Raw genomic sequence first — 57,671 nt, 5'->3', positions numbered from 1 at the left:
GCGGGGTTCCGAGCTGGGCCCAGGCCAGCGTCCAGAGGTCCGGCGACACCCGTTCGGCCAGCCCTGCGTCGACCTCGCCGACGTACTCGTCACGAAACCCCTCCAGCGACACGGCCTGGCCGAGCTTGCGCAGCCCCTCGTCGGTCGGGTTGTTCCAGAACTCCTTGAGCGGCGCGTACTTCGGCCCGTGTTGATCTTCGTAGATGTCGCCGTTGGAGATGATCAACGCGGTGACCCGGTCCGGCGCGGCCATGGCCAGCCGGAAGCCGAACTGCGACCCGTAGTCGTGCAGGTAGATCGCGTACCGGGTGAGGCCGGCGACCTCGGTGAACCGTCGCAGGAAGTCCGCGTAGCCGTCGAACGTGTACGAGAAGCGCTCCGGGTCCGGCGTGCCGCTGTAGCCGAAGCCGGGCAGGTCCGGCGCGACGGTACGCCAGCGGTCGCCGAGAGCGGGCATCAGCCGGCGGTACGCGTACGACGACGCCGGATAGCCGTGCGGCAGCAGCAGGACCGGCGCGTCCGCCGGTCCGCACTCGCGCAAGAAGATCTCGAGGCCGTCGACCTCGATCCGGCGGTGGCGTACCTCGGCCCCAGCGGTCAGCGGGGTGTTCGGGGTCTGGTCGGTCATGGGCGGGGTCTCCCTTCTCCCGTGCTGACTCGACGTGTACCCGGATCCGTGCCTCGGGTCACAGGCGGTCGGCGAGTCCGAGCACCGGGTGTCGGTACGATGCGCCGCATGTCTCAGGCTCCGCCTCCGCGGTCGCCGGACGGGCAGTGGTGGTGGGACGGTCGGCAGTGGGTGCCGGTCCAGCAGCAACCGCCTCATCCCGGGCCGCCGACCGGTCCGGTCCGGCCCCGCCGTTCCGCCGCGCCCCTGATCATCGTCGTCGCGGTCGTGGCGGCCGTGGTGATCATCGGTCTGGTCGCCGGGGGAACGCTGTGGATACGTAGTCTGCAGGCCACGACCGAGACCGCAGGGCCGTCGAGCACCGCCTCCGCCGACCGGCCGTCGCCGTCCCCGACGCCGTCCCCGACGGGTCCCGGCCCGGTGCGGTGCCAACCGAGATCCAGCGAGGGCTGCTTCCCGAAGGTGAGCGTCGGCACGCTGGTGGCCGCGCTGCGGGCGAAGGGCTTCCGGTGCGAGAAGTCGGGGTCGTACGGCACGCGCTGCACGAAGTCGATCTCGGGCCGGGACCAACACACGTTCGCGTTGAACCACAGCCTGCGGGACGCGGATCGGCTGACCAGCCTGATGGCACTCGGCTCGGCCTCGGCCGCCGGGAGCAGCCCGCCCGACCGGACCGATCAGGCGAACCGGCGCACCGTGGAGGCGCTGCAGCTGGGACTGGACCAGGTGCTGCCGGCCGCCGACTCGACCCGGCGGAAGATCGCGGACTGGGCTCGGCGCCACCAGGGCCGCTGCTCCGACACCCTGGACGTGCACGAGGTGATCGACGGGTACGAGTTGCGCTGCAGCAACCCGGAGGCGATCGCCGTCGGCGGCAACCAGGTCGTCACGACCTGGAGCGGCAGCGTGACGGTCGGCGCCGGCCGGCTCCGCTGACGAACCCACCGCGACTAGCTGTACTCGGCCAGGAGGTTGGTGACACTTCGGCCGGGGTTGTTGACCTGAGGAGGACCTCCGGATGCGGTGGAGATAGCCGTCTTCACCGATCCAGGAGGTCCTCGTGTCCCACCGTAACGCGCGGTTGAACTTCCGTGGCCGCAAGCTGCTGGTCGAGCGTGTCTGCGAGCAAGGGTGGAAGATCGCTCATGCCGCTAAAGCCCAAGGAGTGTCCCGGCAATGCGCCAGCCGGTGGGTCAACCGCTACCGGTCCGAGGGCGAGGCCGGTCTGCATGACCGGTCGTCGCGACCTCACAGCTGTCCGCACCGGACTCCGGTCAAGGTCGAAGACAAGATCATCAAGCTCCGTCACACCCAGCGGCGGGGTCCAGATTGGATCGGTCCCGAACTCGGTGTCCCGGCACGCACCGTCTCCCGGGTTCTGCGCCGCCACCAACTGCCCTATCTCCGCGACTGTGACCCGCTGACCGGAGAGATGATCCGAACCTCGAAGCAGACCGCCTGCCGGTATGAACACGATCATTCCGGCGACCTGGTTCACGTTGACGTGAAGAAGATCGGCAAGATTCCCGACGGTGGCGGGTGGAAGGCCCACGGCCGGCAGATGGGCTCCACAGCGGCGGCCAAGAAGGCCCGGATCGGCTACGACTACGTGCACTCCATGGTCGATGATCACTCCCGGTTGGCCTATTCGGAGATCCTCGACGACGAGAAGGGACCCACCTGCGCCGCCTTCCTGCTCCGCGCCGCGCAATACTTCGCCGATCACGGTATCGACCGGATCGAACGCGTGATCACCGACAACCACTGGTCCTATCGCCGGTCAGTCGACTTTGCTGCCGTGATCACCACGATCGGTGCCAAACACAAATTCATCAAACCGCACTGCCCGTGGCAGAACGGCAAGGTCGAACGCTTCAACCGAACCCTGGCCACCCGAGTACAACTAGCGCCCGGCTCGGGCGAGCTCCTCGACGTGCAGGTTGGACAACGCCCGCCGGTAGAGCGCGACATCGGCGATCCGGCCCTGGAAATGATCACCGGCGACCCCGTCCACGCCGGTGCAGCCGATCCGCAGCGGCTCGGCGGAGTCGATCGGGCCGAAGCCGTCGATCACGTCTCCGGCCGGGCCGCTGCCGCCGGACTGCCAGTGCAGGGTGGATCCGTCCAGGAAGCCCGTCACCGAGCCGCGGCTCCGGTCGAGCACCAGGGCCAGGTGGTGCCAGTCGCCGTCGAGCACCGCCGCGGTCGCCTGCTGGGAGGCCCGCCGGTCCGTGCCGCCGCCGGCGCTGACCCGGACCACCGGCCGTCCCTCGGTGGACAGCACCACCGAGAAGCCGGCCCGGGTCGACACCAGGTTGCCCTTGGTGATCAGGCCCTGCTGCCGCCCGGGTACGGCAGCCGAGGCGCGGCGGAACCACAGCGACACGGTGAAGCTGCCCGGACCGGGGTCGAGCACGTCCCCGAAATCGACGAAGCCGGAGCGGCCGTCGAACTCGAGCACTGTCCGGCCTTCGTCGCGGACCCAGGAGGCGCCGACGATCCGGCCGTCGTAGCGCTGGCTGCCGGTGCTCGCGACCAGTTCGCCGGAGCCCTCGTCCAGGCGCCACCGGGCCTCCGGCGCCGGCCGGTCGGTGTCGAACAGCCAGTCCAGGGTGAACCGGGCGAACACCACCCGCGGTGACTGATAGACGCTACGATCGGCGTACTTCCCCTTGCAGAACAGGCATCCGACCAGATCGGTGCCGAGTGGCACCAGGTCGGAGTTGTTGGACGCGCCGGACACCAGCCGCGGTCCGCGGCGCCAGGTCCGGCCCTGGCCGAGGCTGTAGTACGCGGTCAGGTTGCCCCGGTGCTCGGTGAACCCGGACGGCACGTCGGAGGAACTGACGATCACCAGGTCGTGCCGCGGCCGGTCCAGGTTGATCATGCCGTGGTCGACCCCGTTGAACCATTCCGGCAGGTCCGGCTCCAGCTCGGCCGGCGACCAGGTCAGCCCGTCGTCGGTGCTCACCGAACGCACCTTGAAGTGGCCGCCGGTCAGGCCGGGTTCGCTGTCGCCGTTGCGGCCGCGGCCGATCGCCAGAATGGTGCCCGGGGCGGTCTCGGCGATCCGCAGCTCGGCGAAGCCCGCGTACGGCGAGCGGGGCGGGATCGGCTCGCTGATCCGCCAGGTGTCGCCGCGGTCGTCGCTGTAGAGGAAGGACGCGGTGAAGTCGGGCCGGTAGTGCCGGTGCTGGTGCGACACCGGCACCAGCAGCCGGCCGCTGCTGGTCCGGATCCCGTGACCGGACGTCGACACGTGCCGGTCGCCCGGTTTGCCGTCGAACAGTTCGGCCGGCACCTCGCTGAGCTCGCTCCAACTCCGCCCCTGGTCGCGGCTGGTCAGGTACACTACCCGGTTCGCCTCGAACTGGTGCTGCTCGGTGTAGTCCGGCTCGCCGAGCTTGCGGTCGCAGAAGGCCCAGGTGATGCCGGTCCCGCTGTCGTACACGAGACTCGGGTTGAAATAGCAGACGGGCCGGTCCGCGCCGTCGTGCCGGACGGTCCCGTGCCTGGTCAGCACGCTGATCTCGGCGTCCCAGGTGCGGCCGCCGTCGGTGCTGCGTCGGTAGACCAGGTCGACCGAGCGGGTCAGGTCCGAGGTCGCGATCCTGCCCTCGGCGTACGCGATCAGGACGCCGCCGCCGAGCCGGGCCAGGCCGACCTGGTGGTACACGTTGTACGGCAGCGTCCGGTCCGCGTTCGTGAACACCGTCGTCTCGGCGTACGGAGCCGGCGCGGCGCCCTCATCGGCGGAGGCGGGCCGGGTGCGGGCCGCGCCGAGCCCGAGGGCGGACACCCCGGCGGCCGCACCGGTGATCATGAACGATCGACGGTCGAGAGGAAGAGGCTGGTCGGTCTGCGGCATGGCACACCTCCGCTCATCGGACGTCCTATGAGCGTAACCGTGGATTCACCTCCAGTTCAATCACCGGTCACCTGGAGCGGACACGCGGCCAGGGGTGGCGAATCAGCCGCGCCGACCGGACCTCCCGGGATAGCGTGGGCCGATGACCGAGCAAGATCGTCGAGCGGACGGCGGGCGGCGCGCCGCGGTCGTGATCAACGCGACCAAGATCGACGACGCGCTGGAGCAGCTGCTGCGGCAGCGGTTCGCCGACGCCGGCTGGGCCGAGCCGCTCTGGCTGGAGACGACGCCGGAGGACCCGGGCCGGGCGATGACCGCCGAGGCGGTCCGGGCCGGGGTCGACCTGGTGGTGGCGGCTGGCGGCGACGGCACCATCCGGGTGGTGATCGCCGGCCTGGTCGGCTCGGACATCCCGGCCGCGCTGCTGCCGGCCGGCACCGTCAACCTGCTGGCCCGCAACCTCGACGTGCCGCTCCGGCTGGAGGACGCGATCGAGGTCGCCCTCGGTGATCAGGAGCGCACGATCGACCTGATCAAGATCACCGTGGACGACGGCGAGCCCGATTACTTCGCCGTGATGGCAGGGATCGGGACCGACGCGGCGATCATGGAGGAGGCCGACGCCGACCTGAAGAAGGCGATCGGCCCGGCCGCCTACGCCGTCGCGGCGGCGCGCAACCTCAGGCGCAAGCCGGTCCGGACCAAGATCACGATCGACGGCGGCCGGGCGCACCGGCGCCGCGCCGTGCTCTGCGTCGTCGGCAATGTCGGGGAAGTGCCGGGCCTGGTCAGCCTGATCCCGGAGGCCCGCCTGGACGACGGGCAGTTGGACCTGCTGGTGGCCTCGCCGCGCCGGTTCCGGGACTGGGTGACGGCGTTCGTCCGGGTGCTGCTGCGGCGACACCACGAGGACGCCAACCTCGATCACTGGACCGGCCGCCGGGTCGTCATCACGGTGCCGTCGGCGGAGGCGTACCAACTGGACGGCGACACGGAAGGCGAGGCGTCCCAGCTGGTCGCGGAGGTGGTGCCGGCGGCGGTCCGGGTCAAGGTGCCGGCCGGCGGGTAGCCGACGTCGGGAGCGGGATTGCGCTAGCATGGCCGGCATGCAGTACCGCCGGGCGCTCCTTAGCTAGCCGCGCGGACCACAGTCCAGCGCGGCCAACCCCTCCTGCCCGAGGGGTTTTTTCATGCCCGGACCAAGAGCACAAGGGAGTTGTACCGTGAGCGAGCAGTCCTCGACCGAGGAAGCCGAAGCCACCGGAGCGCGTTACGACGCGCGCGCCGCCCAGGAACGCTGGGCCGCCTTCTGGGAGGCCGACGGGACCTTCGCGCCGCTCGACGACGGCTCCAGGGAACGCCGCTACGTGCTGGACATGTTCCCGTACCCGTCCGGCGACCTGCACATGGGGCACGCGGAGGCGTTCGCGATGGGTGACGTGTGGGCGCGCTTCCTGAAGCTGCGCGGCTACGACGTGATGCATCCGATCGGCTGGGACTCGTTCGGGCTGCCGGCCGAGAACGCCGCGATCAAGCGGAACGCGCATCCCGCCGAGTGGACGTACGCGAACATCGAGACGCAGGCGAACTCGTTCAAGCGGTACGGGCTGAGCCTGGACTGGTCGCGGCGGCTGCACACCTCCGACCCGGAGTACTACCGGTGGACCCAGTGGCTGTTCCTGCGGTTCCGGGAGCGCGGGCTGGCGTACCGGAAGGCGAGCTGGGTCAACTGGTGCCCGAAGGACCAGACCGTGCTGGCCAACGAGCAGGTGATCAACGGCGAGTGCGAGCGGTGCGGCTCCCCGGTCACCAAGCGCGAACTGACCCAGTGGTTCTTCAAGGTCACCGAGTACGCCGACCGGCTGCTGGACGACATGGAGCAGTTGGAGGCCGGCTGGCCGGAGCGCGTGCTGACCATGCAGCGGAACTGGATCGGCCGGTCCGAGGGCGCCTACATCGACTTCGAGCTGCCCGGCGCCGATGAGCCGATCACGGTGTTCACCACCCGCCCCGACACCCTGTACGGCGCCAGCTTCCTGGTCATCGCGCCGGACGGCCGGCTGGCCCCGAAGATCGTCACCGATGATCACCGGGCCGAATTCGAGGCGTACCTGGAGCAGACCAAGTCCGAGACCGAGATCGAGCGGCAGTCCACCGATCGGGAGAAGACCGGCGTCTACCTGGGCGTCGACGCGATCAACCCGGTCAGCGGGGCGAAGATCCCGGTCTTCGCGGCTGACTACGTGCTGGCCGAGTACGGCACCGGCGCGGTGATGGGCTCGGCCGCTCATGATCAACGCGACCTGGACTTCGCCCGCAAGTACGAACTGCCGATCCTGGTCGTGATCGACTCCGGCCAGGAGGACCCGAACGTCTCCGGCGTGGCCACCAAGGCCGACGGCCCGTACGTCAACTCTCCTGTCCTGGAAGGGATCTCCGACACCGCGACCGGCGTCGCGAAGATGATCGAGGTGCTGCAGGAGAAGGGTGCCGGGCGCGGTGCGACGACCTACCGGCTGCGGGACTGGCTGCTGAGCCGGCAGCGGTTCTGGGGCGCCCCGATCCCGATCATCCACTGCGAGACGTGTGGGGAGGTGCCCGTGCCCGATGATCAGTTGCCGGTGGAGCTGCCGTACCTGACGGGCACGGATCTCAACCCCAAGGGCACCTCGCCGCTGGCCGCGGCGACCGACTGGGTGAACGTGGACTGTCCGACCTGCGGCGGCCCGGCCACCCGGGACACCGACACGATGGACACGTTCGTCGACTCGTCCTGGTACTTCTTCCGCTACTGCTCGCCCGGCTACGAGGGCGGCCCGTTCGATCCCGAGGACGTCCGGCGCTGGATGCCGGTGGCGCAGTACGTCGGCGGCGTCGAGCACGCGATCCTGCACCTGCTGTACATGCGGTTCTTCACCAAGGCGCTGTACGACATGGGCCTGGTCGACTTCACCGAACCGATGCGCCGGCTGCTGAACCAGGGCCAGGTGATCAACCAGGGCAAGTCGATGAGCAAGTCGCTGGGCAACGGCGTCGACCTGGGGGAGCAGATCGAGAACTTCGGCGTCGACGCGGTCCGGCTGACGATGATCTTCGCCGGCCCGCCGGAGGAGGACATCGACTGGGCGGACCTGTCGCCGAGCGGTTCGGTGAAGTTCCTGCAGCGGGCCTACCGGCTGGCCGCGGACGTCACCAGCGAGCCCGGCACCGACCCGGCCGGCGGCGACGCGACCCTGCGGTCGACCGCGCACCGGACGCTGGCCGACATCACCCAGTGCATCGAGACGCAGCGGTTCAACGTCGCGGTGGCCCGGGTCATGGAGCTGGTCAACGCCACCCGCAAGGTGATCGACACCGGCGCCGGCCCCGCCGACCCGGCGGTCCGCGAGGCAGCCGAGTTCGTGGCGATCGCGCTGAGCCTGGTCTCGCCCTACGTCGCCGAGGAGATGTGGGAGCAACTGGGCCAACCACCGTCGATCGCCAACGCCGCCTGGCCCACCGTGGACGAGTCGCTGCTGACCATCGAGTCCGTCACCTGCGTGATCCAGATCAAGGGCAAGGTCCGCGGCCGGCTGGAGGTGCCGCCGACGATCACCGAGGACGAGCTGCGCGAACTGGCCCTGGCCGAGGAATCGGTCCAGCGAGCCCTGGACGGCCGCGCGATCGCCAAGATCATCATCCGCGCCCCGAAGCTGGTCTCGATCGTCCCCGCCTGATCACTCTGGCCCCAGGTTTTTCACGTTAACGTGAAAAACCGTCGCTTTGCACAGGAAGCTTCTCTGGTAAAGCGACAGGAAAGCTAGTGGAGTCTGGTCAGGTGGTGCCGGCGAGGGTGGCCATGATGCCGAGGTGATCGGTGTCGGCCACCTCGACGGTACGGACCTCGGTCGCGGTCAGCCGTTCGTTGATCATGATGTGGTCGATCGGGATCAGCGGCGGGAAGCGGCGGTTGGCCGGGTAGGTGGGCAGCCAGCCGGCGCCGGCGACGTCCGTGGCGCTGCGCAGCCCGTCGGCGCGCAGTTCCTGCATGGCGCCATGATCATCGACGGCGTTGAAGTCGCCGGCGATGATCAACGGCCGATCCTGTGGCTGCTCGGCGGCGATCCGGCGGATCAGGCGGTGCTCCGAGGTGTACTTCGTGGTGCCGCAGTACGGGTTGCACGGGTGCACGCCCATCACCCTGACCGGGCCGACGTCGGGCACCTCGACCGTGGTGATCCACTGCTGGAACGTCGTCTGGGGCAACAGTTCGGAATCGCTCAGGGGGAAGCGGGAGTAGATCGACGACCCGTTGACGCCGCGGTCGTCGGCACCCACCGCGTTCGGGAACCGCTCCGACCAGCCGTACCGGTCGAGCGCCGCCCGGGTGTCCGGCTCGACCTCCAGCAGCACCACCACGTCGGCGTAGCGGGCCAGTTCGGCGACCCGCTCGGGGTCGGCAGCGCCGTGCAGCATGTTCAGGCTGAGGACCCGGAAGGCCGGGGTGGTCGCGGCCCGGCCGTCCGGGACGAAGAGCGGCCCGACCCAGGATCCGTGCAGGCAGACCAGCGCCGCGACGATGATCGTGATCACCGCGATCGCGGCGCGCTTCCTGGCCCTGATCAAGGCGATCACCAGGAACAGCAACGAGATCAGGTAGCCGATGATCGCGTACCCGATGAAGGCCGAGAGCAGCTCGGCGCTCTGCGCAGCGGGCTGCCAGAACCGGAGCACGGTGAAGACGGCCGCCGGCAGGGCGAACAGCAGCCCGAAGATCACCAGGACCACCTGGGAGCGGCGAGCCGGGCGCACGGAGTCCCAGGCCGGGCCGGCTCCGGCCCGGTGGTCGGGCGAGCTCACTCCGGTCGGCTCCGCTCACCGCGGCGATGCACCTTGATCATCCGCAGTTCGTCCGGCTTGGGCGGGAACTCGCTGCGCCGGCGGTCCTCGGTCTCGGTCCAGCCGTGGGCCCGGTAGAAGGCGCGGGCGGCCCGGTTCTCGGTGAGCACCCACAGCTGCACCTGGGTGCCGCCGGAGGAGAACACGTCCTCCTCAGCCGTCGAGAGCAGCGCGGTGCCGAAGCCCTTGCGGGTGTGCCGGGGCAGCACGCCGAGGTGGCGCACCGTCTCGTGGTCGTACGCGATGAAGGCGGCCGGGGTCTCGTCGACCTCGAGGATCCGGACCCGGACCTGGCGCTCGGCCAGGGTCCGCTGCCAGCGCCGGGAGACATCGGCCACCGGGTACGGGAAGCGGTTGGCCGGGAAGATGTGGCCGAGCGCATGCTCGCTGGCGGCCCGCTCCAGCCGGGTCAGCAGCTGGGCCTCGTCCGGCCGGGCCCGGCGGATCCGCCAGCCGCCCTGCTCGTCGGTCAGCGCCGGCGCGGCGCCGTCCCAGATCCGCCACAGCTCGGCGGCGATCCGGTCGGCCCGAGTGTGATGCCCGCGCTTCAGCGCCGAGCGGCCCTTCTGCACGCACCAGGCCTCGACCTGGTCCCGGTCGGTCCCGATGATCATGCCGTTCGGACCGGGCTGCACCAGGGTCACCGCGGACCACGGGATCACCCGCTTGCTGAGCGGGTTGTACACGGTGAGCCGGCTGCTGGTGGCGACCAGCCGCGGATGCCAGACCATCCGCCACACGTAGATCAACAGCAGCAGGGCGAGCGCACCGAGCCCGATCGTCAGCGGCAGCGAGCGGGCGTCGCGGAAGATCAGGTACGCGAGCGTGCCGAGCGCCGCGATGACGAGGACGGCGACGATGGTGACCAGGACGATGGTCCGCCGGCCGATCCGGTAGACCCGGCGGGAGGCCCGGTCGGCGGGCGTCTCCTTCGCCTCCTCGAGATCGGCGTCGTCCTTGATGACCTGTCGGCTCCGGGACCGATCCCCGGTCCGGCGCAGCGTCGGGGCCAGCAGTTGGGTCTCGGCGGTCCGTTCGACGGCGGAGGGCTCCTCGGGCCGGCGATACCGGGAATCGTCCCGCTCCGGCGCCGGAGCCGTGGCCGGACGGTCGGGGTTGCGCCCGGTGGTGCCGGCCGGGGGCAGAGCCTGGTCGAGCACGACCGTGTCGTCCCGCTCTTGATCGCTCGGCGCCGCCGCGGCCGGACCCGGCGCGGGCGCTGCGGGCGCCGGCGGGCTCGGGGATGCCGGCGGCGGGGTGGCCGGTCTGGTCTTCAGGTCGGCGAGGGTCGGGGCGTCGTCGTCGCTGTCGTCCTCGATCAGGGCACGACGCGGCTTGTACTTCGCCACGGCTCAACCCCCTCCCGTTCGACCGTCACTGCGCGTCGGCGGCTGGGCGATCAGGCCTGCCACCCTACGACGCTGTCACAGTACGTCATGGGCCAAGTCACCTGAGCGATTCCGCAGACTCAGCCCCCATGCTGCCATCCGAAGGCGGGTCGGCGGGTGAGCGGGGCGGCGATTCGCGCGAGCACCGGCGTGGCGCCCACTACTCTTTCGCAATGGCCGACGTCGCGGTGATCACCGACTCCACCGCGTCCCTGCCCCCGGACCGGGTCGCCGGAGCCGGGCTCCGGGTGGTCCCGCTCCAGGTCGTCATCGCCGGCGTCAGCCGGCCCGAGGGCTCGACCGGGGCCACCGCGGGTGCCGTCGCGGAGGCGATCCGGGCCGGCCGTCGGGTCAGCACTTCGCGCCCGTCCATCGACGAGTACGCCGCCGCCTACCGTGCCGCCGCCGAAGAGGGCGCCGGCGCGATCGTCGTGCTGACAATGAGCGCCCGGATGTCCGGCACCTACGACGCCGCGTCCGTGGCCGCCCGGACCGCGCCGGTGCCGACCCGGGTGATCGACTCCGGCACGCTGGCGATGGCGCTCGGCTTCGCCGCCGTCGAGGCGGGCCGGTGTGCCGCCGAGGGCGCCGAGCCGGACCAGGTCGCGGCCGTCGCGACGGAGCGGGCCGGCGCCGCGCGGACGTACTTCGTGGTCGACGATCTGGAGCACCTGCGCCGGGGCGGCCGGATCGGCGCCGCGGCCGCGTTGGTCGGCTCGGCGCTCTCCGTCAAGCCGCTGCTGACGATCACCGCCGGGGAGATCCGGCCGCGGGAGCGGGTCCGTACCGCCAACCGGGCCCGGCTCCGGCTCGAGGAACTCGCCGCCGACGCGATGCTCAGCGCGCACGCGGTCGGTCGCGGGGTCGGCCTCGCGGTGCACTATCTGGACGATCCGGCCCCGGCCGAGGACCTGGCGATCCGGTTGCAGCGACGGGCCGAGGGACCGGTGGATCTGGTGATCACCCCGGTCAGCGCCGTGTTGGGGGTGCACACCGGGCCTCGCACGCTCGGCGTGGTCGTCTCGCCCGGCCGACCCGGTGCCCCGGGATGATCATGACGTCCGCCATAATGCTGCTGGCTGGAGTGGTACTTCCGTAGTCACTGGACGAGCAGAGGGGGTCGCCTGGTGTCTCTTCAGCAATCGCGCCCATCCACCATGGTGCGGACGGAGCGAGGATCCGCACCCGATGCGGATCCGGAGGACGGCATCACCGGTTCGATCATCGCGATCGGCTTCTCGGTCACGATGAACGTGTTGACCCTGGTCGGAGTGATGGCCTGGGGCTGGCCGGCCGGCAACGTGATGCTGTTGTTCTGGATCGAGAACGTGATCATCGGCATGATCAGCCTGGTCCGGGTCGTCTCGGCCCGGGGCACGGCGACCGATGGTTCCAGGCTGACCGTGAACGGCCGCCCGGTCCGCGGCACACCCGGCCGGTACGGGCTGTTCTTCACTGTGCACTACGGCATCTTCTGCCTGGTGCACGGCGTGTTCACGCTGATCGTGACGCTCAGCCTCGGGGTCGAGCCGACGTTTCTGCTGCTGGGGTTCCCGGTGATCGTCGTCGCGGTGCGATATCTGGTCGAGTTGCTGTCGACCTGGTTCGGCCCGGCCGGGTTGCGGACCGTCGTCGCGCCGCAGCAGGCCATGATGCAGCCGTACCCGAGGATCATCGTGCTCCACCTCGCGGTCCTGTTCGCGTTCTGGTTCACCATCGGCAGCGGTGACGGGCTGCCCGCGGCGGTGTTGCGGGTGCTCGACCCGATCTTCGCCCTGGTGCCGCACCGGTTCCGGACCGACGGCGTCGAGGTGATCCTGGTGCTGGTCGTGATCAAGACCGTCGTCGACATCTACACCACACGCCGCGCCACCCGTCGCAGCTGATCGCGCGCCGGCCCGGCGGTTGTCCACAGCCGGCCGCGGAGAATCTTCGTCATCCACAGATTTTCCGCCGGCCGGCTGATTCGGGCGACGCTGCTTAACCTCCCGGGCATGAAAGTGAGGGAAGGGGCGGAGCAGGAGCTGGCCCGCCGGGTCCGGGACCGGATCGCCCGGCTGCTCGCCGAGCAGGCGCCGCGGCCGGAGCCTGCCGACGACGACTTCGAGAGGTACGGCGAGGACGGCGAGCCGGGCCCGGACGACCGGCTGCCGGCGCGGCCGCGCGGGTTCGGCAGGTTCGGTCCGGCGCACCTGGCCGTGATCGCGGTCGTGGCCGTGCTCGGGCTGCTGGTCGCCGGTTGGGCCGTGCTGCGCGCGCAGCCGGTCAGCCTGGCGACCCCGGTGCCGCAGGCTCAGCCGGGGACCGGGCCGCCCACGTCGCCGCCCGGCCCGCCGGGGACGCCGAGTGCGAGTGCGACACCGGCAGTGATCATGGTGCACGTCGTCGGGGCGGTCCGGAAGCCCGGCCTGGTCACGCTGCCCGAGCGGTCCCGGGTCGCCGACGCGATCGAGCGTGCCGGAGGCCTGACCCGGGAGGCCGACCCGGACCGGCTCAACCTGGCCCAGGTGCTCGCCGACGGCCAGCAGGTCGTGATCGGGACCAGGGACGATCCGGCCGGCGAGGTGCGCGACGGTGGCGGTACGGACTCCGGCGGCACCGACCCGCCCGGCGGAGGCAAGCAGGTCGACCTCAACACGGCGACCCAGCCGCAGCTGGAGGAGTTGCCGGGCGTCGGGCCGGTGACGGCGGGCAAGATCATCGCCTGGCGGGAGCAGCACGGCCGGTTCAGTCGGGTGGAGGAGCTGCAGGAGGTCGACGGGATCGGGCCGAAGACGTTCGCTCAGCTCGCGCCGCACGTCCGTGTCTGACCGGGCGTCCGTGGCCGCTGGGGTGCGGGAGGGAGGTGATCGGGAGACCGAGGCGTCCGGTCGGCTCGGCGACCTGCGGATGGTGCCGGTCGCGGTCGCGGCCTGGGCCGCGTCGGTGGCGGGCACCGCGGGATCGCCGCCGGTCGTGGGCATCGCCGCGGCGGCGGGATTGCTGCTGATCATTCCGGGAGCCGTGCGGAGGCTGCTCCTGCCGGCCGCGGCCGGGCTGGTGATCATCGCGATCACGGCCGCCGGTGCGCTCCATGATCATCGGCTGCGGTCGGGGGCGGTGGCGGAGCTGGCCGCGGCGGAGGCGGTGGTCTCCCTCGAGGTCCGTACCGTCGCCGATCCGCGGCGGGGCGAAGGGGGCCCGGGTGGGGACTACCTGTCGGTGCGTACGAACACGGTCACCGTCGCCGGCCGTGGTGATCACTGGCGGGTCGAGGCTCCGGTGCTGCTGATCGCGAGCGGGGCGGCGATGACCGCGCTCGAACGGTTGCCGGTCGGTACGGCAGTCCGGCTGGACGCGCGGCTGCGGGCGCCGGACCCCAGTGACGATCTTGCGGCGATCGCCCGGGTTCGCGGCTCGGTGGTCCTGACGGCAGGTCCGGACGCGGGGCTGGCGCTGGTCGAGCGAGTGCGGGCCGGGCTGCGGGCGGCCGTGGCGGACCGTACCGCCGAGCAACGGGCGCTGGTGCCGGCCCTGGTCCTCGGCGACACGTCCGGCATCACCCCGGAGCTCGAGGAGGACTTCGTCCGGACCGGGCTGACCCACCTGACCGCGGTGTCGGGAGCGAACCTGACCCTGCTGCTGGCGTTCCTGTTGCTGGTGGCCCGGTGGTGCGGCGTCCGGGGCTGGTGGCTGCGCGGTGTCGGGCTGTTCGGGGTGATCGTCTTCGTGGCGTTGTGCCGGACCGAGCCGAGTGTGCTCCGGGCGGCGGCGATGGGGCTGGTCGCGCTCGCCGCGCTGGGCAGCGGGTCGCGGATCAAGGGCCTGCGCAACCTGGCGGTCGCGGTCGTCGTGCTGGTGCTGATCGATCCGTACCTGGGCCGGTCGGCCGGGTTCGCCCTGTCGGTGCTGGCCAGTGCCGGGATCATCGGCTGGGCCTCGCGCTGGGCGGCGGTCCTGCACCGGTGGCTGCCCAAGATCGTCGCAGACTCGGTGACGGTGCCGTTGGCGGCGCACCTGGCCACGTTGCCGGTGGTGACCGCGCTGTCCGGCACGGTCAGCGTGGTGGGGATCGTCACCAACGCGCTGGCGGGGCCGTTCGTCGGCCCGGCGACCGTGTTCGGCTTCGCGGCCGCGGGCTTGTCCCTGCTGCATCCCTGGCCCGCGCTGCTGGCGGGGTTCGGTGCGGCCTGGTCGGCCCAGCCGATCCTGTGGGTGGCGCACTGGGGTGCCGCGTTCCCCGGCGCGGCCTGGCCGTGGCCCGGCCAGCCGGCGGCGCTGGCCCTGCTGGCCGCGGCCGGGCTCGCCGCCGCCTGGCTGATGCCGCGGGTGCTGGCCCGGCGCTGGCTTGCGGTTCCGGCCGCGTTGATCATGGCGGTGGGCTTCCTCCGGCCGCCGGTCCAGCCGGGCTGGCCGCCGGCGGCTGCGGCGCTGGTGGCCTGCGACGTCGGTCAGGGCGACGGGCTGGTGGTGCCGGTCGGCGGCGATCAGGCGGTGGTGGTCGACGCCGGACCGGATCCCCGGCTGATCGACGGCTGCCTTGATCAACTGGGCATTCGAGGTGTGCCGTTGTTGATCTTGTCCCATTTCCACGCCGATCACGTGGACGGGCTGGCCGGGGTGTTCGACGGCCGGCCGGTGGGGGAGCTCTGGGTGGGGCCGCTGCCCGCCCCGGCGGCCCAGGCGGCCGCCGTGCACCGGCTCGCGGCCGAGCGGGGGATTCGGCTCCGGACGCCGGCGGTCGGCGAGTCGGTCGCGGTGGGAACGACGACGTGGCGGGTGATCGGCCCGGTCGGCACGCCCGCCGCGGTGCTGGGCGACGACGAGGGCGAGTCCTCGGCGGAGAACGATGCCAGCCTGGCCATGATCGCGACCGTGGCCGGTGCGAACGGCGCCGACCCGCCACTGCGGATCCTGTTCACCGGGGATCTGGAACCGGCCGGCCAGCAGGCGATCCTGGCCGCCGGCACCGACCTGCGGGCCGATGTGGTGAAGGTGCCGCACCACGGCTCGTCGCGCCAGGACCGGGGCTTCCTTGCTGCGACCGGTGCCAGGGTGGCCGTGGCCAGCGCCGGCCGGGACAACGACTACGGCCACCCGGCGCCGCGCACGGTCGCCTTGCTCGAATCGCTCGGGATGACGGTGCTGGCGACCAACGAGCGCGGCGCGATCGCGATCACGCTGCGGTCCGGTGAGGTTGGCGCGGTGACCGCCCGGTGACCTATCGTGCGGCTCATGGCCGGCCCCGCATCCCCGCTCCGCCTGGCACGGCCGTACCTGATCACGGCGGCGGTCTTCATCGGGCTCGGCGCCGGCGGCTTCCTGCTCGGCGAGGCGTTGCAGCTCAACTATCTCTCCACGCTGCTGGCGCTGGTCGGGGCCGGTCTGGTGCTGGTCGGCACGCTGTTCCTGCTGACCGGCACGGTGGTGCTGCTGATCGCCACCCTGCGCCGCGGTTCCCGGTGATCATGGTCCGCTGTTGATCATGAGGGCCGCCTCATCCGGACCTCATCGCGGTCTCATCGGGCGCCGAGAGACTCCGGCCCATGCTCGATCCGGTGCCGCGTCGCACCCCCTCCGCCGTCCTGTTGCTGCGCCCTCTCCGGCGGCTGCGCGCGCTCCGGCGACTGCCCGCGGTCCGTCGGCTGCGCGCGCTCCGGCGACTGCCCGCGGTCCGTCGGCTGCGCGCCTGGACAGCGGCCCACCGGACGGTACGACGACTGCGCCGCGATCGCCCCGCGCCGGAGGTGATCTTCCCCGCGATCCGTGAGCTGGCCGCCGCCGGCCGGACTCGGCAGGCGCTGGCTCTGCTGCGGCTGGCCGGCCGCGCGGGAGCGGAGCCGGTCGATCTGCGACGGTTGCGCCGGCTGCTGGCCGACCACGCCGGCTCGGTCCCGGCGCCGGTCCTGCGGCGCGCCGCCGCGGCCGCCGGGGCGGTCCGGCGAGGACGTACCCCGGTCCCGGTCACCGGGTTGGCCGGCCGCGGAGCGGACGTGGAGGCCGTGGTCCGGTACCGGCTGCCGGGCGGCGGAACCATGATCAGGAAGACCCTGATCGGCGCCCAGCCGCGCGAGGTGAGCAGCTACCGGTCCGGGCTGTGGTCGCACGGCCGGGGCTGGCGGGTGCCGCGCCTGCTCCACGCCGAGCCGGAGTCGACGCCGAGGCGGCGCTGCGCTGGCACCTGTTCCTGGAGGATCTCGGCCCGATCGAACGGCTGGAGGAACCGGACCAGATCCTGATCGCCGCGCGGGCGCTGGGCGAGTTCAACGGAGCCCGGCTCGGTGATCCGGCGTTGATGGCGCTGCCCTGGCTGACCGACCGAGTGGAACCGTACCGGCGGCTGGAGGAACTGCGTGACCTCGCCCGGGCGGCCCGGGGCACCGTGGCACCGCACGTCGCCGACCGACTGGAACGGACCCTGGCCCGGCTGGCGGCGCGCCGGAGCGAACTCCGGGAACGCTTCCTCGCGCTGCCGGCCACCTTGTGCCACGGCGACCCGACCCGCTCCAACGTGACCGTCCGGGACGGCGTGTTGATCATGTTCGACCTCGGCTCGTGCCACCGGGGACCGGTCGGCAGCGACCTCGGCGTGCTGCTCGCACTGCCGAACCCGGCGATCCGGCATCACCGGCTGTCGCTGGCGGACTGTCTGGAGCAGTACCGGCTCGGGGTCGAGCGCACGGCCGGACCGCTCGATCCCGACCAACTGGGCTTCGGTTTCCGGTACCGCCTGTTGATCAAGTCCTTCGCCTGGCAGCTGGTCCGGCTGCCGCCGCCGCTGAGCACGGTGGCGACCGGGGCCCTGGCCCGCCGGATCATGATCAAGCGGCGTAGCGTCGAGGCCGACCTCGGCTGGCTCTGCGACGAGGCGGCGATCCTGCTCGACGCGACGCTCGCGCCGGATCCGTGATCACGCGGCCCGGTGCCTGTCGTCAGCCGGCGAACCAGCCCAGGTCGTCCAGCTGGAACCGCGGCTGCCAGGTGGTCTCGCTGCCGACGCCGGCGAAGCCGACCTCGATGCCGGTGATCTTGCTGCGGCCGGGCCAGCCGGACACGTCGACCGTGACCTGGTTCCACCGGTCGGGGCTGAACGAGTCGAGCGTCTCGGTGATGCTGGTGCCGTCCTCGGCGAGCAGGGTCAGCGTGGCGCGATAGCCGGTCGCGCCGGGCAGCCCGCCGTACGCGTTCATCCAGACGTAGACCGTGCCGGCAGCGCCGAGGTCGAGCGGCTGGCTGTAGCGGGCCGCGATGGTTCGTTGTCGATCACCCGGTACGGCCTCGCTGGTCGCCTCCAGCGCGTACGTGCCGGAGCGGGGACGTCCGGGCGCGTTGGCGAACGAGCCGACCCGGGCGATGCCGGCCACCCCGTCGCCGGGCGTGAAGCCACCAAGATCGTTCTCGAAGTCGATCACCGTGTGCTCGGTCGGCGGCGGGATCTCCACCGGGACCAGCAGCCGCTGCCCGGCGAGCTCGAGGCAGACGGCCGACGGATCCTCGCCGGACACCGCGGTGATCTTGGTCGTGATCGTCTGGGTCTCGCCGAACGCCGAGCCGTCGCCGTCGACCCGGGCCGGGTCGGTGCTGAAGTCGCCACAGCCGTCGCCGATCCTGATCGGTCCGGTCAGCGGGTCGAGATCCAGGTTCCGCAGCGTGATCGTCAAGCGGGAGCCGATCAGCTCGGCGCGTTCGGCGGTCGCGGTGGCCGTCACGTTGGGCAGCCGGGAGGGGTCCGCCTTGCCGGCGGCGACCACGGAGCCGATCGCGAAGGAGGCGTCCGGGGTGCCGGTGTCGGTCCCGGCGACCAGCACCTTGAGCCGGGTCAGCCGGCCGGGATCGTCCGGCACCGCGATGGCGACCGGATGCAGTGCGCCGTCGGCCGGGATCCTGGCCCGGCCGTTGATGATCATGCCGTCGTCCAGCGTCGCGCGGAGCCGGACCAGGACCTCGGGGCCGAGCCCGGCGGCGGCGGGCACCCGTACCGTTGCGGCGAGCCAGCGCTTGCCGGACAGCGCGACCGGCTTGTCGAATGCGCGCACCACGCCGCGGTCCTGCTTGCCGAAGGTGCCGTCGGCCGTGGTCACCGTGAGCACGCCGTCCTGGGCGGTCGCGGTGGCCGCGTTGTTCGACGGCAGCCAGCCGTCGGCGTCCCGGCCGAACGTGCCCAGCGGCCGGGTGTCGGCGAGCTTGCCGCCGACCCGGCTCGGCACCGCGAGCGCCTCGGTCCGGTCGGCGAGCTTGCTCGGGTCGAAGCCGTCCACGAGCTCGGACCAGTCGTCGATGCCGATGATCGGCAGTGCGAACTTCGTCACGTTGGTGGACCGGGCGGTGTCGATGCCGGCGAAGACGTCGTAGCTGATCTTCGTGCGCAACGGCGCGGCCGGGAACTCCCGGCTGTGATCGGCGGCCCACAGGCCCAGGTTGAGCCCGCCCTCCTGCCGGTGATCAACGTGCCGGTGCAGGATGAACGAGTCGATCGACGGCAGGAACTTGATCTTGTAGTAGGCCAGCGCGTAGCAGGCGGCCTGCAGCCGTTCGGCCTGCTCGGTCAGCGCGTCGCCCTGGCCTGGTGTGTTGCAGCCCTGCTCGGAGAGGATGATCCGGCGCGCCTGGTCGCCGTACCGGAACTCGGCGGCGTCCAGGTAGTGCGGCAGCACCTCGATGTTCTTGAACGTGATCCGCTGCGTGTCCGGGGTGCCGGTCGCCGTCTCGTCGTTCCAGAAGTCGGGCTCGAACAGGTTCTCCGGGTACGGGTGGTAGGCGACCTGCCAGTCGAAATCGCCGCCACGCTTGGCCACTCGGTTGAACTCGTCGATCAGGTCGCGGCCGCGGTAGTTGCGCGTCGGCTGCTCCGGGTCCGGGTTGCCCGGTGGCAGCAGGGTCCAGTGGTGTTCCAGCGAGAGGTAGGTGCGCGCGGCCCGGAACGCCGACTTGGTGGCCAGCGAGACCAGCCGGACCGCTCGCGCGTAGCCGTCGACGAACTCGGCCAGCGACTTCTCACCCGAGTTCGACCAGGTCCATTGCGCGTTGACCTCGTTGCCGACGATGTAGCCCGAGGCGAGCCCGTAGCGGTGATCTTCGCGGCCGTACCGCTGCGCCACGAAGTCGAGCGCGGCGCTGAGGTAGCGGACCCCGGCCGCGGTCTCGGTGTTGAACCCGAAGACGGGTCCGGCGCCCGGCGCGGTGGACGCGTCCGGGTGGATCAGCACCTCGGCGGCGCTGTTGGCCTCGCCGGGATGCTTGTAGAGCAGGAGGATGACGTTGACCAGGATGCCGTCGTCGGTGAGCGGCTTGATCTGCCGGTCGAACGCGGTCACCGCGGCGGCGTCGAAGTAGTAGGTGCTGCCACCATGATCGAAAGCGATCTCGGAGTCCGGGTCGGCCGACTTCAGCAGCATGATGTCGGCAAGATCGAGATTGAGCGCCGCGTGCTGGATGCCCAGTTCCTCGGCGTCGTCGGTCAGCTGAACCTGAAGGCCCTTCTTGCTGGTCGTCGCCGGCAGCGGCCCTGGGTTGGCCGGCGCGTAGTCGAAGCGGTCGGCGTAGCGGCTCGGCCCGATCGGCTTCCCGTCGGCGGCGGCGACGAACTGGTTGTAGAGCCGGTCGGTGCCGTCCTTGGCGGTACGGGAGATCGTCGCGCTGAACCGGCCCGACGTGGGGATCACGGTGGAGACCGGGTCGGCATCGGTGATCGAAGCGGTCCGCTCGGCGCCGATCGCGTACAGGTCGACCTCGCCGGTGGCCCGCCCGGTGATCGTGATCGTGGTGGCGCCGACGGTGACGGCGTCGATGCCGGCCGGTTCCTCGGCGAGCGCACGGGGCATCGCGAGGAAGGTCGCGATGATCATGAGCACGACGATCATCACGGTCGGTCGGACGGGGGATCGGCGCAGCGTCGAACGATCCAGCCCCATCGCGATCAGCCCCGTCCCGTGATCAAACTCCGGTGTCCGGGCTGAAGCTTGTCAACGAATGTCCGGTGTGGCAAGGGTCGGGGCCGAATGTCCCACGTTCCGGAGTTGCCAGATCCGGCCCAGCGGCCGGGCGCCGAGGTTGCCGGCGACGGCGCGGGAGGCGGCGTTGTCGAACAGGTGGCTGTAGTAGAGCAACGGCCTGGTCGTCGCCGCGATCTCGGCCCAGGCCGCGGTGACGGCCGCCGCGTAACCGCGACCACGATGATCGGGATGGGTCCAGACCCCGACCTCGGCGGCGCCGCCGGCATCGCGTGGGGTGTGGCAGATCGCGGCGATCCGGCCGTCGACGACCCCGATCGCCCACGGGCCGAGCCGGCCGGCGAGCAGGTCGGCCCACTCCGCCGGCTGCCACTCCGGATCCGGCCGGGCGGCTTCGAGATCGGGCGGTACGGGCTCGGTGGACCGCCGTACGGCGAGCTCCGGCGGGACCGGGGCGGCCCTGGCCGGGTCGACCAGATAACTGACGCAACCGGTGATCTCGGTCGGGGCCGTGGCGTCCAGCCTCTCCTTGATCGACAACAGCTCGGCCGGCGGCTCGGTCCGGGCGGCATCCGCGACCGGGACCGCGGCCAGCGGCGGGTCGGAATCGCGGCCATGATCATCCACGCCCCAGAGCAGGCTGATCTCCCGGCGCAGCAGGTCAAGATCGTTCAGCGGTTCGCTCATCGCCGGTCAGGCTAGCCCCGCGCAGGACCCGTTCGCACGGGATTTAGGGTCGTGGTCATGGCTGAGGAAGATCGGGAGCTTCGGTTCGGTGCCGGTTCGGTGCGGCTGGCCGGCGACGGGTCGGTGCTGCGCGTGGTGCACCCGCGCACCGGGCGGACCGTGCTGCTCGACGACGCCGACCCGGCGGACGGAGCCGTACACGACCAGGCGCGGCGCTGGGGCAAGGGCTTCTGCGTCGTGCAGACGGCGGACGGACCGCGCGGGCTGCGCTGGGACCGGCCGGACACGGTCGGTTGGTCCGACGACGGGGTCGAGCTGGTCCACGCCTGGCCGGAGGACGGGCTGCGGCTCGAGCTCGACCGGAGATTCGGTGACCACTGGACCGAGCGCTACGCCTTGATCAACACCGGTTCGGAACCGGTCCGGATCGGCTCGATCGGGATCAGCACGCCGTGGCGCGACGTGTACCAGTCCAGCGCCGACAGCCTGGCCGGCGCCGTCCACGCTCACGTCTGGCCGGGCGGTGCGGACTCCTACGTCTGGGCCGAGCCGATGGACGGCGCCGGCCCCGGTCTCGGCCTGGTGTTGATCACCGGCGAGCTGTGGGCGTACTCGGTCGAGTCGCGGGACACCGTGAGTTCCTCCAACCTCCGTGGCCACCTCTACCTGCACCCGACCGACCGGGCCCGTTCGCCGGAGGCCTTCGGTGGGCAGCCGGAGATCATGATCGAACCCGGCGGCAGCCACGCCTGGTCCTGGCGGCTCGGGTGGTACGAGGACCGGGCTGCTCTTCAGGCGGACCGGGACCCGGTGATCACGCTCGGCGAGGTCGTTGCGGAAACGGGCTGTTCCCTGCCGGTGCGATCCGCAACGCTCCCTGAGCTTGTCGAAGGGCGAGGCATGATCCGCCCTGGCCCTTCGACAGGCTCAGGGAACGAGGAAGGCGTCGGCTCCGCGGTGGGCGAGGGCATGATCAACTCCGCCGGTCCGGGCGTGATCGAGTTGCGGGCGAGCCGAGACGGCCGGACGGCCCGCGCCAGCGTCTTCTTCCACCGCCCGCTGCGAGAGGTCGTCGAGCGGCGGGTCGCCTTCATCGCGGACCATCAGGTGGCCGCGGAACGCGGTGACGAGTCGGCGGCGGCGTTCGTCCCGTACGACCGCAGGTCCGGACTGACCACCCTGCCGACGGTCTGGCGGGACTGGAACGACGTCCGCGAGCGGGTCGCGATGCCGCTGCTGCTGCAGCAGGCGAGAGCACTCGGCTGGGGTGACCCGGCACTGCTCGACGATCTGCTGGACCGGCACCGGGCGTTCGTCCTGGGCCGGGTGGTCGCGGCCGACGGTACGGTCGCCGACGACAGCCGCCACGCGGTCCACACCAGGCTCTACAACTTCCCCTGGTACGCCCGCTACCTGGCCGCGGAGCACGACCGGACCGGCAACGCCGCCGACCTGGACCTCGCTGCCAAGATCATCGAGCGCTACTACGCTCTGGGCGGCCGACAGTTCCTCGCCTTCGGGCTGGGCGGGATCGTCGCCGGCCTGGCCGAGAAGTTGATCACCGCCGGCGATCGGGACCGGGCCGACGAACTGCGTGGTTCCCTGATCGCGCACGGCCGGCACTTCGTCGACGTCGCCACCGAGCTGCCCTCGCACGAGGTCAACTACGAACAGTCCATGGTCGCACCGATGCTCGACCTGATGATCAACGTGCACCGGCTCGACCCGATCGCCGTGCCGGGGGAGGAGATCGCCGTCCGGCTGCCGTGGCTCACCGCGTTCGCCGGTGATCAGCCGGACGCCCGGTTGCGGCACATCCCGATCCGGCACTGGGACGGCTACTGGTTCGGCGTGGAACGGCACTGGGGCGACGTCTTCCCGCACTACTGGACCGTGCTGAGCGCCCAGGTGTTCCTCGGCCTGCCGGAGGGCGTCGTCCCGGACGGACGCCGGGCCGAACTCCGCGATCAAGGGGCCGCGATCCTGCGGGCCAACCTGATCAACTTCGCCGACGACGGCTGGGCCACCTGCGCCTTCGTCTACCCGAGCTGCGTGAACGGCAACCCGACCCACCATGCCGACCCACTGGCCAACGACCAGGACTGGGCCCTGGTCTACGCCCTCGACCACCCCGAAGCCTTCCCCTCCTGACCGGGCCCGGTTGTCCGCACAGCCCGAGCGGGCTCGGGCCGATACCCCGCGACCGTTGCGTCGGTCGCGGCTGCCGGGAGTGGCCGCGGAGGTGGGGACGGGTCGCGGAGGTGAGAAGTGAATGCGGGTGCGGGCCAACGAAGCCTGTCGGTGCCCGCCTTCGCGACAGTTGCTCCGGTCGCGACGGTTGAACGGGTCGTGGAAGCGCGACGTTGGGCAGGGTGTCGGGCGAGGGATGCCCGGTCTGCGCCGGCGTCCTGTTCGCGCCGGTTGCTTGCGTCGGCGACTGCGGGGCGGATTCGGAGGTGAGGGGTGGTCGCGGAGTGGGCGGGGTGTCGGGCGAGGGATGCCTGGTCTGTCGCCGGCGTCGTGTTCGCGACCGGTGCTTTCTCGGCGGCTGCGGGGCGGGTCTCGGAGGGGAGGGGTGGTCGCGGAGTGGGCGGGGTGTCTGGCGAGGGATGCCTGGTCTGTCGCCGGCGTCGTGTTCGCGACCGGTGGTTTCTCGGCGACTGCGGGGCGGGTCTCGGAGGTGAGGGGTGGTCGAGGAGCGGGCGGGTGTCGGAAGGGGATGCCCGGTCTGCCGCCGCCGGCGTCGTGTTCGCGACCGGTGCGTTCATCGACTGCCGCTGCACGGGTTTCGGATGTGAGAAGTCGTCTCAGGGCTGGTCGGGGCGTGGGCTGCTCGGTCGTGGTTCCGGATGCGGACGGATTGTGGCGAGCCGTGTTCGGCCGACTCTCGTCGGTGTCCACAGTTCTGTCCGTGACCATCGCCCGTGACCGTCGTCCGTGTCCGCGCCCGTTGCTCTGGCCCGCGTCCTTCGCTCCGGTCGGCGACTGCGTAGAGGCTGGTTCAGAACACGGCGACACCACGCTCGACACGAAAGATCTTTCGGTGTCGGCTCCTACGTCTCGCGGGCCAGTCGAACGCCATTCGTCGAGTGGTGACTTAGCGACCTCATCCGGGCGTCGTCGCGGTCTCCAACGTCACACTCGATGCGTCGGGTGAACCGGCGCCGACCCGGCCGGGACGGCGGACGCGAAATCTTGTGGTCGAGCCCCATCGCGTGCCGAGTTCGGCAACACCCCGGTGGCGATGATGCGAGGAGCAGGCGCGGATGCGGGCGGCCACGGTTGCGGTGCGGGGCCGGTGGCGGATGACCGAGATCGTGACCGCGTTCGGGCCGCTCGGCCGGTCGGTGAGTCCGCGGCGGAGCATGATGGGTCGGGCGGGGAAGGGGTGGCCGGGATTCGGGTCGCTCGGTGTCGGGGTCCGGGGTCGTCGGGCTGGAGATCTCGGGATGTGGTGGGTCGGGGGCGGGGAGCTGGGGGTGGCCGGGATTCGGGCCGCTCGGGGTCGGGGTCCGGGGTCGTCGGGCTGGAGATCCCGGGATGTGGTGGGTCGGGGCGGGGAGGTGGGGGTGACCCGGATCCGGACCGATCGGTGCCGGAGTCCGAGGTGGCCCGGCTGGTGATCCCGGGTGGTCATGTCGGCGCGGGATCGGCGGGTAGCGGCGCCGGGATCCAGCCGGACCCCGGGAAGCTAGTCGGAGCCGGGGCGGGTGAGGCGGCGGAGGGCTCGGCCGGCGGCGGCCAGGAGTTGATCTTCGGGGGAGCCGAACGGGTTGTCGCTGACCAGGTAGGTCCAGGTCGCGCTGGGGCGGCCGGCTCCGACGCCGGCCAGGTCGAGACCGTCGTCGGTGATCACCGCGTCGGCGAACGCCTCGACCGCGTCCGAGAGTGCCTCGTCGATCAGTCCGCGGTAGGCCTCGGCGATCTCCCGATTGAAGCCCTGCAAGGGATTCTCGCGACCCAGGCTGCGGAAGTGGATGCCCTCCCGGACGTGTTCGGCCAGGGCCAGGTGATCGCTCCAGCGGCGGTCCAGGAAGGCCAGCACCAGCTGCCGGGCCGCCTCGCCGAGCACCTCCGCGTCGAGCGTCTCGGCCAGCTCGGCCCACCGTTCGGGTGCCGCGGCGGCGAGCTGCTCGCCGGCCAGCCCGGTGATCAACAGCCGCTCCCGGTGTTCCAGCACCTGCCGGCGCTGGGCCCGCAGCTGTTCGTTGTAGTGCCAGGTGATCCGGCGCAGCTCGGCGGCCTCGCCCTCGGCGATCCGCTGGGCGTGATCGACGTCGGCGCCGCTGAGTTGATCATCGGTACGGGTGATCAGCGGATCGACGTCGGAGGTGAAGAACACGCTCCGGCCGGGATCGCCCTGCCGGCCGGACCGGCCGCGCAGTTGATCATCGAGCCGGCGGCTCGGGTAGTGCCCGGTACCGATCACCAGCAGGCCGCCCAGGCCGGCGACCCGGTCCCGGTCGGCCTCGTCGGGCCCGCCGAGCCGGATGTCGGTGCCGCGGCCGGCCATCTGGGTGGACACGGTCACCGCTCCGTACGCGCCGGCGCCGGCGATGATCTCCGCCTCCCGGGCGTCGTCGCGGGCGTTCAGTACCACGGCCTCGATCCCTTGATCATGGAGCTGCGCCGCGATCCGTTCCGACTCGGCGACGTCGGAGGTGCCGAGCAGCACGGGCCGGCCCTCCGCGTGTTCGGCGGCCACGCGGGCCAGGATCGCCTTCTCCTTCGTCTCGACGTCGGCGTACACCTCGTCGGGGTCGTCGATCCTGATCGCCGGCCGGTGCGTCGGCAGTGCGCCGGTCTCCAGTTGGTAGAACTCGCGGAGCTGGTCGGCGGCGGAGACGGCGGTGCCGGTCATCCCGATCAGCACCGGATAGCGCTTGATCAACTCGTGCACGGTGATCTGGTCCAGGATGGTGCCGCGCTCACTCTGCCGCAGTCCCTCCTTCGCCTCGACGGCGGCGTGCAGCCCGTCCGGCCAGCGGCGCAGCTGGGCGACCCGGCCCCGGTCCGGATCGATCAGCCGTACGGCCTCGTCGGCCACCAGGTAGTCGACGTCGCGCCGGACCAGGGCACGCGCGTAGAGCGCGACGTTGACCCGGGTCAGCAACTGGCCGTCCTCGAACAGGTTGTCCACACCGGCGAGCCGCTCCACCCGGTGTACGCCGTCGTCGGTGAGGCTGACCGTCCGGCCGTCGCGGTCCACCGTGTAGTCCCGGTCCGGGTCCAGGCCGGCGACCAGCGCGGCCGCCTCCGCGAGGTCGTCGCCGGTGCCCGCGCTGCCGGCCAGCACCAGCGGCACCCGGGCCTCGTCGAGCAGCACCGAGTCGGCCTCGTCGATCAGGGCGACGTCCGGCTCCGGCTGCACCCGGTCCCCGTCGGCGGTCCGCATCCGGTCCCGGAGCAGGTCGAAGCCGGCCTCGCTGACCGAGACATAACAGACGTCGGCGGCATAGCCCGCGCGGCGCTCCTCGGAGGTCGAGGACTGCTCGACCCAGCCGACCGAGACACCGAGCCGGGCGAGCACCGGACCCATCCAGGCGGCGTCCCGGCGGGCCAGGTAGTCGTTCACGGACAGCACCTGCACCCGCTGGCCGCCGAGCACGTACCCGGCCGCGGCGATCGCGCCGACCAGCGTCTTGCCCTCGCCGGTGGCCAGCTCGGCGACGATGCCGGGTCCTCCGCCCAGCGGTGCCAGCAGCGCGGCCGCGGCCTGCAGCTGGACGTCGTACGCGCGCTCGTCGAGCGCCCGGCGGGCCGCCTCCCGGCCCAGCGCCACGAGTTCGGCGGGCAGCGCGGGTTCGGCGCCCTCACGGATCGCGGTCGCCCGGCGCAGCAGGGCCTCGTTGTCGAGTGCGGTCAACTCGTCCTCGAGCCGGCCGGCCCGTTCGACGACGCTGACGTGCCCGCGAAGGTCGTGCAGTCCGGGTCGGCCGATCCACCGCGCGAACGCGCTGCGGAGGGTCCGGAATCGAGAGGCCACCAAAGAACACTACCTGCGGATTTCCGCACCCGACCGGACGGCTGGCCCCACTGTCCGGCGGCGCCCGGGCTCCTACCGTCGATGATCATGGAAACCGATGCCGATCACCTGAACGCCGTCGCCCGCTGGGCGGTCTCCCTGATGGAGTCGCTGGGCAGCCCGGGCGCAGGCCTGACGATCGCCCTGGAGAACCTGTTCCCGCCGCTGCCGAGCGAGATCATCCTGCCGCTGGCCGGCTTCACTGCCAGCCGCGGCGCCTTCGGCCTGCCCGAGGTGCTGTTGTGGACCACCCTCGGCTCGGTCGCCGGTGCCCTCATCCTGTACGGTCTCGGCGCCTGGCTCGGTCGGGACCGGCTGCGCCGGATCGTGGCCCGGGTCCCGCTGATGCAGGTCGCCGACGTCGACCGGGCCGAGACGTGGTTCGAGCGGCACGGGTCGAAGGCCGTGTTCTTCGGCCGGATGATCCCGCTGTTCCGCAGCCTGATCTCCATCCCGGCGGGCATCGAGCGGATGTCGCTGGTGCGCTTCACGCTCCTGACGGCGGCCGGCAGCGCGATCTGGAACACGATCTTCGTCCTCGCCGGCTACACGCTGGGGGAGCACTGGGGCGTGGTCGAGCAGTACGCCGACGTCCTGCAGCTGCTGGTGATCATCGCGGTGGCGGTCGCCGTGATCACGTTCGTCGTGGTGCGGCTGCGCCAGCGGGGACGCGGCAAGATGGTCGGGTGAGTGGAGCGGAGTTGATCATGGGTGCCGAGCGGACGGCCGGCCTGGTCCGGCGCGCGGCCCGGGCCGGAGCGGCCACCGTGCTGGGCCCGCTGCTGGTGCCCGTGCTCCTGGTCGCCGTGGTCGCCGCTCCGGTCTCGGCGGTCCCGGCGCGGACCGTCGGGACCTGGGTGGCACGGCGGCTGACCGCGCTGGACGGTGTGCCGCGGCCGCGTCGGCCGGAGGGCCGGCGGCTGGTCGGGCTGTTGGCGGTGGAGGCGCTGCTCGGCCTGATCGGCGGCTGTGTCCTGACCCTGATCGGGCTCGGCCTGGTGGTCACCGGCCAGATGATCGTGGGCGCGGCGACCGGCGGCCCGGTGCCGGCGTTCGACTCCGGGCCGGGCCGGGTGACCTGGTGGACGGTCGGGGTGTTCGCCGTACCCGGCGCGGTGTTGATCTTCCTGGCGGTCTGCGGTCTGGCCGGCGTCGCCTGGCTGGACCGGAGGGCCTGGTCCCGGTTCACCCGGCCGGGCGCGGCCGAGCTGGCCCGAGAGGTCACCCGGCTGCACGGCACCCTCGACGACGTGGTCGCGGCCGTGGACGCCGAGCGGCGCCGGATCGAACGGGACATTCACGACGGCGTCCAGCAGCGGGTGGTCGCGCTGTCCATCCTGCTCGCCCGGGCCGAGCGGGTCACCGACTCGGACGAGCGGCGCGAGCTGCAGCGGCGGGCCAGGGCGGAGACCCAGCAGGTGCTGGACGACCTGCGTTCGGTGGCCTGGCGGACCTATCCGGCGATGCTCGTCCGCGACGGACTGCCCGCCGCGCTGGCGGCGTTGCGGGACCGCACCGAGGCGCCGATCCGGCTGCGGGCCGAGCTTGATCGACTGCCGGATCTCGCGGTCGAGGCCGCGGCCTACTTCGTCGCCAGCGAAGCGGTGACCAACGCGATCAAGCACGCGCGGGCGAGCACGATCGAGATCGGACTGGTCCGCACCGGCTCCGATGTCGTGCTCACCGTGACCGACGACGGGATCGGCGGCGCCGACCCGGCCGGACCGGGGCTGTCCGGCATCGCGTCCCGGGTCGCCGCCCGCGGCGGCGTGCTTCGGCTCCGGAGTCCGCACGGCGGCCCGACGGTCGTCGAGGCGGTGATCCCGTGCGGATAGCGATCGCCGAGGACTCCACCCTGTTGCGCGAGGGGATCGCGCAGCTCCTCACCGCCGAGGGGCACGTGATCACCGACTCCGTCGGTACGGCCGTCGAGTTGCTGCGGGCCGTCGCCGCCGAGCCGCCCGACCTGGTGATCGTCGACGTCCGGATGCCGCCCGACTTCGTCGACGAGGGGATTCATGCCGCGCTCCGGATCCGCCGGAACCACCCGGACGTCGCGGTGATCGTGCTCTCCCAGTACGTCGAGCGACGGCACACCAGCGAACTGCTGGACGGCCGCGGGGGAGTCGGCTACCTGCTCAAGGACCGGGTGTCCGACATCGGCGGCTTCCTGGACGCCCTGGAGCGGGTCCGCGACGGCGGCACGGCCTTCGACCCCGAGGTGATCCGCCAACTGATCGCCACCAAGCCGGATCCCGACACCCGGCTGGCCGGACTGACGGACCGCGAACGCGCGGTGCTCGAGCTGATCGCTCAGGGGCACAGCAACGCCTCGATCTCCGAACGGCTCTTCATCAGCCAGAGCGGCACCGAGAAACACATCAACACGATCTTCGGCAAGCTCGGCATCCCGCCGGGCTCCACGTACAACCGGCGGGTGCTCGCCGTGCTCGCGTACCTCGGCGACGGCTGATCATGAACCCGCGAGGCAGTAGGCCGTCAGGGCGGTGGCCGCGAACTTCGCGAAGCCGTCGTCGGTGCCGGAGGCCTGGAGCAGGGTCAGGCTGCGGCCGTCGTCGCGCCGGTACGCATAGCTGACGTACCCGAGCAATTGGCCGCCGTGCCCCCACACCGAGCCGCCGCAGGGAAGATCGAAGCGTTCCAAGCCCAGGCCGTAGTGGAAGCCCATCCCCATCGGGACCGTGGTCCGCATCTCCGCCAGCGCCGCCGGGCTGAGCAGCCGGCCGTCGAGCAGCGCGTCGAGGAACCGGGCAAGATCATCGGCGGTGGAGATCATCTCGCCGGCGGCCCAGTCGAGTGTCTCGTTCTGCTCGGTCACGTCCACCCGGCGACCGTCCGGAAGCTCCAGGACGGCCCGGATCGCCGGCTCCGGCAGTCCCGGAGCCGAACCGGGCAGGGACGTCTCGCTGAGCCCGACCGGACGCAGGATGCGCTGTTCGATCTCGGTGGCGTACGGCCGCCCGGTGATCGCCTCGATCAACAGTCCGGCCACCACGTAGTTGCTGTTGGAGTAGCGGAATCGCTGTCCGGGCGGGAAATCGGGCGGCCGGGTGAACGCCTGCCGGAGCAGCTGTTCCGGTGTGTGGTCCCGGAATCGATCATGGTCGCGCCACCGGTTCGTCGACCAGCCGGTGCCCTTCATGTAGTCCGGGATGCCGCTCGTGTGCTGCAGAATCTGGCGGACCGTGATCACGGCTCCGTCGCGGACGAGGTCCGGCAGGTAGGTCTGCACCGCCGCGTCCAGCGCGATCCGCCGCTCGTCGACCAGCTGCAGCACCACTGTGGCGACGAACGTCTTGGTGATGCTGCCGATCCGGAAGTGCTCCGAGCCGTCGACCGCGGCGCCGGGCGTCCGAACCCCTTGGACCCAGGTCTTTCCTTCCACCGTGAGGATCGAGGCTGAGGTCCCGGCCGGTGCCCGCAGCAGCAGGGCCAGCGCCTGATCACGGGCGACGGTCAACCCGATCAGGCCGGCCAGCAGCAGGACCATGATCGACACGCAGAAGGCGAGGGCGAAGCATCGGAGACGCCGAAGAGCTGAGGTCACCCGGTCGACGCTAGGTTCGCGGGCCGGCGATTCCACTGCGGACAACCACCGGATCCGGTCCGGGTTCCGGTACCGGCGGGAGTGCGGATTCCCACACCCCCGCCCGCCGGCGTCAGGTGAAGGACTCCCGGTACGTGGTGGGGCTGCAGCCGTGGACGGCGCGGAACTGGCGGGAGAAGTAGAACGGGTCGTCGTAGCCGACCTCGCCGGCGATCTCGCGGACGCCGGCGGTCGTGGTGGCCAGCAGTTCGCGGGCGCGGGCCATCCGCAGCCGCTTCACGTACTCGATCACGCCGGAGCCGGTGGCCCGGCGGAACAGGGCGGCGAAGTGGGACGGGCTGAGGCCGGCCAGCCGGGCCAGGTCGCCGACCCGGACCTGATCGGCGAAGTGCTCCCGGAGATGATCTTGGGCGGCTCGGACCGGCTCGGCCTGGCCGTGGCCGCCGGACAGCTTGTCCGCGGCCAGTTGGGCCAGCAGCGACCAGGCCAGGCCCGCGGCCATGATCAGGTTCGGCTCGGTCTCGTCGCGGCTCAGGCAGTCGACGACGTGGGTCACCGTCGCCGTCGCGCGGTAGAGATCACCGATCGGGACCACCCGGTCGGGCAGGATCGGCTCGAGCAGCGACGGGACGTCACGGCCGGCGGCGTGCAGCCACCAGATCGTCCAGGGTTCGTCATCGTCGGCCCGGTAGCCGTGCGGCAGGTGCGGCGGGATGATCAAGGCGGTGCCGGCCGGCACGGCGAAGGTATGGCCGCCCAGGGTGCACCAGCCCCGGCCCTCGATGCAGATGATCACCACGGCCTCGGGCGCGCCGTGACTCCGGATCCGGCCATGGCTCGCCGCATGCGGGAAGTGCCCGGCGTCGGTGACCAGCAGTCGCGAGGTGGGGTTCCGCCGGAGCGCGCGCTGCACCAGCGGACGCGGCAGCACCAGCAGCCGCTGCCCCGGGAAGCCGTCCGCGATCAACACAAGCCCCATGCTGCTCCGGCATCGTCGGATCGTCCAGGGAGTTCGCAGGATCGGTCATTCTCACCGGGTCCGGTCCGGGCTACCGTCGCGGCCATGCTCACCGACGAGTCGCCGCGGCTCACGCTGCCCGAACGCCCGCCGAGCCTGGCCGCCGCGCCGGTCGCGGGCTGGCGCGAAGCGGTGCAGATCGAGACCTATCAGCCGCTGCCGCCGGACCGGTACCCGGCCTATCTTGATCAGCGGGTCTACCAGGGCTCCTCGGGACGGGTCTACCCGCTGCCGTTCTTCGAACGGATCGATCCGGTCCGCCGCCCGGTCTCCTGGGACGCGATCCACCTGGAGAACGCGTGGATCCGGCTGATGATCCTGCCCGAGCTGGGCGGCCGGATCCACGTCGGGTACGACAAGATCGCCGGGCACGACTTCTTCTACCGCAACGACGTGATCAAGCCTGCCCTGATCGGGCTCACCGGGCCGTGGATCGCCGGCGGCGTCGAGTTCAACTGGCCGCAGCACCACCGGCCGGCGACCTATCTGCCGACCGACGCCGTGATCGAACACGAGCCGGACGGGTCGGTCACCGTCTGGTGTTCCGATCATGACCCGTTCACCCGGATGAAGGGGATGCACGGGATCTGCCTGCGACCGGACCGGGCCGCGATCGAGCTGAAGGTGCGGCTCTACAACTCCTCCGAGGAGCCGCAGACGTTCCTCTGGTGGGCCAATGTCGCCGTTCGCGCCCATGATCAACTCCAGGCGTTCTTCCCGCCGGACGTCTCGATGGTCGCCGATCATGCGCGCCGTGCCGTCACCGCGTTCCCGGCGGCAGACCGGCCCTACTACGGCATCGACTATCCGCGGCGCGCTGCGACCGATGGAGTTCCGGGAGATCGGATCGACTGGTACCGCAACATCCCGGTGCCCACGTCCTACATGTGCCTGGGCAGTGAGGGCGACTTCTTCGGCGGGTACGACCACGCTGCTCGAGCAGGCTTCGTGCACGTCGCCGATCACCGGACCGCGGTCGGCAAGAAGCTGTGGACCTGGGGCAACGCGCCGTTCGGCGAGGCGTGGTGCCGCAACCTGGCCGACGACGGGTCGGCCTACATCGAGCTGATGGCCGGCGTGTTCACCGACAACCAGCCGGACTTCTCCTTCCTGGCGCCCGGCGAGACGAAGGTGTTCAGCCAGTTCTGGTATCCGTACCAGGGCATCGGGCCGGTCCAGGCCGCGACCCTCGACGCCGCGATCAGCGTCACCGACCAGGCGGTCGGCATCGCCGCGACGGCCCGGCACGACGACGCGACCGTGATCATCGAGAGCCGCGCCGGGCGGACCGAGCACCCGGTCGCGCTCGCCCCGGGCCGGCCGGTCCGGCTGCTGCTCGGCGCCGACCAAGATCACGATGTGGTGATCACGGTCATGGCCGGCGGTGCCGAGCTGGTCCGCTGGGCCCGGACGAAACCGGCCGAGCCGGGTGGCCCGGCCACCGAACCGCCGGCACCGGAGGAGCTCGGCAGCGTCGAGGAGCTCTACCTGACCGGGATCCATCTGGAGCAGTACCGGCACGCGACCAGGTCGCCGGAGCCGTACTGGGCCGAGGCGCTGCGCCGCGATCCCGATCATGCTCCCACCTGCACCGCACTGGCGGCGCGCCGCTACCGGGCCGGCCGCTACCGGGAGGCCGACGAGCTGCTCCGCCGCGCGGTGGCCAGGCTGTCGGCCCGCAACCTCAACCCGGCCGACACGACGGCGCACTACTACCTCGGGCTGACCCTGGACCGGCTCGGTGATCATGACGGTGCCTACGCGGCGTACGTCAAGGCCGCCTGGAACCGGGCCTGGCGGGCGCCGGCCGGTTACCGGGCCGCGGTGCTGGATGCCGCCGCCGGCCGGAACGCCGCGGCGGTCGACCGGCTGGCCGACGTGCTGCGGGCCGAGCCCGAACACCTGCAGGCACGGGCGCTCTCGGTGATCATCCAGCGCCGGCTCGGCCGGACCGAGGAGGCCGAGCGGCTGCTCGCCGACACTCGCCGGCTCGATCCGCTGCACTGGTGGACGAACGACCTGGCCGGCGAGCCGCTGACCGAGGACGCCCAGACGCTGCTCGACGTCGCCCTCGAGTACGGCCGCGTCGGCGAGCCGGAGGCGGCGCTGCGGCTGCTCGACCGGGCCGCGACGGCCGACCGCTCGCGGGCGCTCGGCGCGCCGGCCGCGGGGCCGTTGATCGCGTACCGCCGGGCCGAGCTGCTCACGGAACTGGGCCGCACCGAGGCGGCGGAGGCTGCGCTCGCGGAGGCCCGGACGATCTCGGATCGCTGGTGCTTCCCGGCCCGGCTGGACGACGCGGACCTGCTGTCCAGAAGGGTTGCCGAGGATCCGGATGATCACCGGGCGGCCGCGCTGCTCGGGCACTGGCTCTACGACCGGGACCGGGTCGACGAGGCCGTGGAGGCCTGGCAGCGGTCGGTCCGGCTCGATCCCGCCGATCCGGTCTGCTGGCGCAACCTCGGCCTCGCGGCCTACAACCGGCAGCACGACCTGACGACCGCGTTGCAGAGTTACCAGCGGGCCGTGCAGGCGGCGCCGGAGGACGCCCGGCTCCGCTTCGAGCATGATCAACTCCAGGCCCGGGCCGGGATCGCTCCGGCCGAGCGCTGGGCCCGGCTGCAGGACCGGCTTGCCCTGGTCCGGCAGCGGGACGACGCGGTGGTCGAGCTGGCCCAGCTGCGGCTGTCCCTCGGTGATCACGAGGCGGCGACCGCACTGCTGCTGGAGCGGGACTTCCAGCCGTGGGAGGGCGGCGAGGGCCAGGCACTGCGCGCCTGGGACCGGGCCTGCCTGGCCCAGGCCGACGCGGCGCTCGCCGCCGGCCGTCCGGCAGACGCGGTCGGCTGGCTCGACCGCGCCCTGGCTCCGCCCCGATCCCTCGGCGAACAACGACATCCGCTGGCGAACTCGGCGTGGCTCCGGCTGGCCCGCGGCGACGCTCTGGCGGCGGCCGGTGATCACGAAGCGGCCCGGCAGGAGTGGGCCGACGCGGCCGAACAGTCCGGGGACTTCCTGTCCATGAGCACCACCCCGTTCAGCGAGGCGACCGCGGCGTCGATCACGGCACTGCGCCGGCTCGGCCGGTCCGGGCCGGCCGACGAGCTCGCAGCCGGCTTGTCGATCTTCTGTGACGAGCTCGAGGCGGCCCCGGCCACCGTCGACTACTTCGCCACCTCGCTGCCGACCCTGCTGCTGTTCGCCGAGGACCCCGAGGTGATCAAGAACCGCCGGGTCCGCTTCCTCCGGGCCCAGCTGGCCGCGGTCAACGGCTGCCGCCAGGGCGCGCTGGGCCGGCTCGCCGAGATCCTCGCCGAGGATCCCAACCATGCCGACGCGATCGACCTGAAGCGCCGGCTCGACGCACAAGATCAGAGTCCATCACTCACAGGAGAGGTTCGATGACCGTTCGCTTCTCATCCCCACCCAGCCCTACCAGCCTGACCCGACGCGCCCTGCTCGGCGGGGCCGCGGCCTTCGGCGGGGCGACCCTGCTGTCCGGCTGCATCGGCACCGGTCCTGGCACCTCGGCGCCGCCCACCGGCGGGCCGACCGGCGGTCCGGCGACGCTGCAGATCGCCTTCTCGGAGCCCAAGACCCGGGACGCGCTGCTGGAGACGATCAAGGACTACGACGGTCCGGCGCCGACCGTGAACGCCGTCGCCACCGAGCAGTTCCGGGCCCAGCTGTCCACCTACCTGACCTCGGCCAACCCGCCGGACGTGATCGGCTGGCTGGCCGGCTCGGTCGCGAGAGACTATGCCAGCAAGGGATTGCTGCTCGATGTCAGTGATCTCTGGACCGGCGACGGCGCCTGCGCGTCGTACTCGGAATCGCTGCGCGCCCTGTGCAGCGACGAGAGCGGCAAGCAGATCTTCGTCCCGACCAGCTACTACTGGTGGTCGATCTTCCACAAGAAGTCGGCCTTCCAGAAGTGGGGCATCACCGAGCCGCCGAAGGTCTGGGACGACTTCATCGCACTCTGCGACGAGCTCAAGGGCCGCGGCGTGCACCCGCTCACCAACGGCATCGGCTCCACGCCGTGGATGTCGTCCGGCTGGTTCGACTACCTCAACCTCCGGGTGAACGGCGCCCAGTTCCACCGCGACCTGCTGGCCGGGAAGTTCCCGTTCACCGACGAGCGCGTGGCCGCGGTGCTGGAGCGGTACAAGCAGCTGATCCCCTACTTCGATCCCAACATGCGTTCGTACTCCGTGCAGGAGGCGGTCACCCCGCTGGTCCAGGACAAGGCCGCGATGTATCTGACCGGCGCGTTCATCGTCGTGTCGGTGCCGAAGGACCAGGTCGACGACATCGACTTCTTCTCGGTGCCGACGATCGACCCGGCCGTCCCGAGCGCCGAGGAGGCGCCGACCGACGGCTACATGGGCTCGGCCAAGGCGCCGAACGTCGATCAGGCGAAGAAGCTGATGTCCTTCCTGGCCTCGCCGGACGCCCAGCAGAAGAACATCCAGCTGTCCGGCTCGGCCAACCTGCCGACCTCGCCCGACGTCGACACGTCCGGCTTCTCGCCGATGGTGCAGAAGGGGATCAAGCTGCTCAACGAGACCAAGGAGATCACCCAGTTCTTCAACCGGGACTCCTCCGACGCACTGCAGCTCACCGCCGATGCCGCCCTGACCAAGTTCCTGGACGATCCGTCCGACATCAAGGGAACCCTGGAGGACTGGCAGAAGGCCGCCGAGCGGGTCTTCAAACAGTGACCGCGACGGCGACGGTTCCGAGCCGGGTCACCGGGACCAGAACACGGCGGGCGCGCGGTGCGCTGCGCGTGCCGCCGGTCGTCTGGCTGTTCTTGATCATCCCGGTGGCGGTCGAGGTGTTCTGGGTCTTCTGGCCGGCGTTCAACAGCTTCCAGCTGTCCCTGACCCGCTGGCAGGGTGTCGGGGCGGCCGAGTTCATCGGTCTGCAGAACTACGTCAACCTGTCCACCGACCCGGTCTTCCTGACCGCCCTGCGCAACAACGCGATCTGGGTGATCTTGTTCGGCGGGCTGTCGGTGATCGGCGGGCTGACCCTGGCCGTCCTGCTGAACCGGCCGCGCCGCGGGGTCGGCATCTACCGGGCCGCGATCTACCTGCCGATGGTGTTCTCGCTGGCGGTGACCGGCCTGTTCTGGCGGGTGATGTACGCGCCGGACGGGCCCATCACCGGCTTCTTCGAGGCGCTCCGGATCGAGGCGCTGGCGACGCCGTGGCTGGCCTCGCCCGACCTCGCCCTGTACGGCGTACTGGTCGCGGCGGTCTGGCGCCAGGTGGGCTACATCATGGTGCTCTACCTGGCCGGGCTGAAGAGCTGCGACCCGGCGCTGGAGGAGGCGGCCGCGGTCGACGGCGCGAACCGCTGGCAACGCTTCTGGCACGTGGTGATGCCGCAGTTGGCCGGCGTCAACACGGTGGTCTTCGCGGTCACCGTGATCGACTCGCTGCGCACGTTCGACATCGTCTGGTCGATGACCCGCGGCGGCCCGTACGACAGCAGCCAGCTGCTCAGCACGTACATGTTCCAGCAGGGCTTCACCGTGGTGAATCTCGGCTACGGTTCCGCGATCGCGGTGATCATCTTCCTGCTCGCGATCATCTTCATCATCACCTATCTGGCCCGCGCGGCCGGCGGTGAGGAGGACTGAGGAGATGAACAAGACCTCACCCTGGTTCCACGTCGGGATGATCCCGTTCACGCTGCTGTACATCTCGCCGCTGATCTTCGTCGTCGGGGTGTCCCTGCGCCCGTTCGACGACATCACCATGCGTGGACTGGCGGCGTTGCCGGCAGCCTTGTCCTTCGAGGGCTTCCGGACCGCGTTCGACGCCGGTACCCGGGGCGCGCTGCTGAACAGCGCGCTGGTCACCGTGGTGACCGTGATCTTCACGCTGCTGCTGGCCTCGATGGCGGCGTTCGCACTGAGCCGGTTCCGGATCCCGTTCCGCCGGACCATCCTGTTGATCATGCTCGCCGGCAACCTGCTGCCGCCGCAGATCCTGCTCATCCCGGTGGCCAAGATCGCGGAGGGGATCGGCATCTACGACTCCCTGCTGGCGTTGATCGTGGTGCAGATCGGCTTCGGCCTCGGCTTCTACACGTTCGTGCTGCACGGCTTCATGCGCGGGATCCCGCGCGAGGTGTTCGAGGCCGCGGTCGTGGACGGCGCCGGCGCCATCCGCACCTACGGCCAGATCGTGCTGCCGCTCTGCCGGCCGGCGCTCGCCGCGCTCGGCGCGCTCGCCACCACCTGGGTGTTCAACGACCTGATCTGGGCGATGACCGTGCTCCGGACCGAGACGAAGTTCCCGATCACCGCGGCCCTGCTCAACCTGCAGGGCAGCTTCGTCAGCAAGTGGAACGTGGTCGCCGCCGGCTCGATCCTGGCCGCGATCCCGCCCGCCATCGTGTTCTTCCTGTTCCAGAAACACTTCGTGTCCGGCCTGCTGGTCGGAGCGAACAAGTGAGCCCGGTCTGGGAGCTGCCCACGGCGACCGGGGTGTACCGGGTCGGGCTCGCCCCCGATGATCTTGGTCCGGTGCTCCTGTCCTGGACCGATCCCGGCGGCGAGGCTCCGGAGGTGGAGTGGCCCGCGGCCGGCGGCTGGGACCTTCCGGCCGACGTGCTCCCGTTGGAGTACGCGGTGCTCGGCACCCGGCAACGGCAGACCTCGGAACTGATCGTCGATCACGGCGACGGGCTGCTCGGCGCCCGGGTCATCTGGGACTCCGACGGGGAGGTGATCAGCCACGGCACGGCGACAACGCTCCGGGTCCGAGCGATCGACACGACCGGGCGCGTCGAACTGGAGCTGCGCATCTGCGCCGACACCCGGCACGACGTGATCAGCAAGCGAGCGGTGATCACCAACGTCGGCCGGCGCCGGCTCACCCTGCCCCGTGCCTTCGCGCCGGCCTGGGACCTGCCGGTACCGGAGCCGCCGGTGATCGACTTCCTCGCCGGCGACTGGGCCCGTGAGTTCGGCACCCACCAGCTCCGGCTGCCGGCGGGGACGTTCACCATCGGCAGCCGGCAGGGGGTCACGTCGCACAGCTACGCCCCGGTGATCGCCGTCGGCACGCCCGGCGGTGCCGGCTACGGGTTGGCTCTGGCCTGGAGCGGATCCTGGCGGCTGGCGGCCGAGGTCGTACCGGGGTCGGGTCGGGTCCGGATCGCCGCCGGGGTCGACGACGAGACCTGCGTGATCACGTTGGACCCGGGGGAGTCGTATGCGACGCCGGAGATCCTCGGCGTCCGGGCACCCGAGGGCGTCGCCGGGCTGCCCGGCCGCTGGCATGATCATCAACGCTCGGTGCTCAGCCGCGACACCGGCCCGGCCCGGCGGCCGATCGTCTACAACTCCTGGTACGCCACGGAGTTCGACGTCCGGCCGGAGCACCAGACGGCGCTGGCCGAGGTGGCGGCGGAGATCGGCACCGAGGTGTTCGTCGTCGACGACGGCTGGTTCGCCGGCCGGACCAGCGACCGCGCCGGGCTCGGCGACTGGACACCCGACCCGGTCAAGTTCCCGCAGGGCCTTGATCCGTTGATCACGTCCGTGACGGACCTCGGACTGAGGTTCGGGCTGTGGGTGGAACCGGAGGCGGTGAACCCGGACAGCGACCTCTACCGGGCCCACCCGGACTGGGTCTACCGGGCCGGTGACCGGCCGCTGGTCACGGTGCGGAACCAGTACCTGCTCGACTTCGGCCGGCCCGAGGTGGTCGCCTGGTGCGAGGAGACCCTGCGCACGCTGTTGGCCGACCAGCGGATCAGCTACCTGAAGTGGGACATGAACCGCCCGGTCAGCGACGGCGGCCGGCCCGGTGACGATCATGGCCGCCAGTGGTCGGTGCAGCACGTCGAGGGCTATCTCCGGGTGCTCCGGATGCTGCGCGAGGAGTACGGCCACGTCACCGTGGAGGCTTGCTCGTCGGGTGGCGGCCGGATCGACGTGGCCGTGCTCGCGCTGACCGACGTGGTGTGGACCAGCGACGAGACCGGGCCGCGGGACCGGCTCGCGATCCAGCACGGCTTCCTGTCCGCGTACGGCGCGCACCTGATGAGCTCCTGGGTGACCGACCAGCCCGATCACCGTGATCAGGACCGGGCGAGCTTCGAGTTCCGCTTCCTGGTCGCGATGGCCGGAGTCCTCGGCGTCGGCTCCGACCTGCTCGCCTGGACCGGGCCGGAACGGGCGCGGGCGGCGGAGTTGATCATGCTCTACCGCGAGCTCCGGCCGACGATCCAGACCGGCCGGGTGGAGCGGCACGGCGAGCCGTCCGACCCGGTCTACGCGGTCGAGTACGGCGGCGCGGACCGGAGCGTGATCTTGGTCTACGGACGGCCCGGCCGGCGGGAGCGGCCGGTGATCACGCCGCGCACCCTGCGGCCCGGCGCACGTTACCGGGTTCGCGACGATCACCGGATCGTGATCGCGGGCGAGCAACTCACGATGGGCTTCACCCTCGCCGAGGACGCGGGCCTGGTGGTCCTCGAGCGGGACGGCGCTTGAGCCACCCTGATCGGATCGTCCAGGAAGTACGTCTCTCGGGCATGGATCCGCGCGGGTGAGTGGGTCAGAGTTGATCGAAACGACCGCCATCGGCGATCTACTCACAGGAGTGATACCCATGACCACGTCCGACATCGCGACGGCCAACCCCACCGTCGAGCTCGTCGACTCGAGCCCGCTGCTCGGCAACCCGCAGGCCCTGCTGGAGCGCGCCGCGGTCGACGGCTACCTGTTCTTCCGCGGCCTGCTGGACCGCGACCGGGTGCTCGGTCTGCGCCGGCAGATGATGCAGGTCGTCGCCGATCATGGCTGGCTGCAGGCGGGTACCGATCCGATGGACGGGATCGCCGACCGGGCCGCCTTCGACAAGGTGGACCCGGTCGCGGCGGCGTTCTGCGGCACCGGGGTGCCGCTGGCCGCGTACCAGGACATCTACCGGATCCAGGAGTTCCACGGGATCGGGCACGACCCGGCCATGATCAACTTGTACGACAGCCTGCTCGGCGGGAATGTGCTGCGGCAGCCGCTCTCGATCGCCCGGGTGATGGTTCCCGGCTCCAACTTCGAGCCGACGCCGGCGCACCAGGACTACATCCACATCCAGGGCACCAAGAACGTCTGGACGTCGTGGTTCCCGCTCGGCGACTGCCCGGTCGAGCTGGGTGCGCTGACCGTGCTGGTCGGCTCCCAGGCCGACGGGTTGCTGACGTACCACGCGGCCAAGGGGGCCGGCGAGCTGGAGGCCTACATCTGCGACTCCGGACTCTCCTGGGGCGTCGCCGACTTCCGGGCCGGCGACGTGCTGACCTTCACCAGCCTGACCGTGCACCGGGGCATGCCCAACGTGAAGGGGGAGCGGGTCCGGCTCTCGCTCGACCTGCGCTATCAGCGGGCCGACGAGCCGATCACCCGCGGGTCGATCACGCCGCACTGCGACATCCTGCCCTGGGACGACATCTACGAGGGCTGGACCGACGAGAGCCTGAAATACTACTGGCGCGACCGCGGCCTGACGCTGGTCGACCACAACGAGGAGCTGCGCTGGCAGAAGAACAAGATCTGCTGAGATCGGAGACGCCGCGGATCGCCCGGCCCGCCGCCGCCGGCGGCCCGGGCTTCCCGCTGGTCGCCTTCGCCGCGACCGTGCAGGCGCACCCTGGTGATCATTCCGGCTATCCGCGGGTCGAGTCGCGGATGCTGCTGGCCGGCAACTCGGGTCGCGGCGTGGTCGTGATCAACGGTACGGAGCACGAGCTGCGCCCGGACATGATCATGGTGCTGCCGTGGGGGCACCGGGTGGCCTACCGGCCGGACCCGGCCGATCCGTACCTGGTCTACGGTGCGCACCTGATCCCGTGGCACGCCGCGGACCAGCCGGTCGAGCTGGCGGTGCCGCACCATCCCGATCATCCGCTGGCCGGCGTCGGCTGGCGGTCCGACGCGGAACTCGGGATCGGCGACGAGTTGTGGGTCACCGACGAGACCAGCCACCCGACCCTGAAGACCTTGATCAAACTGATCGCGCAGGTCTGGGACCGCGGCACGCCGGACGTCGAGACCGCCCGCGCTCTGGGCGTGCTGGTGACCGGGGAGTTGCGGGCGGCGGACCAGATCCTGCCGCAGAACGATCGCCGGCTGCCACTGCGGCTGCGCCGGGTGCTGACCTGGGTGACCGCCGAGCCGGGCCGGCCGATCACGGTGGCCGATCTGGCCGCGGTCGCCGACTGCAGCACGGCGACGCTGACCCGGCTGTTCCGGCGCCATCTGGACACCTCCCCGTTGGCCTGGGTGCTCCGGGTCCGGATCGACGCGGCGAAGGAGTTGATCATCACCACTTCGCTGCCGATGGCCCAGATCGCGCGCCGGGTGGGCATCGGCGACGCCTACTACTTCTCCCGCCAGTTCCGGCGCCATACCGGGCAGTCACCCTCGGCGTGGCGCCGGCGCTGGGCCGGGCCATGATCATTCCAGGTCAGCCGGCAGGCTTCGCGGTGTAGCGGAGTACGACGACGCCGGTGTCATGGGTGTCGGCGCCGGCCAGGTCGAAGCTGGTCTTGGTGAAGTCCCGATAGAGCAGGTCCTCCGGCTTCGCCTTGCCGGAGATCACCGGGTGCACCCAGAGCCACAGTTCGTCGAGCAGGCCGTGCTCGAGCATCAGTCGGGTGACGTCGCCGAAGCCGTACTGGACGATGGCGCGGTCGGTCCGTGCCTTCAGCTCGCCGATCTCCTCGGCGACGTTGTCGCTGATCACCGTGGTGTTCTGCCAGGTCGGGTCGGTCAGCGAGCTGGACACGACGTACTTGGGGATGCTGTTCATCCGGTCGGAGTAGTCGTCACCGGAGCGTTCCGACCACGCCGGCGCGAAGCCGTCGTACGTCTCCCGGCCCATGATCACGGCATCGCTGCCGAACAGCAGCTCGCCGGCGGTGCGCATCGCATCCTCGCCGAAGTAGGCGAAATGCCACTCCTCGAGATTGGCGATGTCACCGTCGAGCGAGATGTTGGTCGAGTTGATGATCTTGCCCATGGGGCGGTTCCTCTCGGGTCAGTCGGCAGAACTCGGCCCAACATAACACTGTTATGAGCCGACGTGTGATCGCTGGGCGAGGAACCGGTCGATCAGCTCCGCCGACGCCACGGCGCCGCCCTCCTGGCCCAGGCCGTCCGCAATCGTCCGCGCCGCGGCCGCGTGGCCGGGATCGGTGCGGACCTGGTCGACGGCGGCGCGCAGGGTTGCCGGCGGAACCGGGCGGCCGGCCAGGTTCTGCCGGAGCACGACGCCGGCGCCCCGCTCCGCGACGGCCCGTCCGATCACCAGCTGTTCGAACTGCTGCGGAATGATCACCAGCGGTACCGCCTGCCGGAGTCCCTCGAGGACGGAGTTCATGCCGCCGTGGGTGACGAACAACTCGGCCCGGGCCAGCACGTCGAGCTGAGGTACGGAGGTCCGGACCAGGGTGTTCGGCGGCGGGGTGCCGAGCCCGGCCGGATCGGTGTGCCGGCCGACCGAGAGGACCACCCGGGCCGGCAGGTCGCCGAGAGCGCTGAAGCAGGACCGGAAGAACTCCTCGCTGCCCGCGTGCAGGGTGCCCAGCGAGACCATGATCAACGGCTCGGTGCCGGCCAGCAGGGCGGCGAGCTCGGGGTCCGTCTCACCATGCCGAGCGGCCGGATCGAAGGTCGGGCCGACATAATGGCAGCTGTCGTCGATCCGCGGGTCGGGTTGCTGCAGCCAGCGCGGGATCGGGAAGATCGTCAGGTCGCCGCGCATCGGGAAGACCGGCCGGGGTGGGAAGAGTTCCGTACCGAACAAGGAGACCAGGCGCTTCCGGGCGGCCAGGGTGCCGCCCAGATCCGGCAACGCGATCTTGATGAACTCCAGCCATTCCCGGGCCGACATGTCCCGCATGCCGCCCGCGCCGACCAGCATCGTCGTCATCAACGAGATCTTGGGCAGGTCGAGGCTGGCCGCGGCCATCCGACCCCAGACCGCGTTCGAGTCGTACGCGACGGCGTCGGCGGGTCGCCGGCGCAGTTCGTCCTGCAGGAAGGGCAGCAGGTGCTGGGTGGCCGTGAGCACTCGGGTGACCACGCGGAGCGGGCTGCCCTCACTGGTCGCCGCGGCCAGGTCGGCGGCGGAGATCGAACCGTCCGGGTACGCGACGAACTCGGCTCCGGTGGCCTCCAGTTGATCCCGGAACTCCTCGGTCGCGTAGCAGGTGACCTCGATCCCGCGGCGAACCAGTTCGCGGACCAGTGGGGCGCTGGGGTTGATGTGGCCGGCGGCAGGCATCGCCGTCAGGATGATGCGACTCATCGGTGTGGCCTTTCGACTTGTTGATCATGATCGGCCGGAGTGGCGGGCCGGCCGGCGGGCGATCTCCTCGGACAGGCGGTCCCGCAACCGCCGGTAGTGGGTCAGGGTTTCGGCGGCTGCCGCGGCGACCGCCTTCCGGGCCGGGGTCCTCGTCGGTTGCAGGGCCGCGGCGATCGTGTGGTGCAAGGCATTCGCCATCCGGCTCGGGTCGGCCTCGGGGTCGTGCAGATAGAACCCGGTCTGCACGGCTCCGAAGATCAACTCCTGTTCGGCCGGATCAAGATCGTTCCGGATCAGGCCGTGATCATGAAGGATGCGGAAGCAGTCCCGGCCGATCTCGCGGCTCCACTCCCAGAGCGGCTGCACGGCGCGCTCGTGAGCCAGCTCGCCGAGCAGTTCCCGGTCGCGGTTGCGCAGGGCCAGGATCAGCGGCCGGCCCCGGGTGGCCAGCAGGGTCAGCCGGGCCTGCTCGGCCGGCAGGACGGCGACCGGATCCTGCTCGATCGCCGTGATCAACTCGTCGGTGATCATGACCGACTCGCGCATCAGCACCGCGCCGAGCATGCGGGTCCGGGACTCGAAGTGCAGATAGACGGTGCCCTTGCCGATCCCGGCCCGGCGTGCGACCTCGTCGACGGTGACCCGCTTGGCGCCCCAGCGGAGGACCAGATCGGCCACCGCGTCGAGGATGCGCTGATCGCGATCCTGGTACGCGCTTTCGGACACCGGTCCTCCTTCCGCGAGTCGCTGTGACTCGTGACCAGATTAGTCATTTGGTCACAGCCTGGGCAACGGCCGGCACTGTGGCATCGGTTACGCTGCCGCGCATGCCAAGGAGTGACCGATGAGGGCCGTGGTCGCGTACGGGCCGGGCGATCTCCGCGTGGAGCGGCAGCCCGACCCGGAACCCGGACCCGGCGAAGCGCTGATCCGGATGGCCTTCGGCGGCATCTGTGGCTCCGACCTCTCCTACTGGCGGCACGGCAGCACCGGCGTGGCCGTGATGACCGAACCCCTGGTCCTCGGCCACGAGGTGTCCGGGCGGATCGCCGCCTTCGGGCCCGGTGCGGAACCGGAGGGTCTCGCGGTCGGTGACCCGGTCACCGTGCACCCGGCGACCGTCGTCGGCGGCGAGCCGTTGCCGGAACGGATCGCCGGCCGGACCAACCTGCATCGGGTGGTCCGTTACTTCGGCTCGGCGGCGTTCACGCCGCACACGCCCGGCGGCTTCGCCGACCTTCGTACGGTGCCGGTCGACCAGCTGCGGCCCGTACCGGAGGGCGTCGACCTGCGGCGGGCTGCCGTCGCGGAACCGCTCGGTGTCGCGCTGCACGCGGTGGGTCGGGCCGGGGAGGTCGCCGGCCGGACCGTGCTGGTCAGTGGCTGCGGGCCGATCGGTGTGCTCGTCGTCGCGGCCGCCCGGGCGGCCGGAGCCGCGGCGATCACGGTCGCCGACGTCGCCCCGTACCCGCTCGGGATCGCGCGACAGATGGGTGCCGACGTCGCGATCGACCTGTCCGCCGGCGAGCCCTTGCCGCAGGACGTCGAGGTGGCGTTCGAGGCATCGGGCGTGCCGGCCGCGGTCGGCCCGGTGCTCGCGGCCACGGCTCGCGGCGGGGTTCTGGTCCAGGTCGGCAACCTGCCCGCCGGGCCGCAGCCCACCGATCTGGCGGCGCTGGTCTCGCGGGAGATCGACTACCGCGGCAGCTATCGGTTCGTCGACGAGATCAGCGACGCGCTGGCCCTGCTGGCGGGCGGGCTGGACGTGGAGCCGATGATCAGCCACACGTTCGGGCTGGACCGGGTCACCGAGGCGTTCGAGATCGCCGCCGGCCGGGAGAGCAGCAAGGTGTTGCTCGACCTCGGCGACCCGGCGTCGTGACCGGGCCGCTGGTCGAGGTCGTCGACTGGACTCCGGATTGGGCGGTACGGTTCGCCGCCGACGCCGCCGAGCTGGTCCCGGTGCTGCCGGCCGACGCGACGATCGAGCACATCGGCTCGACCAGCGTGCCCGGCCTGCCGGCGAAGCCGATCATCGACCTGCTTGTCACGACCGCGGACCCGGAGGCGACGCTGGCCGACGGCTCCGGCGTCTTCGGCCTCGGCTACACGTACAACCCGAAGTATTTCGCCGACGATCCCGACCACCTCTTCTTCAAGCGGGACACCGGTGGCGTCCGCACCGAGCACCTGCACGTCTTCCACGTCCGGTCGCCCGCGCCGCAGGCCGACCGCGACTTCCGGGACTACCTCAGCGCGCACCCTCAGGCGGCCCGCCGCTATGCCGAGGCGAAGCGGGCGGCGGCGATCGCGCACCCGGACAGCCGGGCCGACTACGGCACGGCGAAGGAGCCGGTGCTGCTCGAACTCACCCGCGCGGCGCGACTCTGGGCCGCGGGGCGGCACTGACTCTGCCCACCCCGAGCATTCGCTGGTCCTGGCCTCGCGGAGGCCGAGTCCGCCCCTGCCGTGATCGACCGGTCAGTTGTGCAGCGACACGCCGTCAGAACCGCTGCTTTGGTGACCGGTCGGCGGGTCTTTTCGGCGGGTCTTTGTTGGGGTCAGACGGGGAGGAGGCGTTCGGCGCGGAGGTGGAACAGGTGGTCCTCACCGGTGCCCAGCTTGGCCAGGGCCGAGGCCGTGACGCCGGCGCCGCACCGACGGGCGGCGGCGTCGTCGGCGATCAGCTCGGTCAGCAGCAGGGTCGCCCGGTGCAGTTCCTGGGAGGCGATCAGAGTCGGCAGGCACGCGCAGCTGAGGGCGGCGAGGCGGGTGGCCAGATCGTGCCGGCCGCGCAGGTGAGCCCGCTCGTGCTCGATCACGGCGCGGACCTCGGCGGGGGAGAGCCGGTCGGCCAGGCCGGAGCTGACCACGATCTCGGCGCTCCGGCCGCGCAGGCCACAGGCCAGCGGGCGGGGCGAATTGATGTAGTGCACGGAGAGGCCGGCGATCGTCTCCTGCCGGTAGCCGGCCGCACTGATCAGCCGGTCGAAATCGGCCCGCAGCTTCCGCTCGGCGATGATCATGGCGCCGACCTTCGTACCGACCAGGCTGAGCAGGCCGCCGGCCAGGCCGAGCGAGATCCAGGCGACCATGGTGCCGCCGGTCGGCACCAGCCAGTCCTGCCGGGTCGCGGCCAGGTGCGCCCCGATCCCGTACGCGATCGCGAGGCCGATCGCCGTCGCCGCCGACACCAGACCGGAGAGGAACAGGATGAACCAGAGCCAGAGGCAGAGCCGCGGCCGGTCGATCCGCCAGTGACCGCGGCCCAGCAGCAACGGCGCCAGGAACATCGTCACCAACGTGTACGCCACCAGGGCCGCGACCAAGATCATGAGCGGGTGCTCCGCTTGCGTCCTCCGGTGCGGCGGGCCTCCAACGCCTGGCGCAGCGTGTCGGCGTCGCGCGCGTCCAGGTTGCCGGCCAGCTGGACCAGCGCGGCCGCGCGGTCCTCGGTCGCGGTGAGCGAGGTGAGCATCTTCTCCACCGCGTCCTCGGACTCCGACTTGGCGGCGGTGAACCGGTAGGTCGAGCCGGCGGCCTCCTCGCGGAGCACCCGGCCCTTGGTCCGGAGCCGTTCCAGGATCGTCAGGACCGTGGTGATGGCGGGCGTCGGATCACTGATCGCGGCCTGGATCTCGCGGGCTGTCAACGGCTCGCCGTGCCGCCACAGCGCGGCCATCACCCTCGCCTCGAGTTCACCCCGGTCCCGGACCATGCCACTCCTTCTACAAGTTGTTGAAGCCTAGCGTAGAGTCTCCGGCGAGATGGACGAGACAGACTCCCCGGCCGACGAACCCCGCGACCTCCCCGCCGCTCAGCAGCGGCCCACCGCCGCGCGCTCCGTCGTCCTCGTCCTCGCGACGCTGGTCGCCGCGACCGGCGTCGCGGTCGCGGCCGCCTGGCAGTCCACCCAGACCAGCCTGCCGGGCCGGGTCGAGGCCGACGTCGTCACCATCGCGATGGGGGCGCTGCTCGGCTTCGTCGCGAGCGTCAGTGCCCTGGTCACGCTGGCCCGGCTGGTCCAGGTGGTTGCCTTCGGCCGCCGGCCGGGCCGGGAGTCCGGCCACCGGCTGCCCGCCGAACAACTGGACGTACTCACCTCGGCCAGCCGCTGGTCCCTGAACTGGGCCGTCGCCGCCCTGGCGGCCGTACCGTTCAGCGCGGCGATCAGCACCGGCGTGCCGGTGGCCTACTTCCTCTACTCGCCGGGCGACTTCCTGACCGCGAACCAGTCGGCGCAGGCCTGGCTGCTGACCGCGGTGATCGGCTTCCTGGTCGCGGTGCTGACCCGCTTCGTCGGCAGTTGGCCGTCGGCGGCCCTGCTGGCCGGGCTGGTCGCCTTCGGCGGGCTGCCGCCGGTGCTGACGAACCAGGTCTCGGTCGGCGCCGGTCATGACCTGGCCACCGACGCGGCGACGATCTTCACCCTCGCCTGCTCGGCCTGGTTCGCGATCACCTGGGCGGCCGGCGAGACCTGGCGGGACCAGGAGGTGGTCGCCCGCTACCGGCTGGTCGCGGGCGTCGCGCTGCTGCTCAGCCTGGTCGCGCGGGTCGGCATCGCCGCCTTCGAGCTCGCCGACGAACTGCCCTGGCGGTCCGGGTACGGGATGGTGCTGCTCGGCCTGTTGGCGTTGCTGGTCGTGCTGGCCGTGCTCTGGCTGGTCCGGCTGCGCGCCCTGATCACCCCGCGCTGGGACCCGGTGCTGATGATCTTCGTCCTCGGTGCCCAGGCCGCGCTGACCGCGCTGATCCCGCCGCGCTACTGGTGGCCGCAGTCGGCTCAGGAGAACTATCTCGGCTTCGACGTGCCGAACCCGCCGCAGATCGCCGAGATGCTGCTGCCGGGCCGGCCGAACCTGCTCTTCGCGACGGCGGCGATAGTGGCGATTCTCCTGTACGGCTGGGGTTTCCTGCGCCTGCGCCGGCGCGGTGATCACTGGCCCGCGTACCGGATGGTGACCTGGACGCTGGCCTGGCTGATCGTGCTGGTGGTCACCACGAGCCGGGTCTGGATGTACTCCTCGGCCATGTTCAGCTGGCACATGGCCGTGCACATGACGTTCAACATGCTGGTCCCGGTGCTGATCGTGCTGTCCGGACCGATCACCCTGCTGCAACGCGCCGGGCGGGTGTCCCGGCCCGGCGAGCCGTACCGGATCCGGGACGCGGTGAACGCCTTCCTGCAGCTGCGGCCGACGCGGGTGATCACGCATCCGCTGGTGGTCTGGGTGATCTTCATCGGCTCCTTCTACGCGCTCTACTTCTCCGGCCTGTTCGACTCGGCGATGAAGTACCACTGGGCGCACCAGCTGATGACGCTGCACTTCCTGATCATCGGCTGCCTGTTCTACGGGCTCGCCGTCGGCGTGGACACCCCGCCGCGGCCGATCCCGCACGTCGCCAAGCTCGGCTTCGTCTTCGCCGCGATGCCGTTCCACGCGTTCTTCGCGGTGGCCGTGCTGTCCGGCGGTTCGATCATCGGGGAGAACTTCTACTCCTCGCTCGACCTGACCTGGCCGCACGATCTCGCGGCTGATCAGCAGGTCGGCGGGCAGATCGCCTGGGCCACCGGCGAGCTGCCGTTGTTGATCATCATCGTCGCCCTGGTCGCCCAGTGGTTCCGGTCCGACCAGCGCGAGGCGCGCCGTCGGGAGCGCAAGGTCCCGGGGCGGGACGACGAGTTGGACGCCTACAACACGATGCTGGCCGAACTGGCCAAGCGTGAAGCGGACCGGGAGGTCGCCCGCGATGACCGGCACTGAGGTGACCACCGGCGGAGTGATCGCCGAGCGGACCGACCGGATCGAGCTCGAGATCGGCGGGATGACCTGTGCCGCCTGCGCCGCCCGGATCGAGAAGAAGCTGAACCGGCTCGAGGGCGCGACCGCGATCGTCAACTACGCGACCGAGCGGGCCGTGGTCACCGGGCTCACCGCGGACCGGGCGCCGGACGTCGTCGAGGCGGTACGGAAGGCGGGCTACACCGCCGACGTGATCCCGGCCGACGCCGGTGCCGACCAGTACGAGAGCAGCCGGCCGGACCGGGTCGGCATGCTGCGCCGCCGGCTGGCCGTCGCCGCGATCCTCACCCTGCCGCTCGGCAACCTCACCATCGCGCTGGCCCTGGTGCCCGGGCTTCGCTTCCCGTACTGGGAATGGCTGTGCGTGCTGATCGCCATCCCGGTCGTCTTCTGGTGCGCCTGGCCGTTCCACCGCGCCACCCTGCGCAACCTGGCGCACCGCTCGTTCAGCATGGACACGCTGGTCTCGCTCGGCGTGCTGTCGGCCTTCGGCTGGTCGGTGGTCTCCTTGATCACCGGGTCGCCCGATGATCAAGGCTATTGGCTCGGCTACGGGATCACGCCGGCCGGCGCCGACTCGATCTATCTCGAGGTGGCGGCCGCGGTCACCACCTTCCTGCTGACCGGCCGCTACTTCGAGGCGCGCGCCCGGCGGTCCGCCGCGGACGTGCTGGGGGCGCTGAACCGGCTGGCGGCGAACCGGGTCCGGGTGGTCCGCGACGGCGAGGAACGCGTGATCGACGTCGCCGAGCTCGGGGTCGGCGAGACGTTCGCCGTGCGGCCGGGGGAGACCATCGCCGCCGACGGTACGGTGCTCGACGGCGCCTCCTCGATCGAGGTGTCGATGATGACCGGCGAGCCGCTGCCGGTGGAGGCGACCGCCGGGTCGACCGTGCTCGGCGGCACGATCAACCTGACCGGCCGGTTGCTGATCAGGGCCGACCGGGTGGGGGAGCAGACCCAGCTGGCCCAGATGGCCGTACTGGCCGAGCAGGCGCAGGCCCGCAAGGCCCGGGTGCAGCGGCTGGTGGACCGGGTCGTCGCCGTGTTCGTCCCGGCGGTGTTGATCATCGCGGCGCTGACCCTGACCGGCTGGCTGATCTCCGGCGCCGGGGTCCGGGAGGCAGCCAGTGCGGCGATCTCGGTGTTGATCATCGCCTGCCCGTGCGCGCTGGGCCTGGCGACCCCGACCGCGCTGATGGTGGGTGTGGGCCGGGCCGGCCAGCTGGGCATCGTGATCAAGGGACCAGACGCCCTGGAGGCGAGCGGCGAGATCGACACCGTGGTGCTGGACAAGACCGGCACCCTGACCGAGGGCTCCGTCGCCGTCCGTTCGGTACGGGTCGTCGGCGACCTCGCCGAGGCCGAGGTGGTCCGGCTGGCGGCCGCCACCGAGCGGCACTCCGAACACCCGGTCGGCGCAGCCATCGCGGCCCTGGCCGACGGGGGCCAGGGCGAGGAACCGTCGGTGATCGACTTCGCGGCCGAACCGGGCCTCGGCGCCCGGGCCGTGGTGGACGGAAGGCGCGTGGTGATCGGCAACGCGAAACTGATGGAACGGCACCGGATCGCCGTGCCGGCGACGGCGAACGAGACTCTGGTGGCCGCCGAGTCGGAGGGTCAGACGGCCGTCCTGGTCGCGGTCGACGACATCGTGGTGGCGGTGATCGGGCTGGCCGACACGATCCGCGACTCGGCCGCCGAGGCGGTCGCCGAACTCCGCCGGCTCGGCCTGACCACGGTGCTGCTGACCGGGGACAACGAGCGTGCGGCCGATGCGGTCGGCACGGCGATCGGCGTGGACGCGGTGATCGCGGACGTGCTGCCGACCCAGAAGGCGGCCGCGATCGAGTCGCTGCAGGCCGGCGGCGCGAAGGTCGCCATGGTCGGCGACGGGATCAACGACGCCACCGCGCTGGCCACCGCCGATCTCGGGTTGGCCGTGATCAACGGCACCGACATCGCGCTCCGGTCGGCGGATCTGATCCTGGTCCGGCGCCACCTCGGCGTGATCCCGGACGCGATCGAGCTGTCCCGGCGGACGCTGAAGACGATCCGGGGCAACCTGATCTGGGCGTTCGGCTACAACATCGCCGCGATCCCGCTGGCCGCCGCGGGCTGGCTGAACCCGTTGATCGCCGGCGTCGCGATGTCGCTGTCGTCGATCTTCGTGGTCACCAACAGCCTGCGCCTGCGCAACTTCCGGTCATGATCGACGCCTGGGCGATCACCGCGATCTCGGCGGCCGTGGCGGTCCACGGGGCGGTCCGGCTGGTCCGGCGGGAGGGCTGCTCCGGCCGGACGGCGGTGATCTCCCAGTGCCTGCACGTGATCATGGCCGTCGCCATGATCACCATGGTGTGGCTGTCCCAGCCGGTCTGGTCGGGCTGGCTGCAGCTGGCCGGGTTCGCGCTGGCCGGGGTCTGGTACCTGCTGCCCGGCGTCCGCTGCAGCGGCGACCGGGAAGCCTGGCCGACCCACGCCGTGATGATGTTCGGGATGGCCTGGATGGCCCTGGTCATGATCATCCGCCCGCCCGGGCCGATCGCGTCGCTGGCCGGGATCGCCGTGCTGGTGGCGTTCCTGGTGGCCGCCAGCCGTCAGCTCGTCGCGCTCGCCGGGCCTCTGGTCAGGCGGCACCGGCACCGGATCGCCGACCGCTCGGCGACCGTCGCCATGATGCTCGGCATGATCATCATGACCGTACCGATGCTGGCCGTGTCGACCTGATCCGCGGGTCTTCTACAAGTTGTAGAATCGCGGCATTCGGACCAGCGAAACGAGGAAACCACGATGCGACGTACCGCTCTCGCCGTCACCGGCGGCCTGCTGCTCCTGCTGCTCGGGGCGAGCCCGGCCGGCGCCCACGTCTCCGTCAGCGCCGAGCGCGCCGTCGCCGGCGAGTACGCCGTGCTGACGTTCGCCGTACCGCACGGCTGTGAGGGGTCGCCGACGACCAGGATCGCGATCAAGATCCCGGAGTCGATCACCACGACCAAGCCGACCGTCGTCGCCGACTGGAGGGCCGAGGTGGTCCGCGTGAAGCTGGCCGAGCCGAGGACCGACAGCCACGGCACCAAGATCACCGACCGGGTCGACCAGGTCGTCTACACGGCCGAGCAGCCACTGCCCGACGAGCTCCGGCAGACGTTCCAGGTCCAGGTGAAGCTGCCCGACGACGCGGCCGGGACCACGCTGACCTTCCCGACGGTGCAGACCTGCGCCAAGGGTGAGACCGCTTGGATCCAGGTACCCGCTGCCGGTCAGGACCCGGAGTCCCTGGAGCTGCCTGCGCCCGCGATCGAGGTGACCGGTCCCGCGCCGGAGTCGGCGCCGGAGGCTCCCGGCGGTGAGGCCTCGGGGCTCGGTTGGACCGGCCCGGCCGGGCTGGTGGCCGGCTTGCTCGGACTGGCCGCCGGCGGCTATGCCCTGATCAGGACCAGGCGGTCGTCGTCCTGATCGTTCTCCGCCGCGCCCTGCGGGCGCTCCTGCTGACCGGGGTCCTGGTGATCGTCACCGCGACCCCGGCGGCCGCGCATGCCCGGCTGCTCGGCACCGACCCGGCCGAGGACGCCGTCGTCGCGACCCGGCCGGACGCGGTCCGGCTCACCTTCGACCAGCCGGTCCGGCCGCTCGAGGGCGGGACCGTGCTCTACGCGGCGGACCGGGCGCCCCGGACGCTGCCCGCGACCGCCGACGGAGCCGTCCTCCGGATCGACCTGCCCGGTGACCTCGGCCCCGGCACCTATCTGGTCGGCTGGCGGGCCGGTTCGGAGGACTCCCATCCGATCTCCGGCGTGCTCGAGTTCTCCATCGGCCATCGCGGCCCGCCGCCGGCCGGACCGGAGCCCGAGCCGGGCGACGTGGCCGAGCCGTTCCGGATCGTCGCCCAGGCCGCCGCCTACCTGGGCCTGATGCTCGCGCTCGGCCTCGCTGTCTTCGACGCCCTCGCCGCAACCGTCCTGGCCACCACGCGCCCTGAGCCTGTCGAAGGGCCAGGTCCGGCCCGGGTCGGCACTTCGACAAGCTCGGTGCGCGTTCGGCGCCGCAGGAGCGGAGAGACTCGACTCCGACGCCGACTGGAACTCGGAGCGGGCGCGGTCGGCCTGGCCGGCTGGATCGGCGTCGCCGTGATCACCGGCCGGACCGGAGCGCCGCTGGTGCCGGCCCTCGGCTCTGTGCTGCTCGCCGCCGGCGGGCTCGGCCTGCTCCACAGTGCGCCGGACCGCGGCAGTCGAGCCGGCCGGCTGCTGGTCGGCGCCGGAGCGGTCGTGGCCGCCGCCGCGGCGCTGCCGCTCGGCCACGGCGTCGCCAAGGGCCCGGCCTGGCTGATGCTGCCGGCCGACCTGCTGCACGTTCTCACCGGCGGCCTGTGGCTCGGTGGCCTGGCCGGGCTGGTGATCTTGCTCGCTTCGGTGCGGGCCGCCGAGGTCACGGCCGCGCTGCCGTACGCGAAAGTGCTGGATCGCTTCTCGGTCATCGCCGCGACCGCCCTGGTGCTGCTGGCCGCCTCCGGCGTCGTCCAGACGTTGCTGATCCTGCCGGAGCCGAGGGCGCTGATCGACACCGGTTACGGGCGGGTGCTGCTGGTCAAGATCGGACTCACCGCGGTCGCTGCCGTCCTGGCCGCCGCCAACCACTACCGGGGGCTGCCCCGGATCCGGGCTGCCCGGAACGGGACCGCGGCCTTCCGCAGGCTCCGCCGCGGAGCTCTCCACGAGGCCGCGATTCTCGCCCTCGCCGTGATCACCGCCGGGGTCCTGGTCGGGCTCAGCCCGGTGCCGGCCGCACCGCGTCCGCCCAGCCGGGAGTTCACCGTTCATCTCGATCTGATCACGGTCCGCGGCCACATCGATCCAGGGCGGGTCGGCGGGAACGTCGTCGAACTGACGATCGTTGATGCCGAGGGGCGTCGAACCCGGACCGCCGAGAATCCTCGGCTCCGGGCCATCCATCGGGCATCCGGATTGGGACCGATTGACGGTACGACCTCGCCGGCGACGGCGGGGTCGTACCGCGCCGACCTCGACCTTCCGCTCGCCGGGGTCTGGCAGTTCGAGATCGCCGCCCGGACCTCCACCTTCGCGGAACCGGTGGCGACGGTCGACGTCGAGATCACACCATGACCGCGGTTCACAGCAAGAGACAGCTGATTCACAGCTTGGCCGGAGCGCTGCAGCGGGCCAGGGGCGACGCGGCATTGTTAGGCTTCGAGCCGTACGAAAGACGAAAGGTTGACATCAGATGGCGTCGGTGAAGGCGAAGTCGCAGTCCGGGGGGTCCAAGAAGTCCGCCCGCGAACTGGCGAAGGCACAGGCCGCCGCGGCCCAGAAGCGTGGTCGGCTGACCCAGATCATCGTGATCGCCGCCGTCGCCCTGGTGGTGATCGGCATCATCGGCTCGGCCGTGATCATCTCGGTGGTCACCCAGAACGACCGCCGGCCGAGCGCCAACACCACGGTCACGGTGTCCGGACGGGAACTGCCGCTCACCGTCGACGGGACCGCGATCCGGATCGGACCGGCCGATGCCAAGGTCACCATCGACCTCTACTACGACTACTCCTGCCCGCACTGCAAGGAGTACGACGCCGCCACCGCGAAGACGTACGAACAGCTGCTCGGTGAGGGCAACCTGGCGATCAACTACCGCCCGATCCAGTTCGTGTCGCAGTACGGTCAGACCGCCGGCAACGCCAGCGCCGCCGTCGTCGCGTACCAGCCGGCCGACTGGCTGGCCTTCCACTCGGCCCTGTTCGTCAACCACACCCAGCAGACCGACATCTGGCAGAACGCCGACTTCAAGGCCTTCGCCGAGCAGAACGGCGTGACCAACCCCGAGGCGCTGAAGGCGATCGAGGACGGCAAGTACAGCTCCTGGATCACCGGCAACACCGGTGACGCGGTCAAGGCCGGCGTGGAGGCCACGCCGACGGTCATGATCAACGGCCAGAAGTCGGAGTTGCTGCAGGGGCAACAGCTGATCGACAAGGTGCATCAGCTGGCCGGGTCCTGATCATGGTCGCGGTGAGCACGCCCGAGACCGACGAGGTCGAGGAGACGGACGGCGGCCGGTCGCCGGCGTACCCGCTGCTGTTGATCATCGGCGGCGCGCTCGGCTTCATCGCGGCGATGGCGCTGACCATCGAGCGGAACCACCTGCTGGAGAACCCCGAAGCCAAGCTGTTCTGCGACGTCAACCCGTTCGTCGCCTGCGGCCCGGTGATGACCTCCGCGGCCGGCTCACTGCTCGGCTTCCCCAACCCGCTGCTCGGCATCGGCGGCTTCGCCGTGGTGATCACCCTCGGTGCCGGGCTGCTCGCCGGCGCCCGGTTCGCCCCCTGGTACCGGATCAGCTTCGCCGTCGGTACGGTGCTCGCCGGCGTCTTCATCACCTGGCTGCAGACCCAGAGCCTGTACGTGATCGGCAAGCTCTGCCCCTGGTGCATGCTGGTCTGGCTGGTCACCATCCCGATTGTCGCCACCACCGTCGTGCGTACCCTCGCGGACGGGGCGCTGGGCGAGAAGGCGCAGGCGATCGGCCGGCGGCTCGACGGCTTCAAGATCACCATCATCGCGGTCTGGTACCTGCTCGTCATCGCCGCCATCGGCCTCCGCTTCTACCGCGACTTCGCCCTCTACTTCTTCCAGATCGCCCTCTGACTCGCTCACGCACGCCGCGACCCGCGGCGCGCCAAGCCCAACACTCGCCGAGTTCGGCCGCTGGGCCAGGTGGCGTTGAGGAAACGACCGGGGCGGCCCGGTCAGCTGCCTACCGAGGCAGCGAATCCAGCTGTCCCTGAGCGCACGCTCCCACACGTGGCTTCACCCCTCCGCGACCGTCCACACTCGCACCGCCTTCGCTCGCGCTGCCCGCGCACCCGCGGCCAATCATCGAGTGTGACCTTGCGACCGTCGGAAATCGAGGCAGATTCATACGGTCGTAGCAACATTGGTTTGTTGGGACGGGTTGTTGCGATGGTGAAGTTGTTTCCGGTGGGGACTCGGGATCGGTTCATTGAGCTGGTGTGTGGTGGGGCGAGTTTGCAGGGGGCTGCGGCAGCGGTCGGCGCGTCGCGGATGTCGGGGGTGCGGTGGTGGCGCCAGTCTGGGCGGATGGAGCTTGGTCTTGAGGTGGGTCGTCATGGCGGGTTGGTGGCTGGGGTGCCGGTGGCTGATCCGTCGGTGTCGGCTGTGCGTCGCCGCCCGTTGACGGCTGGGGATCGGCACGCGATTCAGTTGGGCGTGAGGTTGGGGCATTCGCAGGGCGAGATCGCGAGGGCGATCGGTCGCGATCGGTCGGTGGTGTCGCGGGAGATCGCGCGGAACTCGTGTGAGGACGGGCTGTATCGAGGCGGGGTGGCGCAGCGGATGGCGGCGGCGCGTCGGGAACGGCCGAAGCCGTTGAAGTTGATCACTCAGCCTGGGTTGTGCACGAAGATCGAGGAGTGGCTGAATGATGGCTGGTCGCCAGGCCTGATCGCGGCTGTGTTGGCCCGTGATCACGGGAGTGATCAGACTAGGAGGGTGTCGCACGAAACGAT

General features: G+C 71.2%; 44 protein-coding genes and 1 pseudogene (1 of these 45 running past the window's edge). 31 read left to right on the top strand and 14 right to left on the bottom strand.

What is annotated here, in order from left to right:
- Positions 1-628: the 5' portion of an alpha/beta fold hydrolase gene (locus AC6CCG_RS30755; protein ID WP_496658634.1), read on the bottom strand. Its footprint begins 281 nt before the window's first position; only the first 628 of its 909 coding nucleotides appear in the window; the start codon lies at positions 626-628; its stop codon lies beyond the left edge, outside the window.
- A 108-nt stretch (positions 629-736) separates the two neighbouring features.
- On the opposite strand from AC6CCG_RS30755, the gene AC6CCG_RS30750 reads away from it, so the two are divergent.
- Positions 737-1,564 (top strand): hypothetical protein, encoded by an 828-nt coding sequence (locus AC6CCG_RS30750; protein WP_496658633.1) that lies wholly within the window; start codon positions 737-739, stop codon positions 1,562-1,564.
- A gap of 124 nt (positions 1,565-1,688) precedes the next feature.
- A pseudogene (locus AC6CCG_RS30745) lies at positions 1,689-2,522 on the top strand (IS481 family transposase); the annotation flags it as partial.
- A 9-nt stretch (positions 2,523-2,531) separates the two neighbouring features.
- Here AC6CCG_RS30745 and AC6CCG_RS30740 read toward each other — a convergent pair.
- Positions 2,532-4,451: a sialidase family protein gene (locus tag AC6CCG_RS30740; protein ID WP_496658632.1), complete on the bottom strand. Its 1,920-nt coding sequence runs from the start codon at positions 4,449-4,451 to the stop codon at positions 2,532-2,534.
- Between the two features lie 187 nt (positions 4,452-4,638).
- Here AC6CCG_RS30740 and AC6CCG_RS30735 point away from each other — a divergent pair, with 187 nt between their 5' ends.
- A complete protein-coding gene (locus tag AC6CCG_RS30735) occupies positions 4,639-5,565 on the top strand; it encodes a diacylglycerol/lipid kinase family protein (protein ID WP_496658631.1) in 927 nt (308 codons plus the stop codon).
- Positions 5,566-5,686: 121 nt separating this feature from the next.
- The gene (gene leuS, locus AC6CCG_RS30730) at positions 5,687-8,212 is read left to right on the top strand and encodes a leucine--tRNA ligase (protein ID WP_496658630.1); all 2,526 of its coding nucleotides are present in this window, start codon (positions 5,687-5,689) and stop codon (positions 8,210-8,212) included.
- Positions 8,213-8,309: 97 nt separating this feature from the next.
- Here leuS and AC6CCG_RS30725 read toward each other — a convergent pair whose 3' ends face one another.
- Together AC6CCG_RS30725 and AC6CCG_RS30720 are read right to left on the bottom strand one after the other, a co-directional pair.
- Positions 8,310-9,335 (bottom strand): endonuclease/exonuclease/phosphatase family protein, encoded by a 1,026-nt coding sequence (locus tag AC6CCG_RS30725; protein ID WP_496658628.1) that lies wholly within the window; start codon positions 9,333-9,335, stop codon positions 8,310-8,312.
- Positions 9,332-10,723: a GNAT family N-acetyltransferase gene (locus AC6CCG_RS30720; RefSeq protein ID WP_496658627.1), complete on the bottom strand. Its 1,392-nt coding sequence runs from the start codon at positions 10,721-10,723 to the stop codon at positions 9,332-9,334. Before AC6CCG_RS30720 ends, AC6CCG_RS30725 begins: the two co-directional genes overlap by 4 nt.
- Before the next feature lie 212 nt (positions 10,724-10,935).
- On the opposite strand from AC6CCG_RS30720, the gene AC6CCG_RS30715 reads away from it, so the two are divergent.
- The 6 genes from AC6CCG_RS30715 (at position 10,936) to AC6CCG_RS30690 (ending at position 17,651) form a co-directional block, all read left to right on the top strand.
- On the top strand, positions 10,936-11,814 hold the full coding sequence (locus tag AC6CCG_RS30715; RefSeq protein ID WP_496658626.1) for a DegV family protein: 879 nt from the start codon (positions 10,936-10,938) through the stop codon (positions 11,812-11,814).
- 105 nt (positions 11,815-11,919) lie between these two features.
- Complete coding sequence (locus tag AC6CCG_RS30710; RefSeq protein ID WP_496658625.1) at positions 11,920-12,648, top strand: DUF6498-containing protein; 729 nt, start codon at positions 11,920-11,922, stop codon at positions 12,646-12,648.
- 108 nt (positions 12,649-12,756) lie between these two features.
- Positions 12,757-13,572, top strand: a complete 816-nt coding sequence (locus AC6CCG_RS30705; RefSeq protein WP_496658624.1) for a helix-hairpin-helix domain-containing protein — start codon at positions 12,757-12,759, stop codon at positions 13,570-13,572.
- 10 nt (positions 13,573-13,582) lie between these two features.
- On the top strand, positions 13,583-15,961 hold the full coding sequence (locus AC6CCG_RS30700) for a ComEC/Rec2 family competence protein (protein ID WP_496658623.1): 2,379 nt from the start codon (positions 13,583-13,585) through the stop codon (positions 15,959-15,961).
- A 15-nt stretch (positions 15,962-15,976) separates the two neighbouring features.
- The gene (locus tag AC6CCG_RS30695; RefSeq protein WP_496658622.1) at positions 15,977-16,207 is read left to right on the top strand and encodes a hypothetical protein; all 231 of its coding nucleotides are present in this window, start codon (positions 15,977-15,979) and stop codon (positions 16,205-16,207) included.
- 631 nt (positions 16,208-16,838) lie between these two features.
- Entirely contained in the window at positions 16,839-17,651 is an 813-nt protein-coding gene (locus tag AC6CCG_RS30690) for a phosphotransferase (RefSeq protein ID WP_496658621.1), read from the top strand.
- A 22-nt stretch (positions 17,652-17,673) separates the two neighbouring features.
- On the opposite strand, the gene AC6CCG_RS30685 is transcribed toward AC6CCG_RS30690, so the two are convergent.
- Positions 17,674-20,652 (bottom strand): DUF5722 domain-containing protein, encoded by a 2,979-nt coding sequence (locus tag AC6CCG_RS30685; RefSeq protein ID WP_496658620.1) that lies wholly within the window; start codon positions 20,650-20,652, stop codon positions 17,674-17,676.
- 51 nt (positions 20,653-20,703) lie between these two features.
- The gene (locus tag AC6CCG_RS30680; protein ID WP_496658619.1) at positions 20,704-21,378 is read right to left on the bottom strand and encodes a GNAT family N-acetyltransferase; all 675 of its coding nucleotides are present in this window, start codon (positions 21,376-21,378) and stop codon (positions 20,704-20,706) included.
- A 57-nt stretch (positions 21,379-21,435) separates the two neighbouring features.
- Here AC6CCG_RS30680 and AC6CCG_RS30675 point away from each other — a divergent pair, with 57 nt between their 5' ends.
- Positions 21,436-23,529: a hypothetical protein gene (locus AC6CCG_RS30675; protein WP_496658617.1), complete on the top strand. Its 2,094-nt coding sequence runs from the start codon at positions 21,436-21,438 to the stop codon at positions 23,527-23,529.
- A 1,540-nt stretch (positions 23,530-25,069) separates the two neighbouring features.
- On the opposite strand, the gene secA2 is transcribed toward AC6CCG_RS30675, so the two are convergent.
- The gene (gene secA2 / locus AC6CCG_RS30670; protein WP_496658616.1) at positions 25,070-27,364 is read right to left on the bottom strand and encodes an accessory Sec system translocase SecA2; all 2,295 of its coding nucleotides are present in this window, start codon (positions 27,362-27,364) and stop codon (positions 25,070-25,072) included.
- Between the two features lie 87 nt (positions 27,365-27,451).
- Between secA2 and AC6CCG_RS30665 the strand changes: the two genes are divergently transcribed.
- From AC6CCG_RS30665 to AC6CCG_RS30655, 3 genes are read left to right on the top strand one after another with little or no spacing between them, the layout of a single operon-like run.
- Positions 27,452-28,093, top strand: coding sequence for a DedA family protein (locus AC6CCG_RS30665; protein WP_496658614.1), 642 nt, complete (start codon positions 27,452-27,454; stop codon positions 28,091-28,093).
- A complete protein-coding gene (locus tag AC6CCG_RS30660) occupies positions 28,090-29,238 on the top strand; it encodes a sensor histidine kinase (protein ID WP_496658613.1) in 1,149 nt (382 codons plus the stop codon). Before AC6CCG_RS30665 ends, AC6CCG_RS30660 begins: the two co-directional genes overlap by 4 nt.
- Positions 29,229-29,876, top strand: coding sequence for a response regulator transcription factor (locus AC6CCG_RS30655; RefSeq protein ID WP_496658612.1), 648 nt, complete (start codon positions 29,229-29,231; stop codon positions 29,874-29,876). Before AC6CCG_RS30660 ends, AC6CCG_RS30655 begins: the two co-directional genes overlap by 10 nt.
- Here the strand turns inward: AC6CCG_RS30655 and AC6CCG_RS30650 are convergent, their stop codons facing one another.
- Together AC6CCG_RS30650 and AC6CCG_RS30645 are read right to left on the bottom strand one after the other, a co-directional pair.
- Positions 29,877-30,971 (bottom strand): serine hydrolase domain-containing protein, encoded by a 1,095-nt coding sequence (locus tag AC6CCG_RS30650; RefSeq protein ID WP_496658611.1) that lies wholly within the window; start codon positions 30,969-30,971, stop codon positions 29,877-29,879.
- Between the two features lie 112 nt (positions 30,972-31,083).
- Positions 31,084-31,950, bottom strand: coding sequence for a helix-turn-helix domain-containing protein (locus AC6CCG_RS30645; protein ID WP_496658610.1), 867 nt, complete (start codon positions 31,948-31,950; stop codon positions 31,084-31,086).
- Positions 31,951-32,034: 84 nt separating this feature from the next.
- Between AC6CCG_RS30645 and AC6CCG_RS30640 the strand changes: the two genes are divergently transcribed.
- The 7 genes from AC6CCG_RS30640 (at position 32,035) to AC6CCG_RS30610 (ending at position 42,469) form a co-directional block, all read left to right on the top strand.
- The gene (locus AC6CCG_RS30640) at positions 32,035-35,394 is read left to right on the top strand and encodes a DUF5107 domain-containing protein (protein ID WP_496658609.1); all 3,360 of its coding nucleotides are present in this window, start codon (positions 32,035-32,037) and stop codon (positions 35,392-35,394) included.
- The gene (locus AC6CCG_RS30635; RefSeq protein ID WP_496658607.1) at positions 35,391-36,713 is read left to right on the top strand and encodes an ABC transporter substrate-binding protein; all 1,323 of its coding nucleotides are present in this window, start codon (positions 35,391-35,393) and stop codon (positions 36,711-36,713) included. Before AC6CCG_RS30640 ends, AC6CCG_RS30635 begins: the two co-directional genes overlap by 4 nt.
- Positions 36,710-37,639, top strand: coding sequence for a carbohydrate ABC transporter permease (locus AC6CCG_RS30630; RefSeq protein WP_496658606.1), 930 nt, complete (start codon positions 36,710-36,712; stop codon positions 37,637-37,639). Before AC6CCG_RS30635 ends, AC6CCG_RS30630 begins: the two co-directional genes overlap by 4 nt.
- Before the next feature lie 4 nt (positions 37,640-37,643).
- Entirely contained in the window at positions 37,644-38,459 is an 816-nt protein-coding gene (locus tag AC6CCG_RS30625; RefSeq protein WP_496658605.1) for a carbohydrate ABC transporter permease, read from the top strand.
- A complete protein-coding gene (locus AC6CCG_RS30620) occupies positions 38,456-40,507 on the top strand; it encodes an alpha-galactosidase (protein ID WP_496658604.1) in 2,052 nt (683 codons plus the stop codon). Before AC6CCG_RS30625 ends, AC6CCG_RS30620 begins: the two co-directional genes overlap by 4 nt.
- 118 nt (positions 40,508-40,625) lie before the next feature.
- Positions 40,626-41,573, top strand: coding sequence for a phytanoyl-CoA dioxygenase family protein (locus tag AC6CCG_RS30615; protein WP_496658603.1), 948 nt, complete (start codon positions 40,626-40,628; stop codon positions 41,571-41,573).
- A gap of 77 nt (positions 41,574-41,650) precedes the next feature.
- On the top strand, positions 41,651-42,469 hold the full coding sequence (locus AC6CCG_RS30610; RefSeq protein WP_496658602.1) for a helix-turn-helix domain-containing protein: 819 nt from the start codon (positions 41,651-41,653) through the stop codon (positions 42,467-42,469).
- A 10-nt stretch (positions 42,470-42,479) separates the two neighbouring features.
- Here AC6CCG_RS30610 and AC6CCG_RS30605 read toward each other — a convergent pair whose 3' ends face one another.
- Genes AC6CCG_RS30605 through AC6CCG_RS30595 form a run of 3 tightly spaced genes read right to left on the bottom strand, consistent with a single transcriptional unit; the run spans position 42,480 to position 45,050 of the window.
- A complete protein-coding gene (locus AC6CCG_RS30605; protein WP_496658601.1) occupies positions 42,480-43,034 on the bottom strand; it encodes a dihydrofolate reductase family protein in 555 nt (184 codons plus the stop codon).
- A 51-nt stretch (positions 43,035-43,085) separates the two neighbouring features.
- Positions 43,086-44,324, bottom strand: a complete 1,239-nt coding sequence (locus AC6CCG_RS30600) for a macrolide family glycosyltransferase (protein ID WP_496658600.1) — start codon at positions 44,322-44,324, stop codon at positions 43,086-43,088.
- Between the two features lie 24 nt (positions 44,325-44,348).
- Complete coding sequence (locus AC6CCG_RS30595) at positions 44,349-45,050, bottom strand: TetR/AcrR family transcriptional regulator (RefSeq protein ID WP_496658599.1); 702 nt, start codon at positions 45,048-45,050, stop codon at positions 44,349-44,351.
- Between the two features lie 118 nt (positions 45,051-45,168).
- Between AC6CCG_RS30595 and AC6CCG_RS30590 the strand changes: the two genes are divergently transcribed.
- Together AC6CCG_RS30590 and AC6CCG_RS30585 are read left to right on the top strand one after the other, a co-directional pair.
- A complete protein-coding gene (locus AC6CCG_RS30590) occupies positions 45,169-46,206 on the top strand; it encodes an L-idonate 5-dehydrogenase (RefSeq protein WP_496658598.1) in 1,038 nt (345 codons plus the stop codon).
- Positions 46,203-46,733 carry a GrpB family protein gene (locus tag AC6CCG_RS30585; RefSeq protein ID WP_496658597.1) on the top strand — a complete coding sequence of 177 codons (531 nt, stop codon included), beginning with the start codon at positions 46,203-46,205 and terminating at the stop codon, positions 46,731-46,733. Before AC6CCG_RS30590 ends, AC6CCG_RS30585 begins: the two co-directional genes overlap by 4 nt.
- A 152-nt stretch (positions 46,734-46,885) precedes the next feature.
- On the opposite strand, the gene AC6CCG_RS30580 is transcribed toward AC6CCG_RS30585, so the two are convergent.
- Complete coding sequence (locus tag AC6CCG_RS30580) at positions 46,886-47,659, bottom strand: M56 family metallopeptidase (RefSeq protein WP_496658596.1); 774 nt, start codon at positions 47,657-47,659, stop codon at positions 46,886-46,888.
- Positions 47,656-48,042, bottom strand: a complete 387-nt coding sequence (locus AC6CCG_RS30575; RefSeq protein ID WP_496658595.1) for a BlaI/MecI/CopY family transcriptional regulator — start codon at positions 48,040-48,042, stop codon at positions 47,656-47,658. The genes AC6CCG_RS30580 and AC6CCG_RS30575 overlap by 4 nt, the downstream gene beginning before the upstream one ends.
- Before the next feature lie 49 nt (positions 48,043-48,091).
- On the opposite strand from AC6CCG_RS30575, the gene AC6CCG_RS30570 reads away from it, so the two are divergent.
- The 8 genes from AC6CCG_RS30570 to AC6CCG_RS30535 form a co-directional block, all read left to right on the top strand.
- On the top strand, positions 48,092-50,089 hold the full coding sequence (locus AC6CCG_RS30570; protein ID WP_496658594.1) for a cytochrome c oxidase assembly protein: 1,998 nt from the start codon (positions 48,092-48,094) through the stop codon (positions 50,087-50,089).
- Entirely contained in the window at positions 50,076-52,340 is a 2,265-nt protein-coding gene (locus AC6CCG_RS30565) for a heavy metal translocating P-type ATPase (RefSeq protein ID WP_496658593.1), read from the top strand. Before AC6CCG_RS30570 ends, AC6CCG_RS30565 begins: the two co-directional genes overlap by 14 nt.
- Positions 52,337-52,858, top strand: coding sequence for a DUF5134 domain-containing protein (locus AC6CCG_RS30560; protein ID WP_496658591.1), 522 nt, complete (start codon positions 52,337-52,339; stop codon positions 52,856-52,858). The genes AC6CCG_RS30565 and AC6CCG_RS30560 overlap by 4 nt, the downstream gene beginning before the upstream one ends.
- Positions 52,859-52,921: 63 nt before the next feature.
- Positions 52,922-53,587 (top strand): YcnI family copper-binding membrane protein, encoded by a 666-nt coding sequence (locus tag AC6CCG_RS30555; RefSeq protein WP_496658590.1) that lies wholly within the window; start codon positions 52,922-52,924, stop codon positions 53,585-53,587.
- Between the two features lie 47 nt (positions 53,588-53,634).
- The gene (locus AC6CCG_RS30550; RefSeq protein WP_496658588.1) at positions 53,635-55,254 is read left to right on the top strand and encodes a copper resistance CopC/CopD family protein; all 1,620 of its coding nucleotides are present in this window, start codon (positions 53,635-53,637) and stop codon (positions 55,252-55,254) included.
- Positions 55,255-55,372: 118 nt separating this feature from the next.
- The gene (locus AC6CCG_RS30545) at positions 55,373-56,143 is read left to right on the top strand and encodes a DsbA family protein (RefSeq protein ID WP_496658586.1); all 771 of its coding nucleotides are present in this window, start codon (positions 55,373-55,375) and stop codon (positions 56,141-56,143) included.
- 11 nt (positions 56,144-56,154) lie between these two features.
- The gene (locus tag AC6CCG_RS30540; RefSeq protein ID WP_496658585.1) at positions 56,155-56,790 is read left to right on the top strand and encodes a vitamin K epoxide reductase family protein; all 636 of its coding nucleotides are present in this window, start codon (positions 56,155-56,157) and stop codon (positions 56,788-56,790) included.
- A gap of 453 nt (positions 56,791-57,243) precedes the next feature.
- Positions 57,244-57,671: transposase (locus tag AC6CCG_RS30535; RefSeq protein ID WP_496658584.1), on the top strand; the 428-nt coding region annotated here is incomplete at its 3' end.

The sequence above is a fragment of the Microlunatus sp. YIM B11417 genome (assembly GCF_059617205.1).
Note: the sequence above shows the minus strand (reverse complement) of the source record. Positions and strands in the feature narration are given on the sequence as shown.

What these genes read in the sequence shown, in the direction of transcription:
- AC6CCG_RS30750 (WP_496658633.1), top strand. Translation starts at nt 737, where the DNA reads ATGTCTCAGGCTCCGCCTCCGCGGTCGCCGGACGGGCAGTGGTGGTGG.
- AC6CCG_RS30740 (WP_496658632.1), bottom strand. Translation starts at nt 4,451, where the DNA reads ATGATCACCGGTGCGGCCGCCGGGGTGTCCGCCCTCGGGCTCGGCGCG.
- AC6CCG_RS30735 (WP_496658631.1), top strand. Translation starts at nt 4,639, where the DNA reads ATGACCGAGCAAGATCGTCGAGCGGACGGCGGGCGGCGCGCCGCGGTC.
- leuS (WP_496658630.1), top strand. Translation starts at nt 5,687, where the DNA reads ATGCCCGGACCAAGAGCACAAGGGAGTTGTACCGTGAGCGAGCAGTCC.
- AC6CCG_RS30715 (WP_496658626.1), top strand. Translation starts at nt 10,936, where the DNA reads ATGGCCGACGTCGCGGTGATCACCGACTCCACCGCGTCCCTGCCCCCG.
- AC6CCG_RS30710 (WP_496658625.1), top strand. Translation starts at nt 11,920, where the DNA reads ATGGTGCGGACGGAGCGAGGATCCGCACCCGATGCGGATCCGGAGGAC.
- AC6CCG_RS30705 (WP_496658624.1), top strand. Translation starts at nt 12,757, where the DNA reads ATGAAAGTGAGGGAAGGGGCGGAGCAGGAGCTGGCCCGCCGGGTCCGG.
- AC6CCG_RS30695 (WP_496658622.1), top strand. Translation starts at nt 15,977, where the DNA reads ATGGCCGGCCCCGCATCCCCGCTCCGCCTGGCACGGCCGTACCTGATC.
- AC6CCG_RS30685 (WP_496658620.1), bottom strand. Translation starts at nt 20,652, where the DNA reads ATGGGGCTGGATCGTTCGACGCTGCGCCGATCCCCCGTCCGACCGACC.
- AC6CCG_RS30680 (WP_496658619.1), bottom strand. Translation starts at nt 21,378, where the DNA reads ATGAGCGAACCGCTGAACGATCTTGACCTGCTGCGCCGGGAGATCAGC.
- AC6CCG_RS30675 (WP_496658617.1), top strand. Translation starts at nt 21,436, where the DNA reads ATGGCTGAGGAAGATCGGGAGCTTCGGTTCGGTGCCGGTTCGGTGCGG.
- AC6CCG_RS30665 (WP_496658614.1), top strand. Translation starts at nt 27,452, where the DNA reads ATGGAAACCGATGCCGATCACCTGAACGCCGTCGCCCGCTGGGCGGTC.
- AC6CCG_RS30645 (WP_496658610.1), bottom strand. Translation starts at nt 31,950, where the DNA reads ATGGGGCTTGTGTTGATCGCGGACGGCTTCCCGGGGCAGCGGCTGCTG.
- AC6CCG_RS30640 (WP_496658609.1), top strand. Translation starts at nt 32,035, where the DNA reads ATGCTCACCGACGAGTCGCCGCGGCTCACGCTGCCCGAACGCCCGCCG.
- AC6CCG_RS30635 (WP_496658607.1), top strand. Translation starts at nt 35,391, where the DNA reads ATGACCGTTCGCTTCTCATCCCCACCCAGCCCTACCAGCCTGACCCGA.
- AC6CCG_RS30625 (WP_496658605.1), top strand. Translation starts at nt 37,644, where the DNA reads ATGAACAAGACCTCACCCTGGTTCCACGTCGGGATGATCCCGTTCACG.
- AC6CCG_RS30615 (WP_496658603.1), top strand. Translation starts at nt 40,626, where the DNA reads ATGACCACGTCCGACATCGCGACGGCCAACCCCACCGTCGAGCTCGTC.
- AC6CCG_RS30605 (WP_496658601.1), bottom strand. Translation starts at nt 43,034, where the DNA reads ATGGGCAAGATCATCAACTCGACCAACATCTCGCTCGACGGTGACATC.
- AC6CCG_RS30600 (WP_496658600.1), bottom strand. Translation starts at nt 44,324, where the DNA reads ATGAGTCGCATCATCCTGACGGCGATGCCTGCCGCCGGCCACATCAAC.
- AC6CCG_RS30590 (WP_496658598.1), top strand. Translation starts at nt 45,169, where the DNA reads ATGAGGGCCGTGGTCGCGTACGGGCCGGGCGATCTCCGCGTGGAGCGG.
- AC6CCG_RS30580 (WP_496658596.1), bottom strand. Translation starts at nt 47,659, where the DNA reads ATGATCTTGGTCGCGGCCCTGGTGGCGTACACGTTGGTGACGATGTTC.
- AC6CCG_RS30575 (WP_496658595.1), bottom strand. Translation starts at nt 48,042, where the DNA reads ATGGTCCGGGACCGGGGTGAACTCGAGGCGAGGGTGATGGCCGCGCTG.
- AC6CCG_RS30570 (WP_496658594.1), top strand. Translation starts at nt 48,092, where the DNA reads ATGGACGAGACAGACTCCCCGGCCGACGAACCCCGCGACCTCCCCGCC.
- AC6CCG_RS30565 (WP_496658593.1), top strand. Translation starts at nt 50,076, where the DNA reads ATGACCGGCACTGAGGTGACCACCGGCGGAGTGATCGCCGAGCGGACC.
- AC6CCG_RS30560 (WP_496658591.1), top strand. Translation starts at nt 52,337, where the DNA reads ATGATCGACGCCTGGGCGATCACCGCGATCTCGGCGGCCGTGGCGGTC.
- AC6CCG_RS30555 (WP_496658590.1), top strand. Translation starts at nt 52,922, where the DNA reads ATGCGACGTACCGCTCTCGCCGTCACCGGCGGCCTGCTGCTCCTGCTG.
- AC6CCG_RS30545 (WP_496658586.1), top strand. Translation starts at nt 55,373, where the DNA reads ATGGCGTCGGTGAAGGCGAAGTCGCAGTCCGGGGGGTCCAAGAAGTCC.